Origin of the sequence: Bacillus sp. AL-1R (genome assembly GCF_052180195.1) — a bacterium.
GTDB lineage: Bacteria > Bacillota > Bacilli > Bacillales > Bacillaceae_G > Gottfriedia.
Window position 1 is genome coordinate 634,385 of sequence record NZ_CP197469.1, and the last position, 57,671, is coordinate 692,055.

Annotated in this window: 53 protein-coding genes and 1 riboswitch; of the genes, 40 read left to right on the forward strand and 13 right to left on the reverse strand. The window is 33.6% G+C overall.

The features are described from left to right. The first annotated feature begins 23 nt into the window (after positions 1-23). Positions 24-476 carry a MarR family winged helix-turn-helix transcriptional regulator gene (locus ACSBO6_RS03015; protein WP_098848492.1) on the forward strand — a complete coding sequence of 151 codons (453 nt, stop codon included), beginning with the start codon at positions 24-26 and terminating at the stop codon, positions 474-476. A 500-nt stretch (positions 477-976) separates the two neighbouring features. Here ACSBO6_RS03015 and ACSBO6_RS03020 read toward each other — a convergent pair whose 3' ends face one another. Further along, positions 977-3,217 (reverse strand): MMPL family transporter, encoded by a 2,241-nt coding sequence (locus ACSBO6_RS03020; protein ID WP_098848493.1) that lies wholly within the window; start codon positions 3,215-3,217, stop codon positions 977-979. 118 nt (positions 3,218-3,335) lie between these two features. Here ACSBO6_RS03020 and ACSBO6_RS03025 point away from each other — a divergent pair, with 118 nt between their 5' ends. Both ACSBO6_RS03025 and ACSBO6_RS03030 read left to right on the forward strand, forming a co-directional pair. Beyond that, complete coding sequence (locus ACSBO6_RS03025) at positions 3,336-3,959, forward strand: TetR/AcrR family transcriptional regulator (RefSeq protein WP_142339258.1); 624 nt, start codon at positions 3,336-3,338, stop codon at positions 3,957-3,959. Between the two features lie 281 nt (positions 3,960-4,240). Beyond that, on the forward strand, positions 4,241-4,780 hold the full coding sequence (locus ACSBO6_RS03030; protein ID WP_098848494.1) for a DUF2179 domain-containing protein: 540 nt from the start codon (positions 4,241-4,243) through the stop codon (positions 4,778-4,780). An 89-nt stretch (positions 4,781-4,869) separates the two neighbouring features. Here ACSBO6_RS03030 and ACSBO6_RS03035 read toward each other — a convergent pair whose 3' ends face one another. After that, positions 4,870-5,910: a YeiH family protein gene (locus tag ACSBO6_RS03035; protein WP_098848495.1), complete on the reverse strand. Its 1,041-nt coding sequence runs from the start codon at positions 5,908-5,910 to the stop codon at positions 4,870-4,872. A gap of 383 nt (positions 5,911-6,293) precedes the next feature. On the opposite strand from ACSBO6_RS03035, the gene ACSBO6_RS03040 reads away from it, so the two are divergent. The 5 genes from ACSBO6_RS03040 to lipP1 all read left to right on the forward strand — a co-directional run bounded on the left by ACSBO6_RS03040 (position 6,294) and on the right by lipP1 (position 12,463). Beyond that, on the forward strand, positions 6,294-7,808 hold the full coding sequence (locus ACSBO6_RS03040) for a long-chain-fatty-acid--CoA ligase (RefSeq protein ID WP_098848496.1): 1,515 nt from the start codon (positions 6,294-6,296) through the stop codon (positions 7,806-7,808). A 33-nt stretch (positions 7,809-7,841) separates the two neighbouring features. Beyond that, on the forward strand, positions 7,842-8,897 hold the full coding sequence (locus tag ACSBO6_RS03045) for a TauD/TfdA family dioxygenase (RefSeq protein WP_498844127.1): 1,056 nt from the start codon (positions 7,842-7,844) through the stop codon (positions 8,895-8,897). Positions 8,898-8,980: 83 nt separating this feature from the next. Further along, a complete protein-coding gene (locus ACSBO6_RS03050) occupies positions 8,981-10,270 on the forward strand; it encodes an MFS transporter (protein ID WP_498844128.1) in 1,290 nt (429 codons plus the stop codon). A 99-nt stretch (positions 10,271-10,369) separates the two neighbouring features. Continuing rightward, a complete protein-coding gene (locus ACSBO6_RS03055) occupies positions 10,370-11,368 on the forward strand; it encodes a TauD/TfdA family dioxygenase (RefSeq protein WP_098848499.1) in 999 nt (332 codons plus the stop codon). A gap of 144 nt (positions 11,369-11,512) precedes the next feature. Next, a complete protein-coding gene (gene lipP1, locus ACSBO6_RS03060) occupies positions 11,513-12,463 on the forward strand; it encodes a LipP1 family hormone-sensitive lipase (protein WP_098848500.1) in 951 nt (316 codons plus the stop codon). Positions 12,464-12,546: 83 nt separating this feature from the next. On the opposite strand, the gene ACSBO6_RS03065 is transcribed toward lipP1, so the two are convergent. Next, the gene (locus ACSBO6_RS03065; protein WP_098848501.1) at positions 12,547-13,320 is read right to left on the reverse strand and encodes an SDR family NAD(P)-dependent oxidoreductase; all 774 of its coding nucleotides are present in this window, start codon (positions 13,318-13,320) and stop codon (positions 12,547-12,549) included. 466 nt (positions 13,321-13,786) lie between these two features. Between ACSBO6_RS03065 and ACSBO6_RS03070 the strand changes: the two genes are divergently transcribed. Continuing rightward, positions 13,787-15,076, forward strand: a complete 1,290-nt coding sequence (locus ACSBO6_RS03070) for an MFS transporter (RefSeq protein WP_098848502.1) — start codon at positions 13,787-13,789, stop codon at positions 15,074-15,076. A 30-nt stretch (positions 15,077-15,106) separates the two neighbouring features. Further along, the gene (locus ACSBO6_RS03075) at positions 15,107-15,289 is read left to right on the forward strand and encodes a hypothetical protein (protein WP_098848503.1); all 183 of its coding nucleotides are present in this window, start codon (positions 15,107-15,109) and stop codon (positions 15,287-15,289) included. A 61-nt stretch (positions 15,290-15,350) separates the two neighbouring features. On the opposite strand, the gene ACSBO6_RS03080 is transcribed toward ACSBO6_RS03075, so the two are convergent. After that, a complete protein-coding gene (locus tag ACSBO6_RS03080; RefSeq protein WP_498844129.1) occupies positions 15,351-16,256 on the reverse strand; it encodes a LysR family transcriptional regulator in 906 nt (301 codons plus the stop codon). A gap of 143 nt (positions 16,257-16,399) precedes the next feature. On the opposite strand from ACSBO6_RS03080, the gene ACSBO6_RS03085 reads away from it, so the two are divergent. From ACSBO6_RS03085 to ACSBO6_RS03100, 4 genes are all read left to right on the forward strand, one after another. Continuing rightward, entirely contained in the window at positions 16,400-17,188 is a 789-nt protein-coding gene (locus tag ACSBO6_RS03085) for an SDR family NAD(P)-dependent oxidoreductase (protein ID WP_498844130.1), read from the forward strand. 183 nt (positions 17,189-17,371) lie between these two features. After that, complete coding sequence (locus ACSBO6_RS03090) at positions 17,372-17,848, forward strand: 2,4'-dihydroxyacetophenone dioxygenase family protein (RefSeq protein WP_498844131.1); 477 nt, start codon at positions 17,372-17,374, stop codon at positions 17,846-17,848. A gap of 212 nt (positions 17,849-18,060) precedes the next feature. Beyond that, positions 18,061-18,843, forward strand: coding sequence for an SDR family NAD(P)-dependent oxidoreductase (locus ACSBO6_RS03095; protein WP_498844132.1), 783 nt, complete (start codon positions 18,061-18,063; stop codon positions 18,841-18,843). Between the two features lie 32 nt (positions 18,844-18,875). Then, the gene (locus ACSBO6_RS03100) at positions 18,876-20,051 is read left to right on the forward strand and encodes a thiolase family protein (protein ID WP_498844133.1); all 1,176 of its coding nucleotides are present in this window, start codon (positions 18,876-18,878) and stop codon (positions 20,049-20,051) included. A 90-nt stretch (positions 20,052-20,141) separates the two neighbouring features. On the opposite strand, the gene ACSBO6_RS03105 is transcribed toward ACSBO6_RS03100, so the two are convergent. Then, a complete protein-coding gene (locus ACSBO6_RS03105) occupies positions 20,142-20,915 on the reverse strand; it encodes a TSUP family transporter (RefSeq protein WP_098848509.1) in 774 nt (257 codons plus the stop codon). A gap of 201 nt (positions 20,916-21,116) precedes the next feature. On the opposite strand from ACSBO6_RS03105, the gene ACSBO6_RS03110 reads away from it, so the two are divergent. After that, positions 21,117-21,452, forward strand: coding sequence for a hypothetical protein (locus ACSBO6_RS03110; RefSeq protein WP_498844134.1), 336 nt, complete (start codon positions 21,117-21,119; stop codon positions 21,450-21,452). Between the two features lie 537 nt (positions 21,453-21,989). On the opposite strand, the gene ACSBO6_RS03115 is transcribed toward ACSBO6_RS03110, so the two are convergent. Further along, positions 21,990-25,106, reverse strand: a complete 3,117-nt coding sequence (locus ACSBO6_RS03115) for an efflux RND transporter permease subunit (protein WP_498844135.1) — start codon at positions 25,104-25,106, stop codon at positions 21,990-21,992. A 241-nt stretch (positions 25,107-25,347) separates the two neighbouring features. Between ACSBO6_RS03115 and ACSBO6_RS03120 the strand changes: the two genes are divergently transcribed. Genes ACSBO6_RS03120 through ACSBO6_RS03130 form a run of 3 tightly spaced genes read left to right on the forward strand, consistent with a single transcriptional unit; the run spans position 25,348 to position 28,740 of the window. Next, a complete protein-coding gene (locus tag ACSBO6_RS03120) occupies positions 25,348-26,046 on the forward strand; it encodes a response regulator transcription factor (protein ID WP_498844136.1) in 699 nt (232 codons plus the stop codon). Between the two features lies 1 nt (position 26,047). Continuing rightward, positions 26,048-27,400 (forward strand): HAMP domain-containing sensor histidine kinase, encoded by a 1,353-nt coding sequence (locus tag ACSBO6_RS03125; RefSeq protein ID WP_498844137.1) that lies wholly within the window; start codon positions 26,048-26,050, stop codon positions 27,398-27,400. Positions 27,401-27,444: 44 nt separating this feature from the next. Beyond that, a complete protein-coding gene (locus ACSBO6_RS03130) occupies positions 27,445-28,740 on the forward strand; it encodes a VTT domain-containing protein (protein WP_498844138.1) in 1,296 nt (431 codons plus the stop codon). Positions 28,741-29,182: 442 nt separating this feature from the next. Here ACSBO6_RS03130 and bioA read toward each other — a convergent pair whose 3' ends face one another. Next, positions 29,183-30,547, reverse strand: a complete 1,365-nt coding sequence (gene bioA / locus ACSBO6_RS03135; RefSeq protein ID WP_498844139.1) for an adenosylmethionine--8-amino-7-oxononanoate transaminase — start codon at positions 30,545-30,547, stop codon at positions 29,183-29,185. Between the two features lie 142 nt (positions 30,548-30,689). On the opposite strand from bioA, the gene ACSBO6_RS03140 reads away from it, so the two are divergent. Genes ACSBO6_RS03140 through bioB form a run of 3 tightly spaced genes read left to right on the forward strand, consistent with a single transcriptional unit; the run spans position 30,690 to position 32,963 of the window. Next, positions 30,690-31,262 (forward strand): biotin transporter BioY, encoded by a 573-nt coding sequence (locus ACSBO6_RS03140; RefSeq protein WP_498844140.1) that lies wholly within the window; start codon positions 30,690-30,692, stop codon positions 31,260-31,262. A gap of 1 nt (position 31,263) precedes the next feature. After that, positions 31,264-31,944 carry a dethiobiotin synthase gene (gene bioD, locus ACSBO6_RS03145; protein ID WP_098848513.1) on the forward strand — a complete coding sequence of 227 codons (681 nt, stop codon included), beginning with the start codon at positions 31,264-31,266 and terminating at the stop codon, positions 31,942-31,944. Positions 31,945-31,967: 23 nt separating this feature from the next. After that, positions 31,968-32,963: a biotin synthase BioB gene (gene bioB / locus ACSBO6_RS03150; protein ID WP_498844141.1), complete on the forward strand. Its 996-nt coding sequence runs from the start codon at positions 31,968-31,970 to the stop codon at positions 32,961-32,963. Positions 32,964-33,172: 209 nt separating this feature from the next. Here the strand turns inward: bioB and ACSBO6_RS03155 are convergent, their stop codons facing one another. Continuing rightward, complete coding sequence (locus tag ACSBO6_RS03155) at positions 33,173-34,366, reverse strand: chromate transporter (protein WP_098848525.1); 1,194 nt, start codon at positions 34,364-34,366, stop codon at positions 33,173-33,175. Between the two features lie 219 nt (positions 34,367-34,585). Between ACSBO6_RS03155 and dsdA the strand changes: the two genes are divergently transcribed. From dsdA to ACSBO6_RS03200, 9 genes are all read left to right on the forward strand, one after another. Next, on the forward strand, positions 34,586-35,923 hold the full coding sequence (gene dsdA / locus ACSBO6_RS03160) for a D-serine ammonia-lyase (protein ID WP_498844142.1): 1,338 nt from the start codon (positions 34,586-34,588) through the stop codon (positions 35,921-35,923). Positions 35,924-36,236: 313 nt separating this feature from the next. Next, positions 36,237-37,712, forward strand: a complete 1,476-nt coding sequence (locus tag ACSBO6_RS03165) for an aminotransferase class V-fold PLP-dependent enzyme (protein ID WP_098848527.1) — start codon at positions 36,237-36,239, stop codon at positions 37,710-37,712. 200 nt (positions 37,713-37,912) lie between these two features. Further along, on the forward strand, positions 37,913-38,173 hold the full coding sequence (locus ACSBO6_RS03170; protein WP_098848528.1) for a metal-sensitive transcriptional regulator: 261 nt from the start codon (positions 37,913-37,915) through the stop codon (positions 38,171-38,173). Positions 38,174-38,298: 125 nt separating this feature from the next. Beyond that, a complete protein-coding gene (locus tag ACSBO6_RS03175) occupies positions 38,299-38,775 on the forward strand; it encodes a DsrE/DsrF/DrsH-like family protein (protein ID WP_098848529.1) in 477 nt (158 codons plus the stop codon). Between the two features lie 20 nt (positions 38,776-38,795). Then, a complete protein-coding gene (locus ACSBO6_RS03180) occupies positions 38,796-39,092 on the forward strand; it encodes a rhodanese-like domain-containing protein (RefSeq protein ID WP_098848530.1) in 297 nt (98 codons plus the stop codon). 55 nt (positions 39,093-39,147) lie between these two features. Then, the gene (locus ACSBO6_RS03185) at positions 39,148-39,720 is read left to right on the forward strand and encodes a sulfurtransferase TusA family protein (protein ID WP_498844143.1); all 573 of its coding nucleotides are present in this window, start codon (positions 39,148-39,150) and stop codon (positions 39,718-39,720) included. Positions 39,721-39,765: 45 nt separating this feature from the next. After that, a complete protein-coding gene (locus tag ACSBO6_RS03190) occupies positions 39,766-40,893 on the forward strand; it encodes an MBL fold metallo-hydrolase (RefSeq protein ID WP_498844144.1) in 1,128 nt (375 codons plus the stop codon). Positions 40,894-40,914: 21 nt separating this feature from the next. Beyond that, the gene (locus ACSBO6_RS03195; protein ID WP_098848533.1) at positions 40,915-41,142 is read left to right on the forward strand and encodes a sulfurtransferase TusA family protein; all 228 of its coding nucleotides are present in this window, start codon (positions 40,915-40,917) and stop codon (positions 41,140-41,142) included. Positions 41,143-41,204: 62 nt separating this feature from the next. Next, positions 41,205-41,996 (forward strand): sulfite exporter TauE/SafE family protein, encoded by a 792-nt coding sequence (locus ACSBO6_RS03200; RefSeq protein WP_498844145.1) that lies wholly within the window; start codon positions 41,205-41,207, stop codon positions 41,994-41,996. Between the two features lie 93 nt (positions 41,997-42,089). On the opposite strand, the gene ACSBO6_RS03205 is transcribed toward ACSBO6_RS03200, so the two are convergent. Then, positions 42,090-43,022, reverse strand: coding sequence for a DMT family transporter (locus tag ACSBO6_RS03205; protein WP_498844146.1), 933 nt, complete (start codon positions 43,020-43,022; stop codon positions 42,090-42,092). 119 nt (positions 43,023-43,141) lie between these two features. On the opposite strand from ACSBO6_RS03205, the gene pdxR reads away from it, so the two are divergent. The 8 genes from pdxR to ACSBO6_RS03245 all read left to right on the forward strand — a co-directional run bounded on the left by pdxR (position 43,142) and on the right by ACSBO6_RS03245 (position 50,884). Continuing rightward, positions 43,142-44,548: a MocR-like pyridoxine biosynthesis transcription factor PdxR gene (pdxR, locus tag ACSBO6_RS03210; RefSeq protein ID WP_498844147.1), complete on the forward strand. Its 1,407-nt coding sequence runs from the start codon at positions 43,142-43,144 to the stop codon at positions 44,546-44,548. Positions 44,549-44,706: 158 nt separating this feature from the next. After that, a complete protein-coding gene (locus tag ACSBO6_RS03215; protein WP_498844148.1) occupies positions 44,707-45,057 on the forward strand; it encodes an ASCH domain-containing protein in 351 nt (116 codons plus the stop codon). A gap of 5 nt (positions 45,058-45,062) precedes the next feature. Beyond that, a complete protein-coding gene (locus ACSBO6_RS03220; protein WP_498844149.1) occupies positions 45,063-45,497 on the forward strand; it encodes a hypothetical protein in 435 nt (144 codons plus the stop codon). Between the two features lie 290 nt (positions 45,498-45,787). After that, a riboswitch (SAM riboswitch) is annotated at positions 45,788-45,905 on the forward strand. 175 nt (positions 45,906-46,080) lie between these two features. Beyond that, on the forward strand, positions 46,081-47,097 hold the full coding sequence (locus ACSBO6_RS03225) for a methionine ABC transporter ATP-binding protein (RefSeq protein WP_498844150.1): 1,017 nt from the start codon (positions 46,081-46,083) through the stop codon (positions 47,095-47,097). Beyond that, the gene (locus ACSBO6_RS03230) at positions 47,087-47,755 is read left to right on the forward strand and encodes a methionine ABC transporter permease (RefSeq protein ID WP_098848540.1); all 669 of its coding nucleotides are present in this window, start codon (positions 47,087-47,089) and stop codon (positions 47,753-47,755) included. The genes ACSBO6_RS03225 and ACSBO6_RS03230 overlap by 11 nt, the downstream gene beginning before the upstream one ends. Then, the gene (locus ACSBO6_RS03235) at positions 47,752-48,600 is read left to right on the forward strand and encodes a MetQ/NlpA family ABC transporter substrate-binding protein (RefSeq protein ID WP_098848541.1); all 849 of its coding nucleotides are present in this window, start codon (positions 47,752-47,754) and stop codon (positions 48,598-48,600) included. Before ACSBO6_RS03230 ends, ACSBO6_RS03235 begins: the two co-directional genes overlap by 4 nt. Before the next feature lie 46 nt (positions 48,601-48,646). Next, the gene (locus ACSBO6_RS03240) at positions 48,647-49,837 is read left to right on the forward strand and encodes a M20 family metallopeptidase (RefSeq protein ID WP_498844151.1); all 1,191 of its coding nucleotides are present in this window, start codon (positions 48,647-48,649) and stop codon (positions 49,835-49,837) included. 171 nt (positions 49,838-50,008) lie between these two features. Next, the gene (locus tag ACSBO6_RS03245) at positions 50,009-50,884 is read left to right on the forward strand and encodes an alpha/beta fold hydrolase (RefSeq protein ID WP_098848543.1); all 876 of its coding nucleotides are present in this window, start codon (positions 50,009-50,011) and stop codon (positions 50,882-50,884) included. Between the two features lie 148 nt (positions 50,885-51,032). On the opposite strand, the gene ACSBO6_RS03250 is transcribed toward ACSBO6_RS03245, so the two are convergent. Then, positions 51,033-52,385, reverse strand: coding sequence for an Nramp family divalent metal transporter (locus ACSBO6_RS03250; RefSeq protein WP_098848544.1), 1,353 nt, complete (start codon positions 52,383-52,385; stop codon positions 51,033-51,035). A 341-nt stretch (positions 52,386-52,726) separates the two neighbouring features. Between ACSBO6_RS03250 and ACSBO6_RS03255 the strand changes: the two genes are divergently transcribed. Continuing rightward, positions 52,727-53,287 carry a DEAD/DEAH box helicase family protein gene (locus ACSBO6_RS03255; RefSeq protein ID WP_098848545.1) on the forward strand — a complete coding sequence of 187 codons (561 nt, stop codon included), beginning with the start codon at positions 52,727-52,729 and terminating at the stop codon, positions 53,285-53,287. A 250-nt stretch (positions 53,288-53,537) separates the two neighbouring features. Here ACSBO6_RS03255 and ACSBO6_RS03260 read toward each other — a convergent pair whose 3' ends face one another. From ACSBO6_RS03260 to ACSBO6_RS03270, 3 genes are all read right to left on the reverse strand, one after another. Further along, positions 53,538-54,152, reverse strand: coding sequence for a TasA family protein (locus ACSBO6_RS03260; protein WP_498844152.1), 615 nt, complete (start codon positions 54,150-54,152; stop codon positions 53,538-53,540). 71 nt (positions 54,153-54,223) lie between these two features. Further along, complete coding sequence (gene sipW, locus ACSBO6_RS03265; RefSeq protein WP_483295210.1) at positions 54,224-54,769, reverse strand: signal peptidase I SipW; 546 nt, start codon at positions 54,767-54,769, stop codon at positions 54,224-54,226. Between the two features lie 13 nt (positions 54,770-54,782). Continuing rightward, on the reverse strand, positions 54,783-55,589 hold the full coding sequence (locus ACSBO6_RS03270) for a DUF4047 domain-containing protein (protein ID WP_098847341.1): 807 nt from the start codon (positions 55,587-55,589) through the stop codon (positions 54,783-54,785). Between the two features lie 263 nt (positions 55,590-55,852). Between ACSBO6_RS03270 and ACSBO6_RS03275 the strand changes: the two genes are divergently transcribed. Continuing rightward, the gene (locus ACSBO6_RS03275; RefSeq protein ID WP_498844646.1) at positions 55,853-57,535 is read left to right on the forward strand and encodes a M4 family metallopeptidase; all 1,683 of its coding nucleotides are present in this window, start codon (positions 55,853-55,855) and stop codon (positions 57,533-57,535) included. The last annotated feature ends 136 nt before the right edge of the window (positions 57,536-57,671 follow it).

A 57,671-nucleotide genomic window follows, 5' to 3' on the forward strand; every position in this document is an offset into this window, starting at 1 on the left:
AAAATAATGCTAAGGAGTTAATGATGAAGGAAATTCTTCGGGAAATTGGAATGATCGCAAGGGCACTAGATTCGATCAGTAATATAGAATTTAAAGAGCATGACCTGACAAAAGGGCAGTATTTATATCTAGTGCGAATAGCTGAAAATCCAGGAATCATTCAGGAAAAATTGGCTGAAATGATAAAGGTAGATCGAACTACAGCTGCACGTGCTATAAAAAAACTTGAAACGAATGGATTTATTGAAAAGAAAGAGGATAAAGAGAACAAAAAAATTAAAAAACTCTATGTAACAGAAAAAGGGGAAAAAGTTTATCCATTTATAAAAAGAGAAAACGATTATTCTAATATCGTTGCACTAGAGGGATTGTCCGAAATAGAAGTTGAAACCATTTTTACTCTTCTTCAAAAGGTAAGGAAAAATGTAGAAAAAGACTGGGATTTTGTAAAAAAGGGAAATAAGAGAAATTATTGATTAGATATGAGAAGAGACATATTAAAATGACGAAAAGAGCTCTCGATTAGGATAGTTAAACTAAATTTGTAAAGAATAAAATTATCATATTCTATCATAAAATGGAGCAAGGAAATCACTTGAAAACTTTCATATTTTGTTCAATTATTTTTTTTCCTATTATTATGAATGGATTAGCTAGGTTTAATCGACTATTTAACACAATCTTTAATTTGATCGCCATCATTTCTTACGTAGTTTTAGGGGGGATTTCAGCAATATCAATTTATGAAATTATAAAACATGATGTTGTTTTTATGACAAATATTCATGCGGTATTTCTTAATATTTATTTTATAATTTCTGGATCTTATTTAGGGATATTCGGACTTTATCAATTAATTAATCTGATGATAAGACAGCTTAATCAAACTAATAAGTAATTTTTAATGGTTGTTCCAATGAAAAACACCACAGCGCATCATTTCTGTATAGAATGCATTGTGGTGTTTTTATTATGTTTATTTTTCTATTTGCGGTTCTAGTTTCGAATCATAGTCTTTTTTCGAAAGTTCACCTGGCCAATATGCAAATCTGCCTAATACGGTCGTAATTGCTGGTACTAAAAGTGGACGAACAATGAATGTATCAATTAATACCCCGATACATGTAACAATACCAAACTGAACTAATACTTGAATTGGTAGTGTTGCTAACACTAGGAATGTACCAGCCAAAATTATTCCAGCAGATGAAATAACAGACCCAGTTTTTGCGACGCCATTTGCAACTGCTTCGCGGTGGGTTTGTTTCTTTTTATTTTTCCATATTTCGGAAACCATGAATATATTGTAATCTTCACCCAATGCTACTAAAAATACAAAGGAATATAAAGGAATCGAACCTTGTATTGCGCTAGCTCCAAATCCATAGTGAAGTATTAACCAACCAGCACCTAATGCTGAAAGATAAGATAAGATAACGGTTAGAATTAAGTAAATCATCGCTGTTAAGGAACGTAAATAAGTTAACAGTAATAATGCAATTAATCCAACCATTACTGGAATGATAACGGCTTGATCACGCTCAGTAATATTTTTTGTATCCAAATTCGTTACTGTTTCTCCACCAATCCAATAATGCTTATCGACTTTTTGTATATCATATTCGTTTAATAGTTTCTTAATTTTCTTTTCGATTTGAGGGATTCGCTCTAATCCTTTAATAGAATAAGGGTTATCAACTAGAGAAACTTCATATAATTGTAATTTTTTATTTTCTTTACCTGTAATAGGTTCAGACACATCTTTTACGAACGAAAGTGATTCTAATTCTTTTTTTACAGGAATCGGTTTATTTTCTGTATCGATGATTACTTTAACAGGTGCTAATAAACCTGATGAATAGTGGTCAGATATTAAATCAAACCCTTCTCTTGAAGGCATATCTTTAGGAAATGATTGAAGTAAATCGTTTGTGTATTGCACTCGAGGTACGTATAGAGCTAGCCCTCCTAAGAAAATAATAGAGACTAGTATAATTGTCCAAGGTTTATGAGTAACTAGTTTGCCAATTTTTTGACTAAACGTTACTTTCGTTTTTGATTTCTTAATAGATTTTCCTTTTTTCTTAGCTCTTAATGATTCCATTGCCTCTGTTCTTGGAATGAAAGGAAAAAATGATACTCTACCAAATATAGAAAGTAGAGCAGGTAGGATTGTGATTGCAGCAATCCCTATAATTAAGACTGCCAAACTAAATGGTACTGCAAAACGATGGAATGCACCATATTGAGCTAATAAGAGAGTACCTAATCCGATAACGACTGTTAAAGCACTCATTGAAATGGCCCCACTAGATTCTTTAATCGCGAGCTGAAGTGCTTTATATTTGTTTTCTTCTATAAGTAAATATTCACGATATCTAGATATTAAAAATAAACAATAATCAGTACCTGCACCAAATAATAAAACTGTCATAATCGAAACGGCTTGAGAATCCACCGTTATAATACCTTTATCACCTAAGAAACCTAATATTGGGTTTACCATTCCATACGCGAAACCAACGACTATTAGCGGTACAATCGCCATAATAGGTGAACGATATAAAAGGATTAAGAAAACTAATACAAGTGCTACGGTTGATAATAATAGTTTAACATCGGCTTGTTTAAATAAACTTACAGCGTCTGTTTGAATACCAACCGGGCCAGAAAAGCGAACTTTTAGACCTGATTCTGTTAATTTTCGTTTTACTGGGTCATCACCAGTATTATTTTTAATTTGTTTTTCTAGTATGTTGATATTTTTTTGTAGTACTTTATCATCCGCTTTTTTGTCAAAAAGGACGGGTGTAATAATTGTTGTACCATCTTCCGAAGAACTTTGTTTAATTGCCTGGATCGGCATCAAATCATATGATGGTGATGTTAATTGATTTTTTAATGGATTATTTCGAAGTTCTTTGTAAACAGTTTGAATAACTTTGTAATCGTCCTCATTTAGTCCGTCTTTACGGTTCCAAACAATTAATAAAGGGTTTCCGGAATCAGTTGGAAATTCTTTTTTTATGAGCTGATCTGCTTTTTGTGACATGGATTGTTTCGGTAAGTTATCTGCAGCATTATTTTCTACCTCGTTTACAGATGGAAATGAAAATGATAATACAACCGTTAATAATACCCACACCAACAATGTTAGCCATCTTGTATGTTTACTACTTACAAATTTGCCCCAAGAATGAAAGGGGTGTTGTTTCATATAGAATTCACCTCAAGTATAATGTATTAATTTAATTATATATACTAGTTAGTTAATTATTCAAGGAATTTTATTATGCTATAATGAAGTGGAATTAAAAGGTTAGGAGAGAAGCAAATTGGAAAAAATGAAACGGTCTCTTGGAAGACCACCGCAAGATTCAAAAAAAAAGCCTACAAAAACAACAATCGTTGAAAATGCAATCCAATTGTTTCTTCAAAACGGATATCAATTAGTTTCAATGGATGACGTAGCTAAGAAGTGTGGTGTGACCAAAGCAACGGTTTATTATTATTATCCAACAAAAGCAGATCTCTTTACGGATGCAATGGTTCAAATGATGCTTCGAATAAGTGATCGAATGGCCCAGATTTTATCAAAAGATACATCTTTAAAAGCAAATCTCAACGAAATGGTTAAAGTCCATTTAAAAGCAACTTTTGAAATTGATTTAAAAACTTTTACGAAAGAAGCGAAAGTCTCATTATCAGATGAGCAATTACAACAGATGAATAAAGCGGAAGAAATGATGTATAACGTAATCGAGAAAGCAATGGCAACGGCTATCGAGAATGGAGAAATACCTAAAGGGAATCCAAAATTCTATACCCAATTGTTCATTGCCATTCTATCAATTGGAAATTATAAGGATACAGATCAAAAGTCAATTTTTTCTACAATAGATGAAATGGCAGAACAAATCATGGAATTCTTTTGGAATGGAATAATGGGCAAAAGATAAAAGAAGATTTACTTTTTATAGTAGGTCTTCTTTTTTGTGTGTTAAATAATAGGTTGTGTTTATTTTTACATTAATTAAGATCAGCAGGAAATTAACTGAACAAATTGAATTAAGTATTACAATTGGTAAATAATACGAAAAAATATATTTTGTAACGCATCAATTTTCTACTAGGCTTTCATTTTGATACCTTAAGGTAAAGTTTAAAAGCAAGGCTTAGAATGAAATAAATTATATATCTAGAATTGCTGTCCAAAAATTAGAATATTGAGGTGTCAATATTGAAAGATATTATACTTATTTTATTGCTGCAATTGATTTATGTTCCGGTCTTAACATTACGAACTATTTTCCTAGTAAAAGGTTTGAGTGTGTCTGCTGCGCTTTTTGGATTTTTAGAAGCGATTATTTATGTATTTGGATTATCGCTTGTTTTTTCCGGAGACCAAAGTTCTGTATCAATGGTTGTTTATGCTGTCGGATTTGGGATCGGTATTCTAATTGGCAGTTATGTAGAAAACCGCTTAGCAATTGGTTACACGACGCTAGTAGTTAATTTGACAAACAAAAATAAAATGCTAATTAACCGACTTCGCGAGGAAGGATTCGGAGTGACTGTGTTCCAAGGTGAAGGAAGGGACAGCGAGCGATATCAATTGGATATATTGACAAAACGTAATAGAGAACCTGAACTAATGGATCTGATTGAACAATATGAACCTAGCGCCTTTATTATTTCGTATGAAGCAAGAAGGTTTAAAGGTGGATTTTTATTAAAAGCGATGAAGAAAGCTAAACATAAAAAATCAAACGTTTTATAGACAATACAAAGTAATTAAAAAATCAGAGAAACTGAATAATGTTTCTCTGATTTTTTTAATTAATGAATCTGATACTTTTTAGTTTCGAGTTACAGACTAAAAAATGTTACGAATGATAAGAGAATAGATGTAATGACAATTGCTATAAGTGGGCGAATTGATTTAGTGCGTAATTCTTTTAGGTTAATATTTAGTCCTAATCCAGTCATAGACATTGTTAAAATAAATGATGTAAAAACAGCAACGTCTGACATCGTTTTATTTGATACTGGAATTTTTGAACCAAGGATGTAGCTTCCAATAAAACTCATCACAACAAAGCCAATTAAGAACCATGGGAACTCTAGTTTTGCTTCTCCGTTTAATTTTCCTTTTCGCTTCATCCAATATAAAAAGAGAAAACAAACCGGAATCAATAAAAATACACGGGCAAGTTTGGCTAGCAATGCGTGAGCAAGTGCATCTTGTCCTGCAGGTGCAGCTGCTAAAGCTACATGAGCAATCTCGTGAAGACTTATTCCGACCCATGCTCCATATTCAGTAGGACTAATTGGTAATAAAGGATAGATTAAAGTATAGATGATTGAAAATATTGTACCGACTAATGCGATGATCCCAACTGACATAGCGGTGTCATCATCTTTTGCTTTAATGATTGGAGATATAGCAGCGATTGCAGCAGCACCACAAATGCCAGTGCCGATACTTAATAATAGAGATAGATTCAGATCAGCTTTTAGCCATTTCGCAATAACCATTAAAACGACAATCGAAAATATGATCGTTCCCATCCCTCTCAGTAATAAAGGCAAACCATCACTAAAAATGACAACCATGTTTAGTTTTAATCCGTACAGTATAATAGCAAATCTTAAAAGTCTTTTTGAAGAAAATTGAATTCCTGCACGCCATTTTTCAGGATAACCAAAAAATTGTCTATACACTAAAGCCAGTAAAATGGCACATGCAAGTGGTCCAACATGATCAAACCATGGTAACTTTGCGATCAGAAAACCTAAAACTGCTATGACGAATGTAAAAGCCACGCCATAGATTATTGCTGCATTTAACTGTTTAGTAGATTTTTTTTGATGTTCTTGTTTTGTATTCATTATTGCTTGTTGTTCCATCATGTTCATCTCCTTGGGGCGTTCTATATTATTTATCGTATCGAATGATTTACTATAAGGAAAATAAATTATTATTATAGTTATGATAAGTAAATACGATAATTAGAAAAAGAGCTATAAACTAACTACTAAAAGCAGAGCCTTTTTAAATTTAGGCTTTTTTTTTTATTTTAGAGTTAGTTGAGTCTTATTAAGTGAATTTTTTTGGTGTCTATTAGATTGAACAATGATCTTAATATTAGTTAGACTTACATACAAATTAAAATCTTTAATTTTATTTCGTTTTTATTTATGAGTATACTAAGTGTAGTAATATTTTAAAAATTCAAAATAATTAATTTATAAAACGTTTCCAAATGGTTGGAAGGAGGAAAATTCACTTAATGAGTAGTAACTTATACGAAATTTTAAATAAAAGCGCGATTAACTTCCCGGAACGTACCGCTTATATGTACGGTGATCAGTGTGTTTCATATAGGGAATTAAACCAGCTTGTAAACCAATTTGCACAAGGCATTTTTGCACAAGGAATTAGCAAAGGAGATGGAGTTGCTCTTTTACTTGGAAATAGCCCAGAATTTCTCATTGCATACTATGGGGTTTTGCGATTAGGAGCATTTGTTGTGCCAATCAATCCTTCATTTACCCAAGATGAAATAAACTACATATTGGAAAATAGTCAAGTCAAAGCGGTTATTGCTCATGAATCTGTTGAGTCTATGTTATCAGAGCTAAAGAAACAGTTGGTTAATCTAAAGTTTGTCATTTATACAGAAGCAAAAAAACAGGAATGGACATGGGAGCATCTTATGAAATCCCAAACAAGTGTAATTGGAAGTCCATTCATTGATGAAGAAGATCTAGCCGTTATTCTGTACACATCAGGTACTACAGGAAAACCAAAGGGTGCAATGTTAACACATCGAAATTTGGCATCAAATGCAGATTCTATTTCCAAATTGCTTGAACTAGATGAAAACGATCGAGTAGTTGCTGTATTGCCAATGTTTCATGTTTTCTGTATGACAGTTTGTTTGAACGCACCAATTGCTTGTGGCTCAACAGTTATCATTCTGCCTAAATTCAGTCCTATTGATGTAGTAAGAACCATTCAAAAGAGAGATGCTACTGTATTTGCAGGAGTCCCTACGATGTACAATTTTATAAATCAATTACCTGAAGCATCGAAAGAGCATTTTAAATCCATTCGTATTTGTATTTCAGGAGGTGCTTCGATTCCTGTAGAGCTTCTGCATAAATTTGAAAGTAAGTTCAACGTGCCTATATTAGAAGGATATGGACTTTCTGAAACGGCACCACTTGTAGCAATTAATCCGTTAAAAGGAATTAGGAAACCAGGATCAATCGGTAAAAATATTCCAGCTGTTCAAAGCAAAGTAGTAGATAAATTTGGAGATGAATTACCAAGAGGTGAGGTTGGAGAATTAGTTGTTCAAGGACCAAACGTAATGAAAGGATATTTAGGGATGCAGGAAGCTACATTGGCCGCTTTTAAAAACGGGTGGTTTTACACTGGTGATCTCGCAACAATGGACGAAGATGGATACATCTACATTGTAGACCGAAAGAAGGACATGATTATTGTTGGAGGATACAATGTTTATCCTCGTGAAGTGGAAGAAGTACTATATCAACATCCCGCAGTTTTAGAGGCAGCAGTAGTTGGCGTGCCTAATAAAGAATACGGAGAAAGTGTAAAAGCATACGTCGTAGTGAATGATGAAGAGTTTTCTGACAATGACATCATTCAATTTTGTAAAGATAAGCTAGTTAAATACAAGCTTCCTAAATATATAGAATTTTTTAAAGAGCTACCAAAGAATTCAACTGGGAAAATTTTGCGTAGAGAGTTAAGAGAATTGACTGAAGTAAAGTAAACAAATAAATCATTCATAAAGGGAGGATGCATTATGTCAACAATTTTAAAGGAAAAGGTTAAAGGGCCAGTAGCTTGGAAAGGAACAGACTTAGCAAAAGATGAATCTTGGATTTATTACTTATCTGAGGAAACAATTGCTGAGCTTGAAAATGCACTAGAGATTGTTAAACAAAAGGGGTTAAAAGCACCAAACTTTAACAAAGAAGACTTCCAAGTACCAAATCTTTTAAATGAAATTGATTACTTTGTTGATGAACTTGAGAATGGAAGAGGATTTCTATTAATTCGAGGATTACCAATTGAAAGATATACAGATGAAGAAGCAAGCATTATTTATTGGGGTCTTGGCCTTCATATGGGAACTCCAGTATCGCAAAATGCTAATGGTGAACTTTTAGGGCACGTTAGAGATCAAGGACTTAGTTTAGAAAATTCAAACGTTCGCGGTTACCAAACGAAACTACATCTTCCTTTTCATGCTGATGGCTCTGATGTAGTGGGCTTATTAAGTTTACGAAAAGGAAAATCAGGGGGAGAGAGCAGCATTATAAGCTCGATGACAGTTTACAATGAGATTCTAGAGAAGAACCCTGAGTATTTGGGAATACTTTGTCGTCCGTTTAACTTTGATCGCCGTGGAGAAGAGGGGCCAGGTGAATCGCCAATCTTTACATCACCAATTTTTAGTTATTATGATGGAAAACTAAGTTGTAGATATGTTCGTTTATTTATTGAATCAGCACAAGCAAAAACTGGTATCCAATTATCAAAAGTTGATATCGAAGCATTGGATTTACTAGACTCTCTTCTTCATGATGAAAATTTACATTTCAATATGATGTTAGAGCCAGGCGATATGCAATTTGTAAATAATTATACGGTTCTTCATTCAAGAACTCAATACGAAGATTATGAGGAACTAGACCAAAAACGCCATTTGCTAAGATTATGGCTCACGATGCCAAATGGCCGTGAAATTTCTCCGGATTTCGCAATGTTTTTTGACGAAAATACTGGGAAACCTGGTCGTGGCGGTGTACCTGCTCGTATTAAAACAGCAGGCGGTATTGTTGAAACTTTAAAGTAATTTTACTTCAGTAAGAATTTTAGTGTGGAGCACCTTTTCTTTTTGGAAAAGGTGCTCCTTAAGAAAAGAGAGGATATACTTGTATGTCAAAAACTCCAAAGTACGCTTGGGTAATCTTATTATTTCTAGTTCTTACCGGTATGATCAACCAAGTCGATAAAATTATTATTGGTTTGGTTTCTGTTCCTTTAATGAAAGAGTTACATTTAAGTCCAACGCAATGGGGAGTTGTAGGAAGTTCATTTTTTTGGTTTTTTACATTTTCCTCAATGATACTTGGAGGAATGGCTGATTCGAAAAATACGAAAAAAATGTTGTCATGGCTGTCATTAGTTTGGCTAATTGTTCAGTTTGCAACTCCATTTGCTTCTAGCCTTACTTTGCTTTTGATAACAAGAATGATTTTAGGGTTAGGTGAAGGTCCAGCACCGGCTCTTTCTACGGCAATCATGGGAAAATGGTTCCCAAAACATAGGCATGGTATAGGTTTTGGTGCGGTTCTTTTAGGAACAACTGGTGGTTCGGCAATTGCTTCTCCATTATTAATATCAGTAATTGATAAATATGGATGGAAATCGGCATTTTTAGTGATGGGTGTTCTTGGACTGATCGTGTACGTTTTATGGTTAATTTTCGGTAAAGAAAGTCCAACAGAAATTGGATTACCAGCTATTCATCAAACGGAGCACAGATCTAGCTTACCTAAAGTAACAATGCGACAGTTTTTTCCTCATCTATTTTCTAAAAACTTTATTTTAACTGTTTTGTGTGGTGGTTGTGCATATTGGTTATTATCCATTCAGGCAGTATGGTTACCGTCATACTTTACAAAAATTCAACAGTATGACTCTCAGACTTTAAAACTAGCGGTATCATTGCCATTTCTTTTTGCGGCTTTTTGCCAAATTGGATTTGCAATGCTATCTGATCGTCTTTACCGTAAAACAGGCAATATTCGTAAAGCCCGTATTAATCTTGCAGGTCTTATGATGATGTTATCTGCTATTTGTCTATATGTAGCGATTACCGTGAATTCGGTAACTATGTCTATTGTTTTCTTTACACTTGCACCTGGTTTTGCGTATGTAATTCTTTCACTTGCTCCCGCAATATTGATGGAGTTCTTTTCTCCGGAGAACATTGGAAAAGCACAGGGAGCATTCATTGCTTTTTCAAGTATTTCTAGTATCATTGCTCCGCTAGTTTTCGGATACTTTATTCAGCATTCACTAACTGAAGCTATCGGATATCAATATGCGTTTGGCTTTTCTTCATTAGGAATGTTCATTATAGGAAGTGTATTTTTGCTTGGGGTACATCCCGTAAATCAAAGAAATGCAATAAATGATTCAGGGAAGCAAATGAGCAGTTAAAGAATGATCTGTATGTACTTAGAAATATAAGTTGAGATTAATCGTTTTAACTATTTGGCAATTAAATTAGTAATCTTCAATTACGAAGGAGGAGTTTTAATGTCAATGATTTTAAATGAAAAAATTCAAGGACGATCTGCTTGGAAAGGTATTGATCTTGCTAAAGATGAATCATGGATTTATTTTTTAACCGACAAAACAATTGCTGCACTTGAGAAGGCTGTATTATGTGTTCAACAAAAAGGTTTAAAAGCACCTGATTTTAAAAAGGAAGATTTCCCAATTCCTGATCTAGCTGATGAAATTAAATACTTTGTTGATGAATTAGAGAATGGAAGAGGTTTTCTTTTAATCCGTGGATTGCCAATGGATCGTTATTCCGATGAAGAAGCAAGTATCATTTACTGGGGACTTGGACTGCATTTAGGACTGCCAATTATCCAAAGTAAAAATGGAGAACTCCTAGGTCATATTAAAAACGTAGGTAAGGACTTTAATGATAATACAAAAGTACGTGGTTACCAAACGAATGTGCATCTTGATTATCATACGGATCTAGCTGATGTGGTTGGTTTACTTTGTCTTCGTAAAGCAAAATCTGGTGGTTTAAGTAGTATCGCAAGTGCGATGTCGATCTATAATGAAATTCTGGAAAAACGTCCAGAATATCTGGAAATTCTCTATCGATCATTTGCCCATGATCTGCGCGGAGAGGAAGCGTCTGGGCAATCACCAGTCGTACAATCACCAATTTTTAGCTATTTTGATGGGAAATTAAGCTGCAGATATATTCGCCAGTATGTCCAATCAGCACAAACGAAAACAGGTATCCCTTTGTCAGACGAGGAAATTGAAGCATTTGATTTTATTGATTCCCTTACTCATGATAAAAACTTTCATATCGATATGATGATGGAACCAGGGGACATTCAATTCGTTAATAATTATACCGTATTCCATTCACGTACTCATTTTGAAGATTTCGAGGAAGAGGATAAAAAACGTCATTTATTAAGATTATGGCTAATGATGCCAAATGGTCGCAAAATTGCTCCGGACTTTGAGTTTTATATTGGTGGGGCACCTATAAATAGCTAAGAACTAGTAGAAATTAGCTTATTTAATAATTGGTGATTTTATTCAAGGCAACATGAATAAGATCACCAATTTATCATTTAGATTGGCTAATCTTATAGATAAATCTTAAATAACGTAAATTAAAACGAGAGAGGTTGATATTGTTTGGCAAAGTTAGATCTAAATGCGGAGAAATTTTTAAGTGCACTAAAACAGATGCCACCTATTCATGAACTAGAGCCCAAAATTGTAAGAGAAATGCTGTCAAAGTCACCACGCCCTCTTGTGAATTTAGCAAGATTATCAAAAGTAGAAGATTTTAAGATTCCAGTTAGTAATAATGAAGTAATTAATTGTCGAGTTTACACGCCTGAAGGTCAAGGACCCTTTCAACTATTCATATACTACCACGGTGGGGGATGGGTTCTCGGAGATATTGAATCAACGGATGCAAGTTGTCGCTTAATTGCTAATAGAACAAACAGCATTGTTGTATCCGTAAACTATCGCCTTGCACCAGAATATAAGTTTCCGACAGCGGTAGAAGATGCATTTTCTGCTTTAAAGTGGGTTTATGAAAATGGTATTTCCTATAATGGGGATGTCTCTAGATTGATTGTTGGTGGAGATAGTGTAGGTGGAAATCTTGCTACAGTCGTTACAATGATTGCAAGAGACAGAAAAGGTCCTAGCATTGCGGGACAAGTTTTAATCTATCCCCCAACAAATCTTGAGTTTAATACTGAATCACATCAAAAGTTCGCAAAAGGATTTGGGTTAGATCGAGAACAGTTAATTTGGTTCCGAAATCATTATTTAAGAAATAAAGAAGATAAAACGGATGAGTATGCTTCTCCGTTACTAGCAAATGACTTAAGTAGTCTTCCGAAAGCATTAATCATTACGGCAGAAAATGATGTACTACGTGATGAAGGTGAAGCTTATGCCAATCGATTGAAAAAGTTTGGAGTACAAGTTGAATATGCATGCGAGCCCGGAATGATCCACGGCTATTTTGCACATATGGCAATTTTTTCGAATAACATTGAATCGACAGTTTCTAAGATCGATAAATTTTTAAAATCAGACTGTGACGAACGCTTGCAATCAGTGTGATGATAAAGTAGATGAAATTTGGACTAAAAAGAGCCTCAAAGTTGTGAGGCTCTTTTTTTGAACTATTAATCTCAAAAAGTATATTAGAAATAAACGGTATTTCCGATCCCACCAGTTACCGGTATGACTTCTCCAGTAATTGATGCTGATAAAGGTGATGCTAGGAAAGAAACTACGTAAGCAATCTCTTCAGGGGTAATCAAGCGACCAAGAGAATTTAGTGATTTAAATTGTTGAATTGCCGTCTCATTCGTCACTTTGTCTCTAAACATTTCGGTATCAACAATTCCAGGATAGATTGCATTGACATTAATCCCATGTTTTCCTAATTCCATAGATGCAGATTTCGTTAAATGGACGACAGACGCGTTACGAGGACCCGAGCTAAAATAATTGCCGCCAATCCTAGCAGCTAGTCCACTAATATTAATGATTCTTCCCCAATTGTTTTTGATCATATACGGGGCAACGGCTCTAATACTACGAAAATAGCCCATATATTTTTCTTCAAAATCCTTTATAATAAGTTCTTCTTTAATACTATTAAAGTCCTCAGGCTCATGTCCGCCAACTCGAGCTCCACTATTAATTAATATATCTATGCTTCCCATGATTGTTGCTGATTTTTCTACTAGATTTAAAATGGAGTCTGGATCGGTAGTGTCAGCTACGATTGGATAAATATTTCGGTTAGTTTCTTGTGCCAGTTCCTCTGCTGCAATCTTTAGAGTGGATTCAGTTCTTGAACAAATCGTACAATCTACACCTTCAAGAGCTAGCTGGCGGGCAATAGCTTTACCGATACCTCGACTACCGCCAACAATAAGTGCTTTTTTCCCTTGTAATTTTAAGTCCATTGTTCAGCCTCCAGTTCGATTCAATGAAAAATTGAGTGATTTAATCTTTACTCATTCCTATCTTAATTCTACCTATAAATAATATTTATATAAAATTAAAGATTTTAATTTGTAATTTAGTTGTGCTAATATATCATGGTGTTAAAATTTCTTATTGATGATGGTACATATTTCATATATTAGTAGTATTTACATGTAAATTAAAATGTTTAATTTTATTTAACTGAAAATTATGAATATAATAAATTTAAAGAAAATTGAAATGCAATAAAAGTTATGAAATGAATCTATGTAAATAAAAGGGGGGAAAGGGCATCTTTGTCATTTCGTAAAGAAGTGAAAAGTCATTTTTGAAAGCGCTTTACCTAATTGGAAGAATTGTTAATTTGTTATAAACGTTTTAGGTGGGAAACAGGTTGCTATTAAGAGATGTTCAATAATTAGAGGGAAAGAAAGGGAGATCTTTTTGAACACACCAAAATATTCTTGGATTATTTTATTAATTCTAGTTGCTTCTGGCATGGTTAATCAAGTTGATAAAATCATCATAGGTTTAGTTTCAGTTCCATTAATGAAAGAATTACATTTAAGTCCATCTCAATGGGGAGTAGTTGGAAGCTCTTTTTTTTGGTTCTTTACGATCTCTTCTTTCATTCTTGGTGGATTGGCTGATTCTAAAAACACGAAAAAGATGTTTACTTGGATTATGTTAATCTGGTTAATCGTTCAATTTACAACACCTTTTGTATCTAGTTTATCTCTATTAATGTTTTCAAGAATGCTGTTGGGAGCAGGGGAAGGACCAGCTATTTCGATTTCGACTTCAATCATTGGAAAATGGTTTCCTAAACATAGACATGGTATTGGTTTTGGGGCAGTGCTATTTGGAGCTACAATCGGACCTGCAATTGCTTCTCCACTATTAATCTCATTAATTAATCAATATAGTTGGAGAGCCGCTTTTATAGCAATGGGAGTAGTCGGAAGTATTGTTCTACTTTTATGGATGATCTTTGGGAAAGAAAGTCCAAAAGATATTGGGGTCTCTACATTTGAGCAAGTGGATAAAAACTCAGTGATTCCAAATAAAGTTTCATGGAAACAGTTTTTACCGCATATTTTTTCTAAAAATTTTATTTTCACTGCTGTTTGCGCAGGTTGTGCATATTGGTTATTGTCTGTCCAAGCAGTTTGGTTTCCAGCATACTTTTCGAAAGTTCAACATTTTGATGGTAAAACATTAAAAATGGCAGTGTCGCTACCTTTTCTCTTTGCAGCTATTTGCCAAATTGTCTTTGCTCTAATATCAGACCGTATTTACCGCAAAACGAAGGATATTCGAAAAGCAAGAATAAATCTTGCAGGAATTACAATGATGTCTTCCGCTATTTGTTTATACATTGGAAGTGTCGCAAATTCAAGTGCAATTTCGATCTTGTTCTTCGTCCTTGCACCAGGTTTTGCAATTGTTATTCTTTCACTAGCACCAGCTATGTTAATGGAGTTTTTTTCACCTAAAAACATTGGGAAAGCTCAAGGGACATATGTTGCTATATCAAGTTCAACGAGTATTATTGCGCCTGTTATATTTGGTAATTTTATTGAAAATGCACCAAGTGAATCAATGGGATATGGTTACGGATTTTTGGTGACATCTTTAGTCATGTTTGTTTTCGGGTTAGTATTTTGGATCGCCGTGCGTCCTACTAAGCAAACAAGCACTACGATCAAAGCAGAGGAACAGGTCATTATATAAAAGTATGAATTAAACTTAGGAGGAAAGATTATGTGTAAAAATAGAATAGTTTCTGATGGAATCGATTGTTGTGTAGAATGTCATGAAGAATTATCCATTATGGAGAGAAACCGTAGTAATTGCTGGAGTTGTCAGGATAAAATAACTGAAACATATGCTGATGACCATATCGAAAACGAAACAAAAGGCAAAAACGAGCAAAATATTCGTTAAAATAGATTCGAATAAAAAGAGAAGCTCCCCGCGTCACTTTGAACGCAGTTGCTTCTCTTTTTTAGTTATTCATAATTTCCGATTTTAGATAATGAATATATTTGGTAGCGTATGTAGATAAATGTTTATCTTCTGATCGAACTAATCCTAAAGAAATGTTAACGGTATTATGGTTGTTTAAATCGATTGGAATAATATCCCCATTAATGACTGATGGATAATTTTGCATGACAAAATCAGGAGCAAATGTAATGGCCAAGTTTTCATTGACCGCTTGGAGAAGTCCGGTCATATTGTTTGTTGTAAATAGAATTTTTAAAGGTTTATATTTGTTAAAAAAATCTTGGATAAAATATTGCATTAATTCGCCTTTATATATGACGAGCGTTTGATCGAAAATGTCTTCTGGAGTTACAGAACCAAGTATGGCTAAAGGAGAATGCTTCGAAACGTATACCTTTTGCTTCCCATCAAGGAGTGCTTCATAAGCGATCCCTTCCATATTTATCCCTAAATCACTTGAATAGGTAATTAGACCAAAATCAGTCTTATGCTGCTTAACATCATCAATCACTGATGTACCACTTTTTTCAGTAACCTCAAGATTTACATGAGGGTAATCATGGCTAAATGTAGAGATTGCTTTAACGAGAAATGTCATTAATCCAGGTAAAGAAGATATAGTAAGCTCACCCACCTCCGTGGAGTTAAATAAGTTAGCTGTCTCCTTTATTTCTTCAAGTTTTTTTTGAACTTCGTAGGCGAGTTTTAAAATGACTCTTCCTTCATCAGTTGGAACTGCGCCATGTCCCCGTGAACGTTTAAATACTTTTATTTCTAGCTCTTTTTCTAAGTTAGTTATGGACTGGCTAATTGTTGATTGAGTAACATGTAAATTTTGTGCTGCTACTGATAAGGAACTGTATTTTGCGACTTCAACAATATAGATTAATTGCTCAATATTCATGTGTGTCCCCTTTTTTATTATTAGTGATACTAACTTACACATTAAAATCTTTAATTTTTTTTCATTATAATTTATATGTATAATCAATATCAATAAGAATTTATAAAAATTAGAATATTCTTAATTTTAGGAGGAAGAGTAGAATGTCAATTGTACAATTATTTGATTTAACAAATAAGACAGCGGTCGTTACAGGAGGCGGAAGTGGACTAGGTCGTGTAATGGCAATAGCTTTAGCAGAAGCTGGAGCAAATGTAATAGTTTGTTCTAGACGTTTAGAAGTGTGCGAAGAAGTCGTCAAAGAAATAGAAGCATTAGGCAGACGAGCGTTAGCGATATCATTAGATGTAACTAGTCCCGAATCAATTGAAAAGGGATTGGAACAAGCAATTTCTCAATTTGGAAGTATCGAAATTTTAGTAAATAGTAGTGGTACTGTTTTTGAATCGCCAGCTGTAGAAATGCCGTTAGAACAATGGCAATCCATGTTAGACACGAATGTGACAGGAACTTTTTTAATGTGTCAGGCAGTTGGAAAACATATGATTAAAAACGAATATGGAAAAATCATCAATATTTCTTCTAGTATAGGTTTTAAAGGTGTTGATCCTGAAGCTGTAGATTCTGTTGGATATACAACAAGTAAAGGTGCTGTTATGACTTTAACGAAGGACTTAGCAGTTAAGTGGGGGCGTCACGGTGTTAATGTAAACTCAATTGCTCCTGGCGTATTCACTACGGGAATGAATAATCCGGAAATACCGGGAACTCTTGTTCACAAAGCCGGTCCGTTCATTGCTACGCAAGTTCCTCTTAGAAGATTAGGTAGTGATCATGATTTGGTAGGTGCGACCCTTTACTTTGCTTCAGCAGCATCTGACTATTGTACAGGACAAATACTAGTTCTTGATGGTGGCCTTGGTGCTAAGTAAAAATCATCAAAATAAATACTTGTAAATTAGTCAAACTTACATACAAGTAAAAAATACTAATTTTACTTTACAGAAAATTATAAATATACTGATAATAACGAATTCGAAGTAGTTTTAAGTTGTCATCCTAATATAAGAGACTACTATAAACGAATTTAATAAAAGTTGGAAGTGGGGATTTAAGTGAGTAATGTAAAGGATGTAAAAGAAGTAATAGTTCACCATGCTGGCAATATTAATGTTGATGAGTTGCCTTGGATTCCTTATTTTGGAGATTCAAAGTTTAAATTACTTAAAGCAAACCCTGTAACAGGGCAAACTCTAACATTATTATATGTACCTGCGAAAATGCAGCTTCCAGCACATTTCCATCCTGGAACAGTTATTGTATACACTGTTCAAGGAACGTGGAGATATCTAGAAGAGTCTTGGATATCAAAACCTGGTGACGTTGTTTATGAGCCTGCTGGATCAAAACATACACCTACAGCTGTAGGTGAGGAAGATGTTATTACCTTTAATATTGTAGAAGGAACATTGGATTATATCGGTGAGAATGGCGAAATTCTTGCTAGAGATAATTGGGAAACATTTTTAAACAGATATTATGAATATTGTGCAGCTGAAGGAATCGAGCCTGTTGATGTGACAAAATTTTAAATGATAATAAAGGAAAAGAGAATCTAAAAACGTCGACGTGGCGAAAAGGATTCTCTTTTCTTATGAATAATTTTAAGTTATTTGTATATTAGTGATACTTACTTATAGATTAAATTCTTTAATTTTATTTAACTATTACTTATGAGTATAATTAGTTTATATTAATATTTTTAAAATTTAGAATATTTAAAATCGAGGAGGTTTATCTAAATATGCCAGCTGAAACAGTATTAATTACAGGTGCTACAAAAGGTATTGGATTGGAATTTGCAAAGGTTTTCGCAGGTCATCGCTATCATTTAGTTTTAGTTGCTAGAGATGAATTGTTGTTGGAAAAACAAGCTGACTTTTTAAAAAAGGAATACGGAATTGAGGTTCATACTTTTGTCGGTGATCTAAGTAATCATGAAACTGTAGAGAGCTTGTATACATACCTAAAAAAAGAAGGAATACCTATCGATATATTGATTAATAACGCTGGAGCTGGCGGATTAGGGTTAATGACAGAATTAGATATTAAGAAAGAAATAGAATGTTTGCAGTTGAATATGATCTCCTTAACTTATTTAACTAGACTAATAGCGGATGAAATGATTAAACGAAATCACGGTAAAATTTTAAATGTTGCTTCAACAGCAGCTTTTCAACCAACCCCAAGGATGTCGATGTATGGTGCGAGTAAATCATATGTTTTATCTTTTACGGAAGCGATAGCTGAAGAACTAAAAGGTACTGGGGTTCAAGTTAGTGTATTATGTCCTCCGTCAACAAAGACACCACTTACTGAGGGACTTGCTTCAACCGGAACAAAAATTTTCATTAAAAACTTAATGGATCCTAATGCAGTTGCCAAGTGTGGTTACGAAGGCTTAATGAAAAATAAAACGGTGATCATTCCAGGCTTTAAAAATAAACTAATGGCAAAATCTGTTGGAATACTGCCAAGAAAGTGGGTAACTACTTATACCCGAAAGATGATCGAAGAAAAAGTGTAAGTACAAAGACTTTATGAAAAGAGGGATTGTGAATGCAAAACGTCTATTTAGTTGAAGCGCTCAGAACTCCAATTGGAAGTTTCGGAGGCTCGTTAAAAGATGTAGGTGCGGTACAGCTAGCATCAACCGTTATTAAGGAGGTATGGGACCGTTCTGGTTTATCTGCTGATTGTGTTGATGAAGTAATATTAGGTAATGTTCTAAAGTCAGGGCTTAAAGGAAATCCAGCAAGACAAGCCGCAATTAATGCTGGCTTACCTGTTTCTATACCAGCCATTACAATCGATAAACAATGTGCATCTGGACTCCGAGCAATTACATTAGCCTATCATCAAATACTAGCTGGAGATTCAAATGTCGTGATAGCTGGAGGGGCGGAAAGTATGAGTAATGTCCCGCATTTAGTAATGAATGCAAGATGGGGACAAAAAATGGGAGATTTAAGGACTGTAGATGCAATTTTTCATGACGGGCTTCACTGTGCGATAGAAGGTTACCATATGGGAGTTACAGCTGAAAACTTAGTTGAAGACTACCGTATATCCCGCGAGGAGCAAGACATTTTTGCTTTAGAAAGTCAGCAAAAAGCGATTAGAGCTAGGGAACTGGGGAAATTTGAAAAAGAAATTGTTCCAGTAACGATTAAAACTAAAAAAGGGTCCATTTTATTTACAGAAGATGAGAACATAAAAAATACTAGTATAGAGAAACTACAAACTCTTAAACCAGCTTTTAAAGGGAATGGAACTGTGACAGCTGGAAATGCTTCATCATTAAATGACGGTGCAGCTGCTGTTATTGTTGCATCTGAACAAGCAGTACGTGAATACGGTTTGAAACCTCTTGCCAAAATTCGTTCGGTAGCAAGCGCTGCTGTAGCTCCTTCGATTATGGGGATTGGACCAGTTCCAGCAACACAAAAAGCACTTCAACGTGCAAATCTAACGATACAGGATATCGAATTGGCGGAGATCAATGAAGCATTCGCTGCACAAGTATTAGCAGTAAATAAAGAATTAAATATATCAGAAGAGATTATTAATGTTAATGGAGGAGCTATTGCATTAGGACATCCAATCGGCTGTTCTGGTACTAGAATTGTCGTTACTTTATTACATGAATTATTACGTCAAAAGAAACAAATTGGTTTAGCAACTTTATGTGTAGGTGGCGGGCAAGGGGTTTCAATAATCATAGAAGCTGTATAATCTAGTGAAAAAGAAATGGTAAGCAAATTCTACAAAAATTTGCTTACCATTTTTTATATCGATCTAATCTCATTTGATCGTTAAGATTTTTTATTTTAATAATAGATAATCAAATGTATTTTTTGCTAACAAGATAAAGGTTACTGTAATAAAAAGGATTCGAACGTAGCCACTGCCTTTTTTTATAGCGAATTTTGAACCACAAATTGCTCCTGCGATTTGTGCAAGTCCCATCGCGATCCCATATGCGTAATGAATTTGGCCCAAGTACATAAACATTAATAATGCAGCTATATTACTACCAAAGTTTAAAAACTTTGCGTTTCCGGCAGCTTTTAAGAAATCAAACCCCATCATTAAAAAAGCAAATATTAGGAATGAACCTGTTCCAGGACCGATGAATCCATCATAGAAACCAATTCCAAAAATTAAAAACATAAACAGAACAATACGAGAAACTGACAGCTTTTTATTGGTAGTCGTATCGCCCCAATCTTTCTTAAAAATAGTATAAATTGCAACTGCTGCAAGCATTATGAGCATAAGAGGTTTAAGAACGGTAGGGTCAATTAAATGAACTGTCCAAGCTCCCAAAACAGAACCAATAAAGGTAAGTGGGAATAACTTATAGACAGACTTCAAATCAAGCTTTCCAGAACGATAGAACATGATTGTGCTCGTTAAAGAGCCGATTGATCCAGCTAATTTGTTCGTTGCGACAGCAGCAGCGGGAGATAGACCAGCAAATAATAATACTGGCAAAGTAATTAGCCCACCGCCTCCAACTACAGAATCAATAAATGCAGCTAAAAATCCAAAAACAATTAAAATTAATAATAACGATGGATCAATGTGGAATATCATCAAATCTACCTTTCTTTTCTATACTAATTTGATAGTAGATAAAATATAAAACAAAGTAAACATTAATTTAGTAAGATAAGAATATTTTTTTAATAAACCTTTTAAATTTACTAACACTGAAAATATACATACAACTTGTACCACTTTCTAAAAATTTGCATATATTGATATGTGATAATTTAATGATAAGGTGTGTATAGATTGAATTTCGAACAAACAAATACTTCAACAGAAATAGAACAAGCTAAAGAAAAATACTTTGAAAAAAACGTTAATCGTTTAATGAAAGAGATTGTTACAAAGATCGAAATGAGGATGGCCCTGGAAGAACTAAAAGTTAATCGAATGATCCGATTTGGCTGTCTAGAAAGTGATGAAGTTATTAAACAAGTACAAAATGAATTAACAAAAATATTAGAGGATTCAATTAAAGATATACATTTAAAAATGAATGAAATTGAACTTTATTTTCGTTCATTAGATGAAATACAAGGTAATTCAATAACGAAGGAAGATTATTTTAATAAGCATAAATAGAGTGAGAAACAATAAGTTTCCTCACTCTATTTTTTACATAAGGGGAATTCATTATGGTAACTTGCTTATTAATTGTTATTGTTGATATTAATAGTAATTCTTTATCGCAATGGGTTGTTGATCGACCATTTTGAACAGCACTTAATATTTTAGCAATGACATCTGTACAGCAGCCTTATTATGATGTTCACGGCAATCACATTAATGGCCCGTCGGAAGGTTTTCGATTTTTCTTATCTTCTTAAAAACAACAATCAATATTAATATTCGCCAATACATCATCACAATTTAGTGGTCACGATAATCGCATCTCTAGTGTTCGTAAAAACATTTGCATGGAAGAAAAGGTGGCTTAGGTGGTAAAAGTGACTTTTTTGGTGGGCAAGGAGGTTTAAGTTTGCATCCAGATGAGTTACATTTCCTCATATACCTCCCAATAAAATTAAATTAATTAGGTCTCTTAACTATCAATATGTCAAAATATTAGCCTAAATGAAAAGGTAGATCTCAAAAATGAGAGCTACCTTTTTATTCTAGTTAAAGTGAATTAACTTCCTCAGTTGAGATTACTTTCTTATTTGCTTGTTTTTTGTGCAACCATTGATAAATAATTGGTATTACTAAAAAGCTATTTAAGGTAGAAGTGATCATTCCACCGATAACAACAATTCCTAATGTCTGTGAAATGACAGTATCACTTTGATGTGAAAATGCTAGTGGTATTAAAGTTAAAATAGTCGTAGCTGCCGTAATTATGATTGGTCTAATCCTTGAAAGGCTACCAGAAATAATGGCCTCTTCAGTATTCATTCCGTTTTTTCGATTACGCTCAATCTTATCAACTAGTACAATCCCATTTGTCACTACAATTCCTGTTAACATTAAGACCCCGATTAGTGCTGCTAAATCCCACTCTCCACCCACTATTACTAAAGAGATAACAACACCACTTAATGCTAGTGGGATACTTAATAATACTGAAATTGGGGCTCTCCATCCCTTAAATAATGATGAAGTAATGACCATAACTAAAAGTATTGAGAAGGCTACGGCAATTGACATATCAAAAATCATTTCTTTAACTTGTTGAGTGATACCTCCCATTGAGTAACTGACTCCTTTTGGAAGAGCTTGCTTACTAATGACGTCATCAACTTGTTTTGAAACTTTACTAATATCATTTGAAGTTATTTGTCCTGTAACGATTGAATAAGGCTCGCCATTCCGTTCATTAATCGTTGAAGGGGTAGTATCTTGCGTAATAGATGCAATTTGTGCAAGTTTGACGGTTTTATTATTGCTTGTTAGGAATGTTTCATTTTTAAGGGAATCAATTACATCTTCTGGCGATGCATTTAATTGAATTTGCGTATTCCCACTACTAATTTGATCAAGATACATATCAACTGGCAGACTTACATGATCAACTACAAATGTAGCATCTTTAGCCTGTGACATATACCGGTTAATTACTTTCATTACATCTGCTAATTGAATGCCATTTTGTTCAATTTCTTGTTGGTTGAATATAATTTTATATTTTGGAAGACCAGATGTTAAATCTACTTTTCCATCGACGCTGAGCCCGTTAATTTTAACAAGTTTTGATCTCATTTGATCTGCAATTTTGTCTAGTGTTGTTTGATCAGAGCCTTTAAAGATGACTTTCAATAAAGAATCATCACCGGCAATATTTTGACTTGATACAGTATAAGCTACATTTTTAGATAATTGTGGTAGTTGTTTGCTAAGTACTTTAATAAGTTGGTCCGAGTCCTTTTCGTTCTTTAAGGAAACAGAAAGATTCGCTACATTAGGCTTTTGTAGAAAACCACCGCCTTGGTCGAATACATCATCACTTTGTGGCGTATTTGTAGAACCAAAGTTAGCTATATAAGATTTTATTTTAGGATTATTTTTTAAATGATTTTCTACCTTTTGAACCTCGGAATCTACTTGCATTAATGTACTTCCTTGGGGTAATTCAAGTTTAATCGCCACTTGACCGGTTTTAGCACTTGGTAGGAATGATACTGGTAAGAATGAACCAAATGCTACTGCAAAAATAAATAGTAAAGCTGAAATGAAAATTGTAAGTTTTTTCTTTTTTAATGATGTTAATAAGATCGGTTTCATTATTGGTTCTAAAGAAATAGCTTTTGTTTTCTTTTTATTATTTGTCCAACCCATTAGCGCAAGTGCTGGAATAACAAGAATTGCTACAAAGAACGATATAATTAGAGAGATAACAACAGACCATGCAAAACCACTATAAGAACCACTAATAGCTCCACCTACAAAGGCAATTGGTATGTAAACAGCAATTGTCGTAAGTGTAGAAGCTAAAATTGCAGGTGTCATTTCATAAACTGCCGAACTCAATACAAACAATAATGATTTATCAGGATTTTGTTCTCTTTTACGGTACATATTATCAAGGATAACGATGGAATCATCAACAATTCGACCCATTGCAACAATTAAACCAGATACGGTTAAAATATTAAGTGTAATACCCATTGATTTTAAGATAGCTGTTGTTGCTAATAAAGAAATTGGTAATGAGATCGCAATGACTAATGTTGATTTTACATTACGGAAGAAGATAAGTACGCAAATCATTGAGAAAAGACATCCAAGTAAACCTTCACGGATCAATCCGTTTAATGAATCATTTAATTCTTTTTCACGATCTAATTGAGTTGTTAATTTTACTGTACCATCTTTTACTTGTTGTAAACTTTGAATTCTTTCGTTCACATTTTTTGCCACATCTGTAATGTTAGCACTTTGTGTTTTAATAACATTTAATTGAACACTTGCCTTTCCATCTGTTCTTGCAATCGTTTTTACATCATTTAGTGCATGAGTAACGGTCGCAAATGCTGAAAGTGGAATTTGATCACCATCTGAATTTTTGATTTTTATATCATTTAATTGTTTAACAGTTAAATTCCATCCTTCAAATTTAACTGGAATAGACATTTGATTTTGTAAAATCGTTCCTTCAGGTAAGGATGGAACTGAAATAGCTAAAGCTTTATTTAAGTCATCTAGAGTAAGTTTATTTTTTGCTAGCTCTTTCGTTCTAACGGTTAATACATATCCGTCTTTTGCACCACCAAAAACCGATACATCGGATACACCAGGAACTGTTTTAAGATGCTGTACAATGTCCATTTGTGTTACTGATTTTAAAGTATTATCATCTAATTTATCACTAGTTAGACTGTAAGTTAATATAGGGAATGAACTAGTTGTAAGTCTAGTAACTAGAGGTTTAGATGTAATTGACGGAGGGATATCTGCGTTTTCTAAGGCCTTATTTACATCGATTTCGGCTTGTTTCATATCTGTATTCATTGGGAAATACAGACTCATAAAAACACCACCATCATAGGAGCTAGTTTCAATATCCTGTAAGCCTTCTGTTGTTCTTACAGCACTTTCTAGATTTGTGGTAATATTTTGTTTTACTTGATCGGCCTGGTACATAGGTAGACGCATGCTTACAGTAAGAGTTGAATTGTTTATACCTGGTAAATAATCGCGTTGCATTTGGTAAGCTGAAATAGCACCCCAAGTTACGATCATAACGACGCAAACAATCATTAAAATTGCTCTTTGCATGGTCCCTTCTATAAATTTTTTCATCTTAAACCTCCTATATATCTATTTTAGATTGAAAATTATTTCATAAATCAACTCTATGTCATTGTAAAATTCCAAACTGAAACTTTAATGAATAATCAATTAAAAAAAGATTAAAATGCTAAAAATACGAATCAAAAGTTCTATAATGGCATGTATATAAGGAACTTCTAGGACTAGAATCAGTCTAATAGAAGGAGTTTTTTTGAGACACTAAAACTATTAATAGAAATTGGTGAGTTAAATGAAGAAAATTTTAATTATTGAGGATGAAGTAAATATAGCTCGAGTTTTAAAATTAGAAATAGAATATGAGGGTTATGAAGTGTTGGTCGAGCATAACGGAAAAGCTGGTTTAGAGACGGCTTTAAGTAATAATGTCGATCTAATTTTATTAGATGTTATGTTACCTGAACTGAGTGGAATCGAAGTATTAAGGAGAATAAGAAATACAAGTCAATTTGTGCCCGTAATTTTATTAACTGCTAGGGATACTACACATGATAAGATTATCGGACTCGATTATGGTGCAAATGATTATATTACGAAGCCATTTGAAATCGAAGAAGTATTAGCAAGAATCCGTTCATGTCTACGATCAAGTAATCTTGTTCATGAATTTAAGAAAAGCGAAGAAGAAGATCCCACTTTAACGATTGAAGATTTAGTTGTTAATTTGGAAGCTAGAGAAGTAAAGCGAAATGATAGAGTCATTTCTTTAACACCAAAAGAGTATGATTTATTAGTTTATCTTTTAACGAATCAGAATAAAATTTTGACAAGAGAAGGCATTATAACAACTGTTTGGGGCTATGAGTATGAAGGGGAGACAAATGTTGTTGACGTGTACATTAGGCATTTAAGAAAGAAAATTGAAGAGGACTTTGATGTTCCTTTAATTCGAACTATACGGGGCGTGGGGTACACAATGAGGAAGGGTTAAGATGAAAATAACGACTAAAATAAATTTGCTAATTACTTCATGGATCTTAATCATTCTGGTTTTTATTAACGGGTTAGTCTTTTATTTGTTTATGAAAACGACTGTCAATATGGAAGAGCATGTTGTGAGTCAAAAGGCTCATGAAATCTTAAAAAAACAAGATATTCCTATTACATTAAAGGTAAACGATGAAGCATTATATCCATTTATATCTAATCATTCTTATATTCGAATTATTGATTCAAACTCAAAAATTGTGACAGAAATTAGTAATGATAAACTACTGAACCGCATTAAACCTAAGTTCACTAGAAAAGAAGAAACGAAGCTAATCCCTTTTAGTGAGCATCAAAATATAGTTGTACGTGTACCAATTTTGCAAGACCAAAAAGTCATTGGAACGTTAGAAATTGCAGAGTTGCTAGTAGGACTTGAGGGGCGAAAAGATATGCTATTAACAATAATGGCAATCGTAACGCTTGTTTCCGCTGTTTTATCAATGATGGCTGGAAGATGGTTAACTCGTATCATAATGAACCCAATTACATCTATGATCATTACGATGGAAGATATTGAGAAAAGTGGAGTTCCTAAAAAGATTTTAATAAAAAATGAAACAAAGGATGAATTGCACAAAATGGCAAGCACCTTTAATCGAATGATTAGTAGGCTTCAAGACAGCATTGAAAAACAGAAGCAGTTTGTTTCGGATGCATCACATGAGTTAAAAACTCCTATTACAGTTATTAGTAGCTATGCAAACTTATTAAGAAGACGTGGTTTTAAAAACGAGGAAATGGCGACTGAAGTAATTGAGACGATTTATTCTGAAGCCCACCGTATGCAAGATTTAACAAAGACGTTATTATCTTTAGCTGAATCGGAACATTTAAAGAATATCGAAATGAATCCAGTCGATCTAGTTGCTTTGTGTAATTCAACGCTAGTACAACTGCAAAATGTGTATAAGCGAGAAATTACTTTACATGCACAAAAACAGAAAATATTTATTAAAGGAAATGAGCTTAAGATTAAACAAGTTATTATTATTTTTTTAGATAATGCTATAAAATACAGTACTGAAAAAATAGAAGTAATTATTAGCTGTACTAGTGAAACTGTTATTCTTCAAATAAAAGATAATGGGATCGGAATTCGAGAGGAAGAATTAGAAAATATTTTCGAACGATTTTATCGAGTTGATAAAGCGCGTAGCCGTGGCGTTAGTGGTGGCACTGGGCTTGGTCTTTCAATTGCTAAAAATATAATTAACTTGCATAACGGGAAAATTAATATAAAAAGTGTTGAAAATGTAGGAACGGAAGTAGAGGTAGTATTTCCACTAGATGAGTAAGTGAAAATAATCAGTATATGAGTATTGAAAATTGAGGTTTTAATATGAACGAAATCATCCATTTATTAAATGAATATGGTTATATTATCTTATTTTTATCATTAATGTTGGAATTAATCATCGTTCCAATACCGAATGAAGCATTAATGAGTTATGTAGGTGTTTTATGTTTTCATGGGGAAATGAATATTGTAATATCCATTATTGCTGCAGGACTTGGAGGAGTAGCTGGGGTAACCATTTCCTACTGGTTAGGATATAAACTTGGTACGCCTTTCTTTCGTAAATTTGGTCATTATATCCATATGGGCCCAGAAAAGATGGAGAAGATGTCAAAATGGTACGAAAAATATGGAAAGGTATTATTATTAGTATCTTTCTTTATTCCGGGAATTAGACATTTCGCAAGCATTATTTCTGGAATCATTAAATTACCATATCGATCCTTTGCTATTTTTTCCTATATAGGTGTCTTTCTTTGGATTGGAACCTTTATTTGGTTAGGACAGGCTATGGGACCTAAATGGGATATCTATCAAACAGAAATTAAAAAGTGGTTAGTATTAGGTAGTATATTATTAGGATTTATAGTGCTCGCTTTTTTTGTTGTTAAAGCAAATAAAAAAATAATTAAAGAGTCATTACTACTAATTTTTGAATCAAGTTTCAAGAGATTTAAAAGCTTTATGAAAATAAAATTGATTATCTTAATCTGTTTAACTTTTTTCGTTACATTTTTTATCTTAATGGTCGGGTTAATTCAAGATACAATAAGCAATGAATTTGATAAATTCAATTTTATATTCATGACTATTGTTTTTAATTTATTTAATCAAAATTGGCACGGAAGTTTGAATTTTATTTATTCATTGTCGAATTGGAAGGATTTAGTGACGATTTCGTTTGCCACAATCTTAGTAATCGTGATAAATAACAAAAATAAATGGCTTGAATTGGTCTTTTTTATCGCTAGTTTAGCTGGAATTCTTATACTATCCAAGGGGATTCCTTGGATGTTCAACTTTATGCTCGGAGATCATGTAAGTAAAAACTTTCCTAATGAAAAGTCTATGTTGATTTTGACAGTATTAGGTTACTTCCTTATTATGGTGATTCGACATAATAAAGCTTATTTACTTAATATCGTAATGTTCTTCAGTTTTATTTTTGTTGTTTTACTATTTTCTGTAAGCAGTGTCTATTTGCACCAAAATTTACCTAGTGACATTGCTGCTGGGTATGTATTCAGTTTAGTTTGGTTAAGTGGACTCATATTCTCACTAGAATTGTTTCGATTTGTATCGTTGTTAAAAAAGAATATGCGTGAGGAAAAATTTTAAAAACGTAAATCAAATAAACATTCATTATTTAAAATCTTGATCAAGAATCCGTATTAGTAAACTACCACGGGTTCTTGATTTTTTTAGTAATAAATTACATGATATTGTTCTCAAGCCATGAGTAATCAGCCTGATAAAGCAATTGAATTAAATCTAAAATTTAGATCAATCGTCTAACTTATAAAAAGTAATTAAGTAACATAATTTGTTATTTAATTACTTTTTTGTTTTGATTTATTATGTTCCAAACCCGCCAAAAGCAAAAACAACATATAAAGTTGTAAATTTAGAGGAAATACTAGAATGGTTAGGATTAAAATAGAAAACAACCCTAAGTTAAATCGAATATAAAATTAAATCACTAATTTAAAAAACATTACATCAATAATCAATTAAAATGTAACCATGAACGGTCCCGTAAAACTGTTCATGGTTTTTAATACTAGAATCTACTTTTAGTAATATCAGAAATAGCACGATATAGAATGTCTAACATATCGTCAAGCTCCGATTCCTTTGAAGCTAATGGAGGCATAAATACAATGACATTTCCAAGCGGACGGGTGAGTAGTCCGAGCTCTTTTGCTCTTTTGGTTACTTTCACACCGATGCGTTCGTTCCAATGGAAAGCTTCTTTAGTATCCTTTGATTTTACTAGTTCAATTCCAATCATCAGGCCACTTTGACGTATGTCTCCTACATGTTTTAACTCATTAAATTGCACCAGTTTCTCTTGGACATATGATGAGATTGTTTCGACATGTTGTAATAACTTTGTTTTATTAAATAGATCTAGATTCGCCAATGCTACAGCGCACCCAAGAGGGTTACCTGTATAACTGTGACCATGGAAGAACGTTTTTTGTTCTTCGTATGTACCTAAAAATGCTTCATAAATTCTGTTTGTTGTTAAAGTTGCTGCTACTGGTAAATACCCACCTGTTAGCCCTTTTCCGCAAGTTAAAATGTCTGGTGTAACTCCTTCTAGCTCACAAGCAAACATTTTACCGGTACGTCCAAATCCTGTTGCAACTTCATCAGCAATTAACAATACATCATATTTTAAACATAATTCCTGTATTGCTTTTAAATACCCCTTTGGCATGACAATAATTCCGCTTGCTCCTTGAACAATTGGTTCAATAATTAATGCCGCAATTGAATTAGCCTTTTCGATGAATAAATTTTCAACTTCGGCTAAATAGGAATGTATGATTTCTTCTTCGGTTCCCTCATATTTTGAACGATAAAGATGTGGATAGGAAACCTTTATACTTGGGAACATTAATTCGTTATATGCTTGATGAAACAAGTCTATTGCCCCTACGGACACTGCTCCGATTGTATCTCCGTGATAAGCTTCCTTCATCGTAACAAACGTATTTTTATCCGATCTCCCTATGTTTTTCCAATATTGATAGGCCATTTTAATCGCAATTTCTACAGAAGTAGCTCCAGAGTCTGAATAAAATACTTTCTCTAAGCCACTAGGAGAAATTTCTACTAGTCTTTCTGCTAAAAGAATCGCAGGTATATTAGCCATTCCTAGAAGGGTAGAGTGGGCAACCTTTTCTAGTTGTTCATGAATTGCTTCATTTAATTCTTGAATATTATGACCATGAACATTTAACCAAATAGAGGATACACCATCGTAATATTCATTGCCTAAAACATCATATAGTTTTCGATCTTTACCATGTGAAATAATTAGTGGATCTTCGTTTAAATAATCCTTCATTTGGGTGAATGGGTGCCAAAGATACTGTTTATTTTTTTTAGATAAGTCTTGATAGAGTTCATGATTCATATATATATTCCCCCTTGTGTTTATATGTTAACCTAATTTTATAGTTTAGTTGACATATATTTCAATTGCATGTTAATTTAATTTTGTGAGTTTGTCAAATTTTGCAAATTTATAAAACTCATAAACTAATAGGGGGGATACTATGCAAAATAGGACACTATCATTAACAGTAATCTCATTATTTGCCTCACTAACTTCGATTGGTGCCTTTATAAAAATTCCGTTACCAGTGATTCCTTTTACGCTTCAAATACTTTTCGTATTTTTAGCAGGATGCCTTTTAGGAAGTAAAAGAGGAATGATGAGTCAACTACTGTATGTTGGAATTGGATTAATCGGAATACCTGTATTTGCTTCAGGGGGCGGACCTGAATATGTTTTAAAACCAACATTTGGCTATTTAATCGGTTTTATCGTTGCCGCGTTTGTCATCGGATTGATCATTGAAAAAACGAAAAAACCGAAGCTTAAGAATTTTATTTTTGCTAATGTAATCGGTTTAATTATTGTCTATATTCTAGGCATTACATATGTATACATTTCATTAAATACTTGGTTAGATAGTCCTATTTCATTAAAAGCAGTTCTAATGATGGGACTTGTATATAGTATTGGGCAAGATTTGTTACTAGCTGTCTTTGGAGGAGTGTTGGCAGTGCGACTACATTCTCATTTTGCAAAAGCTAGAGAAAACGAAAAAAAGGTGGCTGCTTAAGATGGGAAAAGGATATTTTGTAACCGGTATCGATACGAATATTGGAAAAACTTATGTAACTGCTCAAATGGTGAATTGTTTGCAGAACAAAGGAATCGATGCAATACCTTATAAACCAATTCAAAGTGGAGTAGTTAATGTTAATAATACGGTCATAGGGGAAGACGTAGCCTTTTATAAAGAAAAGCTAGCACTAACAGAAGATCATGATTACTACAGTACATATACAATGAAAACACCTGTTTCACCACATTTAGCTAGTAAACTAGAAGATGTTTTGATTGATGAACAAGTTATATTAGAAAAATATAAGCAATTAGAAAATAAGCATGATGTTGTTTTTGTTGAAGGAGCGGGTGGAGTTGCAGTTCCGTTAAAAGAAAATTTTGGAACGATTGATTTAATTAAGCTATTAAACTTACCAGTCATCCTTGTTACATCATTAAAGCTAGGAACAATTAATCATACTGTATTAACAACTGAATATTTAAAATCACACCAAATTAATCTAATGGGATTACTAATTAATAAAGTACCATCAGTTATGGGTGAAATGGAAAAAGATAATTTAATAATGCTAGAAAAACTAACAGGTCATGATGTTCTAGGTGTTATACCGGAACAGTCAGACTTTTTTACAGAAGATCATATTTTTGAAATTCAACAATTACTGACGAAATAATGAATGAAATGGAGCGATACAAAGTGAATTGGACAAATTTGGCACATGAAGTTATTTTAGGTAAGGAAATTTCAGACGAAGAAGCATTAAGTATATTATCATGTGAAGATGATGAATTACTTTCACTTTTACAAGGTGCGTTTATCATTAGGAAACACTATTATGGAAAAAAAGTTAAACTGAATATGATCATTAATGCGAAAAGTGGTTATTGTCCCGAGGATTGCGGCTATTGTTCTCAGTCTTCAATTTCAAGTGCACCAATTGAGAAATATCCTTTTTTATCTAAAGAAGAAATTCTTGAAGGTGCAAAGCGTGCCTTTGAATTAAAAGCAGGGACATATTGCATTGTTGCAAGTGGGCGCGGACCGACGAATCGAGATGTAAATGTTGTTACTGAGGCGGTTAAGGAAATTAAAGAATTATATGGTATGAAAGTATGTGCTTGCTTAGGACTTATTAAAGATCATCAAGCAAGTGAGCTTAAAGAAGCAGGTGTTGACCGATATAATCACAATTTAAATACATCAGCTGAGCACCATAATTATATTACCACAACTCATACATATCAGGATCGAATCGATACAGTTGAGAAAGTTAAAAAATCAGGTATATCACCTTGCTCTGGAGCCATTATTGGGATGAAAGAAACAAAACAAGATGTTATTTCAATCGCAAGGTCATTACGACAATTAGATGCAGACTCCATTCCAGTAAACTTTCTACATGCTATTAATGGAACGAAACTAGAAGGTGTGAACGAATTAAATCCGCGCTACTGCTTAAAAGTATTGGCGCTATTCCGATTTATAAATCCAACGAAAGAAATTCGAATTTCTGGTGGACGTGAAGTAAATCTACGTAGTTTACAACCATTAGGACTTTATGCCGCAAATAGTATTTTTATAGGAGATTATTTGACTACTGAGGGGCAGGAGACAAATAGTGATCATGCAATGCTAGAAGATTTAGGATTTGAGATTGAGTTGGTGGAAAAACAGGAGAAGATGTTCTGTTGATTAATTTAAGTATTAAGATGCTAATGCTTCAATAAAAAAAGGGATTGAACTAGTTCTTGAACTGCAAGAAATATTGCTGTATTAATAAAATAATTGAAAATAAAAAAGCAGAAAAACATGTATGAGTTTTCTGCTTTTTTATTGGTTTTGCTCTTCTATTCGAGTTATTCTCCTATAGTTTGAACAAATCGATATAAACCAAATTAAAATTATATTCTAGATAAAATTTCCCCACTAATTGCTCCTACAAGTACAATAATCCATGGTGGTAATTTTATAATTACTAACATACTAAATAAGATTGCTACGATTAGTAAGTCAAAAATAGAAAAAACAGAGCTGATCCATATTGGATTAAAAAAAGCTGAAATTAAGATTCCAACTACTGCGGCGTTTATGCCTAATAAAGCTCTCCTTAATTTCGAACTACGACGCATACTAGACCAAAATGGGAGAGTACCTATAATAAGTAGGAAAGCAGGTAAAAAGATGGCAATCGTTGCAATAATACCTCCTCGAAAGCCCACCATTATAGTTCCTAAATAGGCTGCAAATGTAAATAATGGTCCAGGTACAGCCTGCGTGACACCATATCCAGCCAAAAATGTTTCTTTGCTTAGCCATCCAGTAGGAACAAACTCACGTTCAAGTAAAGGGAGAACAACATGACCTCCACCAAATACCATTGATCCTGCTCTGTAAAAACTATCAAATATAGAAATCCATATTGACGATGTAAATGAACTAAATAAAGGTAATAAAACTAATAATAAAAAAAATAAAGCTAAACAAAAGATTGAAATCTTTTTTGATATATTCGTAATTAATGTAGTTTTATCATTATTTTCATTATCCTGATATAGAAAATATCCTACAATTGAAGAAATTAAAATGACAGCAATTTGAGTGAATGTCGTTTGCCATATTAGTGTAGCCATCATTGCAAACAAAGCAAGAGCTTTCCTTTTTAAATCAGGGGTCAAGTTCTTCACCATGCCTAAAATAGCTTGTGCAACAATCGGCACCGCAACCAATTTTAATCCATGGATCCAACCGGAGTTTTTTATATCTATGTCTTGTAGTAATGATGCAAATAATATAAGTACAATTACTGATGGTAATGTAAATCCAATAAATGAAACAATGCCACCTAAGACTCCTGCACGCATTACGCCAATACCAATGCCAACTTGGCTACTTGCCGGTCCAGGTAAAAATTGTGACAAAGCTACTAAGTCAGCATAGTTTTGGTCATCAATCCACTTTTTCCTTCTTACATATTCTTCATGAAAATAACCTAAATGTGCAATCGGTCCACCAAAAGAAGTTAAGCCCAGTTTAGTAGATACCATAAGTATTTCTAACAATAGATATAACCTATTATTTTTATGATTAGAATTCATATTTCCTCCAACAATTTATACATGGAAATAGTATAGGGTAAATCCACTGATAAACCAATGACTTCTGAAGAAAATATAGAAAAGATTAACAATCGAGGCTATTCTATACTATTTATTTGAAAAAGATACAACTTTCTAATTCATAAACAAAGTTACAGGCATTGGCATAATATCTGTTAAACTTTAAATAAACTGAATAAAGTAAGGAGAAAAATAGAGATGGAAAGAATTGATATACAGTCATATATAGAAAATTATCCATTGTTAAAAAAACTTATTAAATTAGAGGAATATCTTTGGTTCAATCCAAATTTTGAGACGTTTCAAAAAGCAATTAAAAAATCACCTCTTACTCAAGATGATGTAAACGACGCAGAAGAACGATTAAAAAGGTTTGCCCCATATATTTCAAAGGTTTTTCCGGAAACAAAAGATACAAATGGCATGATTGAGTCGCCTTTAGAACAAATTCCTTCTATGAAACAATCGTTAGAAAAAGAATTCCAACAAACTATATTAGGAGAATTATTTTTAAAATGTGATAGTCATTTACCGATATCAGGCTCAATTAAAGCAAGAGGTGGCATTTATGAAATATTAAAGCATGCTGAAAGTCTAGCTATAAAGCATCAACTATTAACGATTGAAGATGATTACTCAAAAATAGATAGTGATATTTTTAGAGATTTTTTCTCTAACTACTCAATTGCTGTAGGGTCTACAGGTAATTTAGGTTTGAGCATTGGCATTATTAGTGCAAAGTTAGGTTTTAAAGTAACAGTACATATGTCAGCAGATGCAAAGCAATGGAAAAAGGACTTGCTTAGAAGTAAAAACGTAAATGTTATTGAGTACGAGGCGGATTATAGTAAGGCAGTAGAAGAAGGACGAATTCAAGCCAAAGCAGATCCAAATTGTTATTTTGTAGACGATGAGAATTCAAAAGATTTATTTTTAGGCTATGCAGTAGCAGCTTCACGTTTAAAAAAGCAGTTTGATGAATTAGACATTACTATTGATGAAAACCACCCATTATTTGTCTATTTACCTTGCGGTGTTGGAGGAGGACCTGGTGGTGTCGCATTTGGATTAAAACTATTATTTAAAGATAATGTTCATGTCTTTTTTGCCGAGCCAACTCATTCTCCTTGTATGTTGATTGGATTAATGACAGGACTTCACGATCAAGTTTCTGTACAAGACTTTGGTATTGATAATAAAACGGATGCAGATGGATTAGCTGTAGGGAGACCATCTGGCTTTGTAGGAAAAATTATTGAGCCTTTTTTAAGCGGTAGCTATACAATTTGTGATGAAAAACTATATACGATGTTAAAAGATTTAGTAGATTTTGAGGATCTGTATTTAGAACCGTCAGCACTAGCAGGTATGATTGGCCCGATTAAATTATTTAAAGAAGGTCAAAATTATTTGTTAAAAAATAATTTATTAAAAAAAATGGAAAATAGTACCCATGTCATTTGGGGGACAGGTGGTAGTATGGTCCCTGAAAAAATGATGAAAGAGTACTATCAAAAAGGCTCTCTTTTTAAATAAAATAAATAGTGCAAAATTTTATTATTCGTTAAAAAGTGAAAAAATTCTTTTAATGCAGAATAATATGACATATATTTGTATATGTAAATAAGTTTTCTATTTAGATTTTGACGCAAGATATTTTCTTTTTAATTGGTTCTGTTTAAAAATTGTTAAATTACTATAAAAAGCCATTCCGTCATGAACGGACTGGCTTCAGTGCATTTTGTATAATACCCATTAGGGTATTGGAATACTCGGTTTTATCTAAATCAACTTAAACAGAGCATCCGATTAAAAAGCACAAAACATATTCTCATTAGGAGCGATAAAATTGAATTTAGAAAAGTATTTTTCACAATTTAGAAAAGAGATTATTGGAAATGAAAAAACATTCTTATCGCCATTTGGTGAAAAGAAAATTATTTATTTAGATTGGGCTGCTAGTGGTAGGTTATATGGACCTGTTGAAGAAAAATTGCTTTCTACTTTTGGGCCTTATGTTGCAAATACGCATACGGAATCAAATATAACTGGAAGTACGATGACGAATTGTTATCATGAAGCATTACAGATCATAAAAGAACATGTTAATGCAAGCGCTTCCGACACAATCATAACAGATGGATCAGGAATGACTGGCGTTATGAATAAGTTTCAACGAATTTTAGGGTTAAAAATACATGAAAATTTCCATTTTCGTTTAAGTATACCTGAGGAAGAAAGACCAGTTGTTTTTATAACAAGTATGGAGCATCATAGCAATCATACTTCGTGGTTGGAAACGATTTGTGATGTAGAAGTTGTACCTAATTGTACTAATCATGTCGTCGATTTAAACTATTTAAGAAATCGACTTGAGTTTTATAAAAATAAACGAAAATTGATTGGATCCTTTAGTGCTTGTTCCAATGTATCTGGGTTAATTACACCTTATCATAAGCTAGCTAGACTTATGCATGAATATAATGGCGTTTGTTTTGTGGATTTCTCAGCTTCTGCACCATATGTTGACATCGATATGCATCCTAGTGATCCGATGGAAAAACTTGATGCCATTCTGTTTTCACCACACAAGTTTTTAGGAGGACCAGGTAGCAGTGGAGTTTTAATATTTGATTCGTCGATGTACCAAAATAAAATACCAGATCATCCAGGCGGGGGAACTGTTGAATGGACAAATCCGTGGGGAGAGAAAAAATACATTAACAATATTCGTGAAAGAGAAGATGGAGGTACGCCAGGATTTCTGCAAACGATTAGAACAGCTCTTGCAATTAAAGTAAAAAATGCAATGGGAACAGCGAATATATTAAATCGTGAAGAAGAATTGGCACACATCGTATTAGATGAGCTCAGAACAATTGAAAATGTAGTGTTACTTGAAGATTCTAGTAATCCACGGTTAGGTTTTTATTCTTTTTATTTAAAAGATATTCATCATAATTTAGTCGTTAGATTATTAAATGATCGCTACGGAATTCAAGTACGAGGTGGTTGTTCATGTGCGGGTACTTATGGTCATATGCTACTGAATATTACAAGAGAAATGTCTAAAGCAATAACAGATGAAATCGATAATGGTAATATTAGCGTAAAGCCGGGATGGATTCGCATGAGTGTTCATCCAACGACTACTAATGAAGAAGTCGTTATATTTACTAATGCTTTAAGAGACATTATTCAAAACATTGGAGAATGGTCTAAAGATTATATTTATTTAAAAGAGAAAAATGATTTTATTCATAAAGACGAAGCAGTTATGGAAGTCGGTACTTATTTTGAGATTGAAACGGCAGTGAAATCTTAAATTCTCAAAGTAGCCTGTGAAAAAAGATCACATTATGATGATCTTTTTTTGTCCACTTTTAACTCCCTTAAAGAAGTCTAATTCATATAAAATCAAATGATTGACAATATACCCAGAGGGGTATATATTTTAATTAAGAATATTGCACATATATTCTAGAATAATGGTTAGGCTTAGTTTTATAAGTTAGGGGTGATTTAATGAAATATGATGATCCAGTAAAAAATAGAGTAAAGCGAATTGAGGGACAGATTCGTGGGATTTTAAAAATGATGGAAGAAGACAAAGATTGTAAAGATGTCATTACTCAGTTATCAGCAGTTAAATCAGCTTTGGATCGTACGATTGGCGTGATTGTAAGCTCAAACTTAGTTGATTGTGTCCGAAATGCGAATGAAAACGGGCAAGATGCTGAAGATTTAGTGAAAGAAGCAGTAAATTTACTTGTAAAAAGTAGATAAATTGTGTTTGACACTATTTTTTATTTTTAACATTCTATACCCATAGGGGTAATAGTATATATAAAATATATTTTTTGTTTCGTAATATACCCTATTGGGTATAAAGAACGAGGGGGAGAAGGAATATGGCAACTAAGAAAACAAATATCATTTTATTTAGTGGAGATTATGACAAAGCAATGGCCGCCTATATTATTGCGAACGGTGCAGCAGCTTTTGATCATGAAGTAACTATTTTTCATACATTTTGGGGATTAAATGCTTTACGAAAAGGTGAACATGTTGCAACAAAAAAAGGTTTTATTGAAAAGATGTTCGGAAAGATGATGCCTAGAGGTGCTGATAAAATGGGGCTTTCTAAAATGAATTTTGCTGGTTTTGGACCAAAGATGATTAAGGATATTATTAAAAAGCATAATGCATTGCCTTTACCACAATTAATTGAAATGGCCCAAGAACAAGACATAAATTTAGTAGCTTGTACAATGACAATGGATCTGTTAGGTCTACAAACAGAAGAGCTATTAGAAAATATTCAGTATGCTGGTGTTGCAGCTTATATTGGTGAAGCAGAAGAAGGTCAGGTTAATTTATTCATTTAATTAGAAAGGATTTGAAGAACATGAAAGAAATTAGTGCGATTGAGCTTGAACATGAATTGAAAACTGGGAAAGACGTAATGATTATCGATGTTCGTGAAGTAGATGAAGTTGCAGCTGGGAAAATCCCTGAAGCTATTCATATTCCACTTGGATTAATCGAATTTCGATTACATGAATTAGATAAAACAAAGGAATATATTATGGTTTGTCGTTCAGGTGCTAGAAGTGGCCGTGCAACAGAATTCCTTCAATCTCAAGGGTTTAATGTTAAAAATATGGTAGGCGGAATGCTTTCTTGGGAAGGGAATGTAGTTTAATTTTTTTTGATCAAATAAATACCCTTGGTGGTATTCTAAGTGCGGAGGTTATAATATGGAGTTCATTAAAACAAATATGAAATTAGATGCAAAAGGATTAGCTTGTCCAATGCCAATTGTAAAGACTAGAAAAGCAATGAAGGAATTAGAAAATGGGCAAGTGATCGAGGTTCAGGCAACTGACAAAGGTTCAAAAGCAGATATTAAAGCTTGGGCGGAAAGCACTGGAAATCAATACTTAGGAACAATCGAAAATGGTGAAGTATTACTTCATTATTTAAGAAAATCTTCAGATGAAAATACAATTGAAAAAATATTTGAAAACGTCATTACGAACGATCAATTAAGTCAAAAGCTACAAGACGAAAATACAATCGTTTTAGATGTAAGAGAAGAAGCTGAATTTGTATTTAATCATATACCAAATGCGGTATCGATCCCTTTAGGTGAATTGGAGAACCGTATGACAGAATTAAATAAAGAGCATGAAATATATATTGTTTGCAGAACAGGAAATCGTAGTGATCTTGCTGCTCAATTACTAGTTTTGAATGGTTTTACAAACGTATTTAATGTTGTACCTGGAATGTCTGAGTGGTCTTTTGAAACAGCAAGCATAAAAGGTTAATTTAATTTTTTTTGAAAAAAATTTATACTATAGGGGGTATTAAAAATGGCGGTCACATCAATGTCTGCAAAAGAGATTACAAAAAAAGTGTTTGATAAAGAAGCACTATTTATTTTAGATGTCAGAAATACTGACGATTATAATGATTGGAAAATAGAAGGTTCAAATTTTGAACATTTAAATATACCTTATTTTGATTTACTTGATGGGGTTGAAGACATCTTAGATAAAATTCCTACAAATACAGATGTTTTAGTTGTGTGTGCTAAAGAAGGATCATCCATCATGATTGCAGAGATGCTTTCAGATGCGGGACTAGACGTAGCTTACCTTAAAGGCGGAATGAAAGAGTGGAGTGAATATTTAGAACCAGTAAAAATTGCAGATTTGGATAATGGTGGAGAGTTATATCAATTTGTCAGAATCGGTAAGGGATGTTTATCTTACATGGTAATCTCAAATCATGAGGCTGCGATTATTGATTCGACTCGGATGACGGATATCTACATCGATTTTGCCAATGAGAGGAACGCGAAAATCACTCATGTATTTGATACTCACCTTCATGCAGACCATATTTCAGGTGGAAGAAAAATTGCTGAGATTACGGGTGCAACATACTGGTTACCGCCAAAGGACGCTAAAGAGGTCACTTTTGAATATAGTCCATTAGAAGATGGTAATAAGGTAATGATTGGTAAAACAGCAATCGTGCTTGAGGCTTTTTATTCACCAGGACATACAATCGGATCAACTTCATTTGTTATTGATGAAAAGTTCTTACTTTCTGGGGATATTTTATTTATCGATTCAATTGGAAGACCAGATCTTGCAGGAATGGCAGAGGATTGGGTGGGAGATTTACGCGAAACACTTTATAAAAAATACCGAAACTTATCACTTGAATTAGTCGTGCTTCCATCTCACTTTATGATGATTAGTGAATTGAACGAAGATGGTAGTGTTTATAAAAAACTAGGCTATTTATTTAATCAGAATCATGGATTGAACATTAAAAATGAAAGTGAATTTAGAAAGTTAGTAACTGAGAACTTACCACCACAACCAAACTCATATAAAGAAATCCGAGAAGCGAATATGGGGAAAATTAGTTTAAATGAAGAAAAACAGAGAGAAATGGAAATTGGTCCAAATCGCTGTGCAGTACGATAATGAGACTTGGAGGAGAATATAATGGAAGCTACAAAATTATTAGATGCAAAAGGCTTAGCATGTCCAATGCCAATTGTAAAAACAAGAAAAGCTATGGCAGAAATTGAAGCAGGCGAAGTATTAGAAATTCATGTTACTGATAAAGGAGCTAAAAACGATCTTGCAGCTTGGGCTAAATCAGGTGGACACGAATTATTAGAGTATACCGAAGAAGACAATGTTTTAAAATTTTGGATTAAAAAGGGATAAGTTAAATAGTTTAAGATGAAAAAGGAGAGTCCATCTCCTTTTCTATTATAGGGGGACTTAAATTGGAATGGACCTTAATTTTAGTACTTTTCTTAGTTGGATTTTTTGGGTCCTTTATTTCAGGTATGGTAGGGATTGGTGGAGCGATTATAAATTATCCAATGCTTTTATTTATTCCTCCATTAGTAGGCTTTGCTGCTTTCACCCCACATCAAGTTTCAGGTATAAGTGCCGTCCAAGTAGTATTTGCAACTTTAGGTGGAGTACTAAGCTATCGTAAAAGCGGTTATTTAAACAAAAAAGTAATATTGAGTATGGGAATAAGTGTCCTAATCGGAAGTTTTCTTGGTGGATTTGGCTCAAATCTACTTTCTGAACATGGAATTAATCTTGTTTACGGAATTTTAGCGATGATTGCGGTTGTTTTAATGTTTATTCCTAGAAAAGAGATTGAGATGTCAGCAGATGGTCAAATTTCAATTAATATATGGCTTGCGGCAGTTTTGGCATTTATCGTAGGAACTAGTGCAGGTATTGTTGGAGCTGGAGGGGCATTTCTTTTAGTACCAATCATGTTAACGATCTTAAAAATACCAACTCGTGTGACAATCGCTTCCTCATTAGCCATAACATTTATCTCTTCAATAGGCGTAACGATTGGAAAAATCTCAACTGGTCAGGTTGAAATTTTGCCTACAATTATTGTCGTTATAGCAAGTTTAATCGCCTCACCAATCGGTGCAAATATAGGGAAAAAAACAAAAACGCAGGTTTTACGAGGGATTCTAGCAGTATTAATTGGTTTTACCGCATTGAAGATTTGGATTACGATTTTTAAATCTTGGTTAAGTTGAATTTGAATTAATAGTAAAAACAGAAAAACTTATCTAAGTTTTTCTGTTTTTTTGAGTGCTAAAATCAGTGTAATCGTTAAATAATAACTTTATTTAATATTCTATTTGTTCAGTTGTAAAAGTGGATTTTGCTACTTTTTCCGGCATTGTTAGGAAAATAACAGCTACAATTATACATACTCCGCCTACTAACTGGTAGACTCCAAAGGATTCCTTTAACCATAAAATCGAAACAATTGTCGCTACAAGTGGTTCAATGCTAGATAAAATACTAGTCTCTGTTGCTGATAAATAGTTTAGACTACCGATGTAGAGAAGAAAGGAAACCGTACCAATTATTATAATTAAAATCAGCATTGAGAATGTTGATAAAGTAAACGTTTGTGAAAGTTGTTTCCATTCAAAAGAATGATTGTAAATAAATAATGCGATACCTCCGATTAACATACCCCAGCCAATTATTAAAGTCGTCCCCCATTGTTGAATTAGGGAAGCAGGTTGAAGGGTGTAGAAAGTAAAACCAATAGCTGTTAATAGTCCGAATAAAATAGTTTCCTTAGACATGACAATATTTTGGGTTGAACCATTTGTAATAATAAAGTATGTTCCAATCAGTGCTGATCCAATTGCTATCACTTGGAGAGTAGAAGGCAGTTTTTTATGTTGTATTGCAACAAAAATAGTAATTAGAACTGGTCCTAAAAATTGGAAAAGAGTAGCTGTAACTGCATTGCTAATATGAACCGTCTCGATAAAGACATATTGTGCGCCTAGCATCCCAATAATAGAGAAAACGATCAGTTTTGAGAGATGACGTGGGCTTTGCCAAATACGAAATATATTTTGTTTCCTTAAAAGCAAGGAAGATAAAATAAAGATTCCAGCAATTAAGAGGCGGATTACTAAATAGTCGATCGATGACATTGTCGTATGCTTGAAAAGCCACTGAATTAATGGACCCGATAAGCCCCATAAAGTAGCTCCTGTAAGAATCATAAATAGTCCAAGACGTCTGCTGTTTTGCATGATCATGTTGCTCCTTTCAAAGATTGATTTTTATAGATTTACATGATAAAAGAAATTATAAATAAACTCTGGTACTATATGTAGTGTCAGGAAATCGTTTCTTTAAGGGGTCAGATTTCATGATAGATTTAACGCCAAATTTGAATGTAGAAAGCAAAATACCATTGTATGTACAGTTATATGAGTATATAAAAGCCGAAATAAGAAGTGGAAAAATCTCTCCAATGACTAAGCTTCCAGCAAAAAGAAAGTTAGCTATGCATTTGGAAGTAAGTAAAAATACAGTAGAATCAACATATGAACAACTCCTGGCAGAAGGGTATATTGAATCGGTTCCACGAAAGGGGTATTTTGTATGTGAAATTGAGCAAATAATACATACAGCAAAAAAAGGAGAAGTCGTTAAGGAAGTATTATACAGAGAAAAAGTATATAAATATGACTTTACTCAAACGGGGGTAGATGCAAAGACATTTCCCTTCTCTGTTTATAGAAAAATCTCAAATGAAGTATGGCAACTAGAAAATAAGGACCTTTTATTTCTTGGCCACCCTCAAGGTGAATTCTGTCTGCGTGAAGAGATTGCGAAATATTTATATGAATCAAGAGGGGTTAATTGCCAAGCGAGTCAAATTGTAATAGGAGCCGGAACACAATTTTTAATAAAAATATTGTTTCAGTTACTAAAGGGAAAGCGTTTTGCAGTTGAAAACCCAGGGTATCATCAAAAGTTGGTTGTCTTTGAAAAGGGAAAAGACAATGTTCAAATGATCCCACTTGATGAGGAGGGGATCTCGATTACAGCTTTAGAATCTAGCAATGCGAATGTTATGTTTGTTACCCCATCCCATCAATTTCCTTGTGGAATGATTATGCCAATTAAAAGAAGGGTACAACTTTTACAATGGGCACAAGAGGAGTATGGACGCTATATTATTGAAGATGATTATGATAGTGAATTTCGTTACTCTGGAAAACCAATTCCAGCATTGCAAGGGCTTGATACAGAAGGACACGTAATATATATGGGTACATTTTCTAAAGCTTTACTCCCTTCATTACGAATGAGCTATATGGTATTACCAGAACAGCTTATCAAATTGTATCAATCAAACTATTTATTTTACACGCAAAGTGTTTCAAGAATCGATCAAGAGATTATCCGAAGATTTTTAAACGAAGGTCATTGGGAAAAGCATATTCATAAAATGAGAGTTGTATATCGGAAAAAGAGAGATGTACTTGTCTCGGCGATCGAAAGGTACTTTTCCAATAAAGTGAAGGTGATCGGAGAAGATTCTGGCTTACATATTTTATTAAAGGTTTATAATGGAATGTTAGAAGAAGAATTAATAAAAAGAGCAGCTGATTATAGTATAAAAGTATATCCAGTTTCAATGTACTATAGCGAAGGGAACATTCCAAAAAATACAGTTTTACTTGGATTTGCTATTTTATCTGAGACGGAGATTGAAGAGGCAATTCGATTATTATTTACTGCATGGTTCACAAAATATAAAAAGTGATGGATAGTCGGTCAACATTAAAGGCTTTGTTGTTTGCTACTTATTGCATTATTCATAAATAAAATTTGCTATTTTTGTACTAATTTATTTAAAATGGAATTAGTCGTTTTTTTAATAGTATTTACTATAAAATTAAGTTGAAATGGAGAATGGTTTATATGACAAATCAAAATGAAACTAGCGCTTTACCGCCAAAAACATGTACGATTGAGCGCCTTGTTACGCTTAAAGAGGATATCGAAAAAGTATTGGCAGGAGAAAAAACAGCTACTCGCCGTAACGGGAGATATGCAGATGTTGGAGAAATAATGACTCTTCAAAATCAACAGTATGTTGTTGAAAAAGTATATTCTCAAGCCTTAGGTGAATTGACAGATGAGGATGCTAAGCAAGAAGGCTATCCGACTGTAGAAGAGTATAAGCAATCGATTCTATCAATCCATCCTGGAATGCCTTGGTTGCCAAAAATGAGGGTATGGGTTCATGAGTTTCGTCTGATTCAAGATTAATATCTATGCTGTATAGACTGCTTCTTTACATACATATTGCTAGTGTAATTTTATCGATTGGTCCTTTTTTTGTATTGATTCCGATACTAAAAAAGCTGCATACCACACAGTCCGCGATACAACAGAGCTATTTGGATGTATTCCGGTTTGCTGTCAGATTGGCAAAGCATGCTGGGCATGTGCTGGTTGGATCGGGGGTCTTGTTGGTACTAGTAGGCCATTGGTCGTGGAAGACCTCTTGGATCGTGATGACTATTCTTCTTTTGGTGAGTTCATTATTTTTTCTAGCTAGAGCTTTTTCACCAACGATTAAAAAATTTAGTGAACCAAATCAAGACAAGAAATTGTTGATTCACTTGCTTCGTCGTTCAATCTGGATTTATATCGCTCTTTTAATGGTTATGTTATGGTTTATGGTAGTAAAGCCTACATTATGGTAGGCACAATTCAATTAAGCAGACAGGTTCTTTTTTATTCAAGGGACATTGTCTGCTTTTTTGCTCTTTATTAAAATGAAATAAAAATAAGTATTTAGACCTATTTCGAATGGAGTGTAAAATAGATTCTTTTTATAAAAACGAATGACATAATCCCTATACCAAACACTGTTAGTAAAGAAGATGCTATTTTTAAACGCAATTTTTTTAACAGATTTTTAAAAAAATTCTTGACGTTTTTCAAAAAGAGATATAACATGAACTCAATCATTTAAAAACTTAATAAATTCTATTACTTATCCAGAGAGGTGGAGGGACTGGCCCTACGATACCTCGGCAACGGGTTTGTTATTTCGTAACAAATACCGTGCTAATTCCTGCAAATCGTTCAAGCGATTTGAAAGATAAGAAGTAAAGTGGCTTATAAATTTTAACCCCTCTTCTTATCTGTCTTATTGGATAAGAAGAGGGGTTTTTTGTTGTAGAGCCATAGAAGAAAAAGGGTGAAACATAGATATAAAACCTAGTTTTCAAATCTGTTTACTAAGATATAGTGATTGGAATAACTTGCATTGGAGGAAGTAATTTGATTGAGATTAAAAATGTCTCTAAGGTTTATCCTGGAAGACCGCCTATTAAAGCTTTAAATAATATTAATATGAAAATCGAGAAAGGGGAGATTTATGGAATCATTGGATTTTCCGGAGCGGGAAAAAGTACACTAATTCGTTGTTTAAATAGACTTGAAGAGCCAACAGAAGGATCAGTTTTAATTGATGGATTGAATCTGATGACATTAAATGATGAAGAGTTACGTAAGACACGTAGAAAAATTGGTGTCGTATTCCAGCATTTTAATCTACTTTCAGCTAAAACGGTATTTGATAATATAGCAATGCCGTTATACCTTGAAGGTAAGAAGAAACGGGACGTTCAGGAAAAAGTAATGGAATTAATTGAATTTGTTGGACTTACGGGGAAGCAGGATGTATATCCGGGACATTTATCGGGGGGACAAAAGCAAAGAGTGGGAATAGCAAGGGCACTCGTAACAGACCCAGATCTTTTGTTATGTGATGAAGCTACGTCTGCATTAGACCCTGAAACAACAAAGAATGTATTAGAGCTTTTAAGGAAGGTTAATAAATCTTATAATCTTACAATTTTCCTTATTACCCATGAAATGAGTGTAATTCGTGATTTATGTGATAAAGTGGCCGTCATTGATAATGGAGAAATTGTCGAAGAAGGTAATGTATACGATGTCTTTACGAATCCAAAAAAAGGTATTACAAAGAATTTTGTTAACACTGTATTACAAAATGAGGTGCCGTCTAAGCTATCGAAAACATTATCAAAGGGGAAATATTATCAATTAGTCTTTCTAGGTGAAAAGGCAGCCAATCCATTATTATCAGAGGTTCTAAAAAAATTCGATATTCATTTAAATATTCTTTATGGGTCGATTACAGAGCTACAAGAAAGGCCATATGGAAATTTACTTGTAGCATTAGAGGGAACAAAAGAGGAAAGCTCAAAAGCGATTAAATTTATTTCAGAGAAGGGGATCGATGTAAGGGAGGTTGAATTAAATGGAGCTTAATTGGGAATTCTTTTGGCCACAGTTTTTGCAGGCAACTCAAGATACATTTCTAACTGTGCTAGGATCATTTATTTTTGGCACAATCATAGGATTGCCTTTAGGAATTATCCTAGTAGTAACAAGGCCAGGTCATATAATGGAAAATAAACCTTTATTTACTTTGTTAAATACCATTATTAATATTGTTCGATCTGTACCATTTATTATTTTGCTAGTTGCCATTATACCATTTACTAGATTATTGACGGGGACATCAATTGGCGTAGTAGCAGCAATTGTTCCGCTTTCGATCTTTGTGGGACCTTATTTGGCAAGATTGATTGAGAACTCCATGCTAGAAGTGGATAAGGGAGTGTTGGAAACAGCCTATTCAATGGGAGCAACGAAGTTTCAAATCATCGTGAAGTTTATTTTACCAGAGGCGATTCCATCGTTGATTCTTTCATTTACAACAGCAACGATTGGATTGATTGGATCGACTGCGGCAGCAGGGGCTGTTGGTGCTGGAGGATTAGGTGACTTAGCTATTACATATGGTTATCAGCGCTTTGAAACATTGGTTATTATCATCACTGTTGTATTACTAGTACTGATCGTGCAAATCATACAAAGCTTAGGAAATACGTGGTCAAGATATGTAAGGAGGAAAAGAGGATGAAAAAGTTTTTTACTATTTTTGCAGCATTATTATTAACAGTTTCTGTATTATCAGCATGTGGTTCTAAATCATCATCAGGTAATGGAAAGGAAAGAACAGTTAAGATTGGTATTAACGGTGATGACTATGAACTTTGGAATATTGTACAAAAACAAGTAAAAAGTGAAGGCATAAAATTGAAAATTATTTCATTTTCAGATTATGTTCAGCCGAACACTGCACTTAATGACGGCAGTCTTGATTTAAATTCTTTTCAAACGATTACTTATATGAACCAATTTAAAGCAGATCATAATTTAGATATTTCTGCGATTGGCTCGACGGTGATTGCGCCAATGGGGATTTACTCACATAAATTTAAGAAGCTAAGTGATATTCCAGATGGAGCAACTATTACGATACCAAATGATGTTACGAACGCAGGCCGAGCACTTAAACTATTACAATCTTCAAAGTTAATTAGTTTAGTAGATAATTTTGATCCTAAAGGAAGTATTGAACAAATTAAAGACAATCCTAAGCATCTGAAAATCCAACCGGTTGCTGCAGGGCAAACAGCTAGATCATTGGATGATGTGGCAGCAGCGATCATTAACAATGGATTCGCTGTTCAAGCGGGCCTAGACCCTGCAAAGGATCCACTTTATAAAGAAGATCCAAATGATAAAGCAGCTATGCCGTATATCAATGTTATTGCATCTCGTACGAAGAATAAAAATGACAAGGATTTTTCAAAGATTGTAAAAGCATATCAATCAAAAGAAGTTCATGATTACATTATTAAACGTGACAAAGGTGCTACGGTTCCGGTAGTCATTTCAATTGATAAAATTAAAAATCTATAAAGCTAGTTTATGCTTATATAAAAGAGTGGAAGGGAGAAAAGTTTAAATGACAGTCCAAGTTGAAACGCAAAGAGAACAAATTGTAAAAAGTATTGAGGAATCAAAGGATGTTTATCTTGAAATTAGCCACAAAATTCATGAGAAACCTGAAATTGGCAATCAAGAATTTTTTGCATCAGAAACACATACTAAAATTCTAGTAGAAGCTGGATTCGATGTAACGCGTAATATTGCAGGACATGAAACAGGCTTTGTAGCAAGGAAAAAGTCATCTAAACAAGGCCCAACCATCGCTTTTTTAGCAGAATACGATGCATTACCTGGTCTTGGTCATGCATGCGGACATAATATTATTGGAACAACGAGTGTAGCAGCAGGAATCGCACTTGCTGAAGTTATTTCTGAGACCGGAGGAGAGGTTGTTATATTTGGAACACCTGCAGAAGAAGGTGGACCAAACGGAAGTGCAAAGGGGAGTTTTGTAAAAAATGGATTACTAGAAGGTGTTGATGCAGCTCTTATGCTCCACCCAAGTGGTAAAACAGGTTTGTCAACCCCATCATTGGCAGTGGATCCATTAGACTTCCATTTTTATGGAAAAGCAGCCCATGCAGCTGGGTCACCAGAACATGGAATTAATGCCTTAGATGCAGTTATCCAGTTATTCAATGGAATTAATGCCCTACGCCAGCAGCTTCCTACTGATGTTCGTATACATGGAATTATCACTCATGGAGGCGATGCACCGAATATTATTCCTGAGTATGCTTCAGCGAGATTTTTCATCCGTGCTAGTACTTGGAAACGTACGGAAGAAGTATCTACAAAGATTCGTAATATTGCCGAAGGAGCAGCGCTTGCAACAGGTAGTACAGTGAAAATTGAAAGATTCCAAAATGAAGTCCATGATTTTATTATCAATCAATCTCTTGATGAGATTGTAGGTGAAGAACTAAGCCTATTGGGTGAAGTAGTACATGGTAAAAGCGGTGGTCTAGGATCTACTGACGCCGGAAACGTAAGCCATGTTGTTCCGACTTCACACGCATATATTAAAATTGGACCTGATGATTTAATTGCTCATACGAATGAATTCCGTGAAGCTGCAAGATCGCCACGTGGTGATCATGCTTTAATAAAGGGGGCAAAAGCATTGGCTCTAACGGGCTATCGTTTAATTACCGACAAAAACCTTTTGGAAAAGGTTCAAAATGAATTTCAACAGGCAGAAAAATAATTAGCTAAAACGGTCAGAAAGATGGACGGAATTACCATCTTTTTGGCCGTTTTTTGTTTAATAGATCATACAAATTATTTAAATCAACCTTAATCGTTTCATTTTTTTCTCTATATATTTTTATAGGGATATTTTAATAAAAATCGAATATTACATAAAGTGGACACTATAATGAATGGAGTGATTGATATTTTTTATCCTGAATCTCGGTTTGAATCGATTAATGGTATGGAGCTTCATTTTACAGAATGGGGAGAAAGAAAAAATCCAACCGTTGTTTGTTGGCATGGTTTAACTAGGAATGGAAGGGATTTTGATATTTTAGCTCGTCATTTGGCTAAGGATTACCATGTAATTTGCCCAGATACGATTGGGCGAGGATTAAGTCAGTGGAGTACTTCTCCTGAGCAAGATTACTGTTTTGAAAACTATGTAAATATAGCGATTGGTCTATTAGATCGTTTAGAAATTGAACAAGTTCGTTGGGTAGGTACTTCGATGGGAGGAGCAATTGGAATGCGACTTGCTGGTACGCCGAACCATCTAAGCCGTATTTCCCATTTAGTATTAAATGATATTGGGGCAGGAGCTTCAGAAAATCAACCACAAGATATAGAAGGAATTAAGCGAATTATTAGCTATGTTGGTACACCACCACAATTTAAAACATTTACTGAATTGAAGAATTACTATAAGTTAATTTATCATTCATTTGGTGTTTCAAGCGAAGAAGAATGGAATGATTTTACCCAAAACTCTTGCCGTAGAAGAGATGAGGGTGGAATTAGCCCGGATTATGATCCTAAAATTGCATTACAATTTCAACATACTGAAGATTTAACGTTATGGGATTATTGGAAGGCTATTCAGTCCAAGATTTTACTCATCCGAGGAGAAGTTTCGGACGTCTTGCCACTAGATGTAGCATTAAAAATGAAGGAAACGCAGAAGTTTCAAATGGAAACGATACCAAAGGTTGGTCATGCACCTGCTTTAAATACAAATGAGCAAATTTCAATTATTGATAAATTTTTAAAAGAAGTTTAGGTTTATGCGATCTATTTAAATTGTGAGCTGTTCCATATTTGCAGTTCAAGAAGAAAATCAAAAAGCAAATTTACTTTTAAAGAGAAAGTAAAAAAAGATTGAACAAATGTACTTCAAACATCTGTTCAATCTTTTTTTGTTTTAATTATTATTGAAAGAATGTTGCCCAAAGTAAGTATGCATTTAATACGGCAATAATTGAAGCAATTGTCCAAGCCACTGATTTCAGCCAAGTTTTATTAACGAATTTACCCATTTTTTTAGCATCGCTAGTGAACATGACTAGTGGTATGACTGCGAAAGATAACTGTAAAGATAGGATTACCTGACTTAGTATTAATAAATCTGCAGTTCCTTTTGCACCGTATAAATAAGTGACGATCAGTGCTGGTGTCACGGCAATTAAACGAGTAATTAATCTTCTTAACCAAGGTTTAAGCTTAATATTTAAAAAGCCTTCCATTACAATTTGCCCAGCTAGCGTACCTGTTAAAGTAGAATTTTGACCGGAAGCCAATAATGCCAATCCGAAAAATGTACTTGCTAAAGTCGTTCCTAATAATGGAGTAAGAAGCTGGAACGCATCTTCAATTGATGCAACATTTGTATTGCCCGATTTGTAGAAAGTCGAAGCAGCTAATATTAAAATTGCTGCATTTACAAACAATGCAATCATTAATGCAACTGTTGAGTCTATTGTAGCAAATTTAATTGCTTCTTTTTTACCAGCATCAGATTCTTCAAATTTTCTAGTTTGAACGATTGAAGAGTGAAGATATAAGTTATGAGGCATAACAGTTGCCCCTAAAATTCCTAAAGAAATATAAAGCATTTTTGGATCTGTAATAACTTGAGAACTTGGAATAAATCCACCAAATACAGCTTTTACATCAGGTTGAGACATAATCAACTCAAAAATAAAACTACCTGTTATTAATATAATTAATGAAATGACAAAAGCTTCGATATACCTAAATCCTTTATTTTGTAAAAGTAAAACAAGTAATATATCTAAAGTTGTCAAACAAATTCCATAAAACAACGGAATCCCAAATAATAGATTTAAAGCGATGGCTGACCCTATTAATTCAGCTAAATCACATGCAGCAATTGCAGCTTCACAAAGTATCCAAAGAACGAATGATACGGGTTTACTGAAGTGGTCTCGACATGCTTGAGCCAGATCTCTTCCTGTTACTATACCTAATTTAGCAGCTAAAGATTGTAGTATTATGGCCATTATATTTGAAATTAAAATGACAGATAACAAAGTGTAATTAAAAGCAGATCCACCCGCTATGGAAGTAGCCCAGTTTCCAGGATCCATATATCCAACTGCAACTAAGTATCCTGGGCCTGCAAATGCCAGAAATTTACGGAAATTACTAGCTTTTTTTGGAATAGGTAACGAACGATGAACCTCTTGCAAACTAGGTTGTGAATGTTCCTGTCTCCAGCCGGCTTCTTTATATATGACTTTTTCTTGTGATTCTTGTGACATGTTTCCCACCACCTGTTTTATTGTACACATCAAATAGTTTTTCCCTAGGGAAAGTTTTTAAATTATATGCTGATTTTAACACAATAGTTCCCAAATGTAATAAAAAATTTTTGATAACTTCGTAAATTTTTAGTTAACAGATAATATACATAGAATATTTTCCTTTTCTTTGTTTTTGCTTTTTTCCTATTTCTTATGCAACTCACTCAGATTGTTCTGCTTTTTAAATATGCTGTAGATTATTATCGAGTTAATTGTTTCCAAGTGTGATATACTAGTCAAAAAATTCGGTTATTTATATAGAAACTTATAAAAAATTAATCTATTTGGGAGAGTGAATCATGAAGTTTGTATTAGTATTCGGTCCTCAAGCTGTGGGGAAAATGACTGTAGGACATGAATTAGAAAAGATAACTGATTTAAAATTATTCCATAATCACATGACAATCGATTTGGTTAGTAAATTTTTTGATTATGGAACTAAGGAAGGTAGTAGATTAGTTAATTTATTTCGGAATGAAATATTTGAAGAGGTATCCAAAAGTGACTTATACGGTATTATTTTTACTTTAGTTTGGGCTTTCGATCAAAAATCTGATTGGGATTATGTAGAGAAAGTTTGTACCATATTTGAGTCAAAAGGAGCAACAACTTATTTTGTTGAACTAGAAGCAGACCTAGATGAGAGAATTATCCGGAATAAAACTCCGCACAGATTAGAGCATAAACCAACAAAAAGAGATATTGAATGGTCTGAAAACGATTTAATGAAGACAATGGAAAAATTCAGATTAAATTCGATAGAAGGGGAGATTCAGAAGGAAAATTATCTAAGAATAAATAACACAGATATGAGTGCAGAGGAAGTAGCTTTATTAATAAAAGAAAGATTTGCTTTGTAAGGAATAGATTTAGAGTGTTGAAAAATGAGCTTGTCAACTATGCCAATTTTTGGTTGATTTCCACTGAAACCTGTCATGAGTAAGGAACTTTCTGTTTTTTGCTGTTTTACTTCCCTATGAATCTGTTATGAGTAGAACATTTAAGATTTTTGCTTAAATAATACTTAGACTTTTGTTGTTCTATATTGACAATGTTTTATTTCAACAGTCTGAAAACCACCTAATTATATTTAGGTGGTTTTGAATTTTATTAGTTGCTGTTAGGATCAGTGTCGTCGTGATATGTACTTCCACCAGTTTGAGCATTAAATGTCCAATCAACTTTTAGCTTATCACCTTGGAATTCGTTTTGGTCTTGTCCATTATCAACAAATTCGAATAATACGAAAATCTTTTCTTTTTGTCCTGCTGCAATGCCGTCTGGGTCTTTTGTACTACCTACAAATTGATTAATTGCTGTTAGATCAGGTGTTTGATTTTGTAAGTCATATAATGTAGTATCAACGATTTCATTTGTAGCACTACTTGTGTTGTACATAATCGTTACTTTAATATGCTTAGCAAAGTCTTCTGAGTTATTCTTTTTTACGTCTTCAACTTGATATTTAGTGTTTAATAAAACTTTGTTTATATCTAGTGTTCCATTGTTTTCTAACGTAAATTCACGATATACTTCATCACCAGGTTTTAAATTGCTAATGTTTACAACAGCATTAGGGTTCATACCTAAATCTAATGTACCTGCTGCAAACGTATTATCAGTTTTAATTGTATCGCTGAAAAATGAAAAGGTACCTCCACTAATTAATGATAAACCGACTGCTCCACTCATTACAACTTGCCCAATTCTCTTAGTAAAACTCATTTCATTTCCCCCTTAAGGTTTATTTATTAAACTCTTAAGCTTTTATTTGTACTTAAGAGATCTAATCAACTTCATCCTGCAGTTTTTTGTTCAAACTCTTTTCTTAATTGGAACAAATTGCGTATTGAAAAAAGAGTTAATAGAATACCTGGAACAATTAACAAAAGTGCAGATCCAGCTTTAGAGCTTACAAAATTTAATGCATAACCAACATATGGAACTGTGAAATTAGAATATTTTCCTACGATATTCTGAGGGTACACTGTCCATAAGTCTTGGGCATTATTGTTATCACCCTTCGTTTTATAAGAAATTTCTCCATTTTTATGATGGACAGCGGCTATTCTATGAGTGATAAGTTTATTGTCCATGTGAAAGGTAACAATATCGCCTTTTTGATATGATGATGGATTTGCACCTAGCTTAATGGCAATAATTGAACCTGTATGAAAAGTAGGTTCCATCGATCCAGATAAAACAGCTTTTAATTGATAGCCTAAAATGGTAGAATCTCCACCTGTAAACCTGGAAGAAATCACAATAAAGGCTAAGAAACACAGGATGACAATAGAAATACTTTTAAAAAAAGTAGCTACAATAGATAAAACTTTCTTCAACATGAGATATCACCTATTCGTTTTGAAATGTATTTACTGAATTATTAGAATTTTGGTTTGGGACTGAATTCGTATCGGGATTCTTAGGGTTCTGGTTCAGAACTGAATTTGTATTGGAATCATTAGAATCCATGCTAGGAACTGAATCTGTACTAGAATTAGTAGAATCCTGACTTAGAACTGAATTAGATTCAGAACTATTCGAATCATTGCTCCGTACAGAATCTGTATCAGGGCTATTCAAACTTTCGCTTGTTTCTATAGAATTTTTAGGTTTACTAAAATCGTTGTTAATCTTTTCTTTACTTTCTTTGAGCTGGGTTTGAATTGTAGCTTTAATAGACGCTATTTTTTGAAGATTAATTGTTTCATTTATTTGTTGGATTAGTTGATTAACAACCCGATATCCCTTTCTCTCGTATTCATAGTTACTTTGTTCAGTTTCAGGAAGTTCATGGATTTGATTGTGATACGAGTTCAATTCCTCGCCAATACTTTGTAAACTCTTAATCTCGTTATTTATTTCTTGTTCCTCATTAAGAACAGTAGTAAGTAAATTTGATAATTCAGAGCTAGTACCATTAATTGATGTCTTTAGGATTGATTTATATAAATGATTAGCTCTTGTTGCATGATCTTTTGCAGCGATTTCTAGTTGTTGGATTGTTTTTGGAAACACAATTGCTGCTGAAACAACTTGTTCTGAAGATGCTTGACTAGAAAAGGTAGCCTCCGTTTGACCAACTGTTTGCATTGCCAAGTAAAATTGAATAGAACATAAACTTACGATGATTGAGACTTTTTTTCTTGCTTGTTTCAAATTTTCACTCCTTTACAAAAGCCCTGTTGAAATTCATTATTGCTCAGTTATCAGAAAATTGAAACCGGGTTATTTTCGGGTCGATTGACGGTAGTTTTTTGTCAAAATTAGTCGCTAATAGGGATAAAAGCTATAAAATCACCTAAAAAAGAACCCGGGTTCGACATATTGATTTAATTTAGAATTTTCTCAATAATAAAAATTGCAATCACAACAAAATTAAATAAGGGGTGAAAGTTTTGAAAATGAAAAAAGAGAAAAGAATGAGAAGAAAAGCAATTCCAGCAGTAATGGCATTAACTGTGGCATTTAGTGGGGGATTAACAACTTTACCTTCATTTGTAAATGTAAAAGCAAGTGCAGCAACAATTAATCAAGCGTTAAGTAAGGAAGAGGTTGTAAAAGCATACTTGAATTCTAAGGTAAAAAATCTTGCTAGATCAGGTTCTGGATGGGAACAATTTAAGATTGTAAGTGAAGAAGCTAACAGTGTGACTGATACTTACCATGTCAGAACAATTGAACAATATAAAGGAATTCCGATTTATGGTTCAGGACAAACTGTAGCATTAGACGCAAATAATAATGTATATGCATCATTTGGTGATGTAACTCAAACATTATCTCGCGAAATTATTCCGACTGAAGCAACGATTACTGAGGAAGATGCTGTAGCAACTGCGAAAGAAAGAATCGATTCACAAATCGGAGCTGTTAAAAATTATGATGGAATCGATACACAATTAATGATTTATCCATATAAAGGAAAGTATTGTTTAACGTATTTAGTTAAAGCTTCAACTTCTGTTCCAGCACCAGGATATTTCCACTATTTTATAGATGCGACCAATGGCGAAATCATTAATAGTTACAATGCAATTGATAATGTCGATGTGTCAAAACTTACAGTTACTACTGGAAGAGGCTTGGATGTCTTTGGTAAACTGCAAACTTTCCCAGTAGGAAAAGACGCATCAACTGGTTCTAGCTATTTATATGGAGGTTCAGTTACTGGTTCAACTATCGTACCACTAGCAACATTTGATGCTCATCGCATGCCTGAAACTTCATTTATCATTTTATCAGCACTTTTAGGATTTACTGGATTTGAAGTAACAACGACAAGCCCGACAAATTTCTTCTATGACCCTGCTGCAGTATCAGCTCATGTTAATGCTGATAAAGTAAACAAATATTATCAAAATGTATTTAAGCGTAATAGCTTAGATGATAAAGGTATGACTTTAATTAGTACAGTTCACGTTGGTGCTAAATGGAATAATGCAGCATGGAATGGTAAACAGATGTTATACGGAGATGGCGATGGAGTTGTTTTAGGTGCACTTTCTGGTGGGCTAGATGTGATTGGACATGAAATGACACATGGTGTGATTGAAAAGTCCGGCCTAGATTTAACGTATAGTGGTGAGTCAGGAGCTCTTAATGAGTCATTAGCAGATATCTTTGGAACATTCGTTCAAATCTATACAACAAAGGTAAACGAGTGGGAAATGGGAGAAGATGTTTATACGCCAACTAAAGCAGGTGATGGTGGTCTTCGTTCATTAAGCGACCCTGGTTCAGTACGTATAAGCACGAAGTATATGCCTTCAGGTTACTATCCAGATACTTATCAGGATCGATATTTAGGTACTGAAGATAATGGTGGGGTGCATATTAATAGTGGTATTAACAATAAAGCTGCATACTTAATTACACAAGGTGGTACAAATAACGGCTATACGATTACTGGTGTTGGTGTAAATAATGCACAAAAAATTTACTACCAAGCTATGAAATATTTAACTGCCGATTCTAACTTTAAAGAAATGAGAGCAGCAGTAATTAGGGCTTCACGTGATTTCTTCCCAGATAAAAATGGAGTACCTTCTGCACAAACAAAAGCTGTTATGGATGCATATTCTTCTGTAGGTGTGTACGAATAACAAAATTAAACCATGAACTAGTTTTCCTGTTCATGGTTTTCTTGTTAAATTTTTCCTATTTATTTTAAAATGTAGTATGAAAGTAGTATAAAAATACTATGTAATATGATTAATTTTTTCATTAAAATATCCTCAT

Bases quoted from the DNA above. Each gene is read 5' to 3' on its own strand.
- ACSBO6_RS03015 (WP_098848492.1), top strand. From the start codon at position 24: ATGAAGGAAATTCTTCGGGAAATTGGAATGATCGCAAGGGCACTAGAT.
- ACSBO6_RS03020 (WP_098848493.1), bottom strand. From the start codon at position 3,217: ATGAAACAACACCCCTTTCATTCTTGGGGCAAATTTGTAAGTAGTAAA.
- ACSBO6_RS03035 (WP_098848495.1), bottom strand. From the start codon at position 5,910: ATGGAACAACAAGCAATAATGAATACAAAACAAGAACATCAAAAAAAA.
- ACSBO6_RS03040 (WP_098848496.1), top strand. From the start codon at position 6,294: ATGAGTAGTAACTTATACGAAATTTTAAATAAAAGCGCGATTAACTTC.
- ACSBO6_RS03045 (WP_498844127.1), top strand. From the start codon at position 7,842: ATGTCAACAATTTTAAAGGAAAAGGTTAAAGGGCCAGTAGCTTGGAAA.
- ACSBO6_RS03050 (WP_498844128.1), top strand. From the start codon at position 8,981: ATGTCAAAAACTCCAAAGTACGCTTGGGTAATCTTATTATTTCTAGTT.
- ACSBO6_RS03055 (WP_098848499.1), top strand. From the start codon at position 10,370: ATGTCAATGATTTTAAATGAAAAAATTCAAGGACGATCTGCTTGGAAA.
- ACSBO6_RS03065 (WP_098848501.1), bottom strand. From the start codon at position 13,320: ATGGACTTAAAATTACAAGGGAAAAAAGCACTTATTGTTGGCGGTAGT.
- ACSBO6_RS03075 (WP_098848503.1), top strand. From the start codon at position 15,107: ATGTGTAAAAATAGAATAGTTTCTGATGGAATCGATTGTTGTGTAGAA.
- ACSBO6_RS03080 (WP_498844129.1), bottom strand. From the start codon at position 16,256: ATGAATATTGAGCAATTAATCTATATTGTTGAAGTCGCAAAATACAGT.
- ACSBO6_RS03085 (WP_498844130.1), top strand. From the start codon at position 16,400: ATGTCAATTGTACAATTATTTGATTTAACAAATAAGACAGCGGTCGTT.
- ACSBO6_RS03095 (WP_498844132.1), top strand. From the start codon at position 18,061: ATGCCAGCTGAAACAGTATTAATTACAGGTGCTACAAAAGGTATTGGA.
- ACSBO6_RS03100 (WP_498844133.1), top strand. From the start codon at position 18,876: ATGCAAAACGTCTATTTAGTTGAAGCGCTCAGAACTCCAATTGGAAGT.
- ACSBO6_RS03105 (WP_098848509.1), bottom strand. From the start codon at position 20,915: ATGATATTCCACATTGATCCATCGTTATTATTAATTTTAATTGTTTTT.
- ACSBO6_RS03115 (WP_498844135.1), bottom strand. From the start codon at position 25,106: ATGAAAAAATTTATAGAAGGGACCATGCAAAGAGCAATTTTAATGATT.
- ACSBO6_RS03120 (WP_498844136.1), top strand. From the start codon at position 25,348: ATGAAGAAAATTTTAATTATTGAGGATGAAGTAAATATAGCTCGAGTT.
- ACSBO6_RS03125 (WP_498844137.1), top strand. From the start codon at position 26,048: ATGAAAATAACGACTAAAATAAATTTGCTAATTACTTCATGGATCTTA.
- ACSBO6_RS03130 (WP_498844138.1), top strand. From the start codon at position 27,445: ATGAACGAAATCATCCATTTATTAAATGAATATGGTTATATTATCTTA.
- bioA (WP_498844139.1), bottom strand. From the start codon at position 30,547: ATGAATCATGAACTCTATCAAGACTTATCTAAAAAAAATAAACAGTAT.
- ACSBO6_RS03140 (WP_498844140.1), top strand. From the start codon at position 30,690: ATGCAAAATAGGACACTATCATTAACAGTAATCTCATTATTTGCCTCA.
- bioD (WP_098848513.1), top strand. From the start codon at position 31,264: ATGGGAAAAGGATATTTTGTAACCGGTATCGATACGAATATTGGAAAA.
- ACSBO6_RS03155 (WP_098848525.1), bottom strand. From the start codon at position 34,366: ATGAATTCTAATCATAAAAATAATAGGTTATATCTATTGTTAGAAATA.
- dsdA (WP_498844142.1), top strand. From the start codon at position 34,586: ATGGAAAGAATTGATATACAGTCATATATAGAAAATTATCCATTGTTA.
- ACSBO6_RS03170 (WP_098848528.1), top strand. From the start codon at position 37,913: ATGAAATATGATGATCCAGTAAAAAATAGAGTAAAGCGAATTGAGGGA.
- ACSBO6_RS03175 (WP_098848529.1), top strand. From the start codon at position 38,299: ATGGCAACTAAGAAAACAAATATCATTTTATTTAGTGGAGATTATGAC.
- ACSBO6_RS03180 (WP_098848530.1), top strand. From the start codon at position 38,796: ATGAAAGAAATTAGTGCGATTGAGCTTGAACATGAATTGAAAACTGGG.
- ACSBO6_RS03185 (WP_498844143.1), top strand. From the start codon at position 39,148: ATGGAGTTCATTAAAACAAATATGAAATTAGATGCAAAAGGATTAGCT.
- ACSBO6_RS03190 (WP_498844144.1), top strand. From the start codon at position 39,766: ATGGCGGTCACATCAATGTCTGCAAAAGAGATTACAAAAAAAGTGTTT.
- ACSBO6_RS03195 (WP_098848533.1), top strand. From the start codon at position 40,915: ATGGAAGCTACAAAATTATTAGATGCAAAAGGCTTAGCATGTCCAATG.
- ACSBO6_RS03205 (WP_498844146.1), bottom strand. From the start codon at position 43,022: ATGCAAAACAGCAGACGTCTTGGACTATTTATGATTCTTACAGGAGCT.
- pdxR (WP_498844147.1), top strand. From the start codon at position 43,142: ATGATAGATTTAACGCCAAATTTGAATGTAGAAAGCAAAATACCATTG.
- ACSBO6_RS03215 (WP_498844148.1), top strand. From the start codon at position 44,707: ATGACAAATCAAAATGAAACTAGCGCTTTACCGCCAAAAACATGTACG.
- ACSBO6_RS03220 (WP_498844149.1), top strand. From the start codon at position 45,063: ATGCTGTATAGACTGCTTCTTTACATACATATTGCTAGTGTAATTTTA.
- ACSBO6_RS03230 (WP_098848540.1), top strand. From the start codon at position 47,087: ATGGAGCTTAATTGGGAATTCTTTTGGCCACAGTTTTTGCAGGCAACT.
- ACSBO6_RS03235 (WP_098848541.1), top strand. From the start codon at position 47,752: ATGAAAAAGTTTTTTACTATTTTTGCAGCATTATTATTAACAGTTTCT.
- ACSBO6_RS03240 (WP_498844151.1), top strand. From the start codon at position 48,647: ATGACAGTCCAAGTTGAAACGCAAAGAGAACAAATTGTAAAAAGTATT.
- ACSBO6_RS03245 (WP_098848543.1), top strand. From the start codon at position 50,009: ATGAATGGAGTGATTGATATTTTTTATCCTGAATCTCGGTTTGAATCG.
- ACSBO6_RS03250 (WP_098848544.1), bottom strand. From the start codon at position 52,385: ATGTCACAAGAATCACAAGAAAAAGTCATATATAAAGAAGCCGGCTGG.
- ACSBO6_RS03255 (WP_098848545.1), top strand. From the start codon at position 52,727: ATGAAGTTTGTATTAGTATTCGGTCCTCAAGCTGTGGGGAAAATGACT.
- ACSBO6_RS03260 (WP_498844152.1), bottom strand. From the start codon at position 54,152: ATGAGTTTTACTAAGAGAATTGGGCAAGTTGTAATGAGTGGAGCAGTC.
- ACSBO6_RS03275 (WP_498844646.1), top strand. From the start codon at position 55,853: ATGAGAAGAAAAGCAATTCCAGCAGTAATGGCATTAACTGTGGCATTT.